This is a genomic window from Halocatena marina, from assembly GCF_023276375.1.
In the GTDB taxonomy this organism is placed as follows: domain Archaea; phylum Halobacteriota; class Halobacteria; order Halobacteriales; family Haloarculaceae; genus Halocatena; species Halocatena marina.
Map to the genome: position 1 here is coordinate 1,209,333 of NZ_JALLPK010000001.1, position 57,671 is coordinate 1,267,003.

The 57,671-nt window shown below is 53.3% G+C and carries 52 protein-coding genes and 1 pseudogene (2 of these 53 cut by a window edge); 30 read left to right on the top strand and 23 right to left on the bottom strand.

What is annotated here, in order from left to right; translation table 11 throughout:
- From MW898_RS05615 to MW898_RS05635, 5 genes are all read left to right on the top strand, one after another.
- A protein-coding gene (locus MW898_RS05615) for an ABC transporter substrate-binding protein (protein ID WP_373689875.1) crosses the window boundary here: on the top strand, positions 1-1,012 show its 3' portion. Its footprint begins 686 nt before the window's first position; only the last 1,012 of its 1,698 coding nucleotides appear in the window; the start codon falls outside the window, past its left edge; the stop codon is at positions 1,010-1,012.
- A gap of 15 nt (positions 1,013-1,027) precedes the next feature.
- Positions 1,028-2,026 carry an ABC transporter permease gene (locus tag MW898_RS05620; protein WP_248905360.1) on the top strand — a complete coding sequence of 333 codons (999 nt, stop codon included), beginning with the start codon at positions 1,028-1,030 and terminating at the stop codon, positions 2,024-2,026.
- Positions 2,016-3,032: an ABC transporter permease gene (locus MW898_RS05625; RefSeq protein WP_248905362.1), complete on the top strand. Its 1,017-nt coding sequence runs from the start codon at positions 2,016-2,018 to the stop codon at positions 3,030-3,032. Before MW898_RS05620 ends, MW898_RS05625 begins: the two co-directional genes overlap by 11 nt.
- The gene (locus tag MW898_RS05630) at positions 3,033-5,231 is read left to right on the top strand and encodes an ABC transporter ATP-binding protein (RefSeq protein ID WP_248905364.1); all 2,199 of its coding nucleotides are present in this window, start codon (positions 3,033-3,035) and stop codon (positions 5,229-5,231) included.
- A 734-nt stretch (positions 5,232-5,965) separates the two neighbouring features.
- Positions 5,966-6,598: a LysE family translocator gene (locus tag MW898_RS05635; RefSeq protein ID WP_248905366.1), complete on the top strand. Its 633-nt coding sequence runs from the start codon at positions 5,966-5,968 to the stop codon at positions 6,596-6,598.
- Positions 6,599-6,798: 200 nt separating this feature from the next.
- On the opposite strand, the gene MW898_RS05640 is transcribed toward MW898_RS05635, so the two are convergent.
- The 4 genes from MW898_RS05640 to MW898_RS05655 all read right to left on the bottom strand — a co-directional run bounded on the left by MW898_RS05640 (position 6,799) and on the right by MW898_RS05655 (position 10,389).
- On the bottom strand, positions 6,799-7,179 hold the full coding sequence (locus tag MW898_RS05640) for a hypothetical protein (protein WP_248905368.1): 381 nt from the start codon (positions 7,177-7,179) through the stop codon (positions 6,799-6,801).
- A gap of 114 nt (positions 7,180-7,293) precedes the next feature.
- Positions 7,294-7,800, bottom strand: coding sequence for a Hachiman antiphage defense system protein HamA (locus tag MW898_RS05645; RefSeq protein ID WP_248905370.1), 507 nt, complete (start codon positions 7,798-7,800; stop codon positions 7,294-7,296).
- A 515-nt stretch (positions 7,801-8,315) separates the two neighbouring features.
- Positions 8,316-8,540 (bottom strand): hypothetical protein, encoded by a 225-nt coding sequence (locus MW898_RS05650; protein ID WP_248905372.1) that lies wholly within the window; start codon positions 8,538-8,540, stop codon positions 8,316-8,318.
- Positions 8,541-8,667: 127 nt separating this feature from the next.
- Positions 8,668-10,389: an L-lactate permease gene (locus MW898_RS05655; protein ID WP_248905373.1), complete on the bottom strand. Its 1,722-nt coding sequence runs from the start codon at positions 10,387-10,389 to the stop codon at positions 8,668-8,670.
- 386 nt (positions 10,390-10,775) lie between these two features.
- On the opposite strand from MW898_RS05655, the gene MW898_RS05660 reads away from it, so the two are divergent.
- Both MW898_RS05660 and MW898_RS05665 read left to right on the top strand, forming a co-directional pair.
- Positions 10,776-11,357 carry a helix-turn-helix domain-containing protein gene (locus tag MW898_RS05660; protein ID WP_248905374.1) on the top strand — a complete coding sequence of 194 codons (582 nt, stop codon included), beginning with the start codon at positions 10,776-10,778 and terminating at the stop codon, positions 11,355-11,357.
- A gap of 111 nt (positions 11,358-11,468) precedes the next feature.
- The gene (locus tag MW898_RS05665; RefSeq protein WP_248905375.1) at positions 11,469-13,244 is read left to right on the top strand and encodes an Nramp family divalent metal transporter; all 1,776 of its coding nucleotides are present in this window, start codon (positions 11,469-11,471) and stop codon (positions 13,242-13,244) included.
- A 131-nt stretch (positions 13,245-13,375) separates the two neighbouring features.
- Here the strand turns inward: MW898_RS05665 and MW898_RS05670 are convergent, their stop codons facing one another.
- Positions 13,376-14,851: an O-antigen ligase family protein gene (locus tag MW898_RS05670; protein WP_248905376.1), complete on the bottom strand. Its 1,476-nt coding sequence runs from the start codon at positions 14,849-14,851 to the stop codon at positions 13,376-13,378.
- A gap of 289 nt (positions 14,852-15,140) precedes the next feature.
- Positions 15,141-16,358 (bottom strand): MFS transporter, encoded by a 1,218-nt coding sequence (locus tag MW898_RS05675; RefSeq protein ID WP_248905377.1) that lies wholly within the window; start codon positions 16,356-16,358, stop codon positions 15,141-15,143.
- A gap of 598 nt (positions 16,359-16,956) precedes the next feature.
- Between MW898_RS05675 and MW898_RS05680 the strand changes: the two genes are divergently transcribed.
- The gene (locus MW898_RS05680) at positions 16,957-17,316 is read left to right on the top strand and encodes a YunG family protein (protein ID WP_248905378.1); all 360 of its coding nucleotides are present in this window, start codon (positions 16,957-16,959) and stop codon (positions 17,314-17,316) included.
- Positions 17,317-17,800: 484 nt separating this feature from the next.
- Here the strand turns inward: MW898_RS05680 and MW898_RS05685 are convergent, their stop codons facing one another.
- From MW898_RS05685 to MW898_RS05695, 3 genes are all read right to left on the bottom strand, one after another.
- Complete coding sequence (locus MW898_RS05685; RefSeq protein WP_248905379.1) at positions 17,801-18,073, bottom strand: DUF7968 family protein; 273 nt, start codon at positions 18,071-18,073, stop codon at positions 17,801-17,803.
- Between the two features lie 334 nt (positions 18,074-18,407).
- Positions 18,408-18,731: a DUF7853 family protein gene (locus MW898_RS05690; RefSeq protein ID WP_248905381.1), complete on the bottom strand. Its 324-nt coding sequence runs from the start codon at positions 18,729-18,731 to the stop codon at positions 18,408-18,410.
- A gap of 365 nt (positions 18,732-19,096) precedes the next feature.
- On the bottom strand, positions 19,097-19,471 hold the full coding sequence (locus MW898_RS05695) for a winged helix-turn-helix transcriptional regulator (RefSeq protein WP_248905383.1): 375 nt from the start codon (positions 19,469-19,471) through the stop codon (positions 19,097-19,099).
- A 155-nt stretch (positions 19,472-19,626) separates the two neighbouring features.
- Here MW898_RS05695 and MW898_RS05700 point away from each other — a divergent pair, with 155 nt between their 5' ends.
- From MW898_RS05700 to MW898_RS05720, 5 genes are all read left to right on the top strand, one after another.
- Positions 19,627-19,863: a winged helix-turn-helix transcriptional regulator gene (locus MW898_RS05700; protein ID WP_248905384.1), complete on the top strand. Its 237-nt coding sequence runs from the start codon at positions 19,627-19,629 to the stop codon at positions 19,861-19,863.
- A gap of 184 nt (positions 19,864-20,047) precedes the next feature.
- Positions 20,048-20,677 carry a DsbA family oxidoreductase gene (locus MW898_RS05705; RefSeq protein WP_248905385.1) on the top strand — a complete coding sequence of 210 codons (630 nt, stop codon included), beginning with the start codon at positions 20,048-20,050 and terminating at the stop codon, positions 20,675-20,677.
- A 183-nt stretch (positions 20,678-20,860) separates the two neighbouring features.
- Positions 20,861-21,136, top strand: coding sequence for a glutaredoxin family protein (locus MW898_RS05710; protein ID WP_248905386.1), 276 nt, complete (start codon positions 20,861-20,863; stop codon positions 21,134-21,136).
- Between the two features lies 1 nt (position 21,137).
- Positions 21,138-21,653 (top strand): redoxin domain-containing protein, encoded by a 516-nt coding sequence (locus MW898_RS05715; protein WP_248905387.1) that lies wholly within the window; start codon positions 21,138-21,140, stop codon positions 21,651-21,653.
- A gap of 635 nt (positions 21,654-22,288) precedes the next feature.
- A complete protein-coding gene (locus MW898_RS05720) occupies positions 22,289-24,148 on the top strand; it encodes a glycoside hydrolase family 15 protein (protein WP_264383113.1) in 1,860 nt (619 codons plus the stop codon).
- Positions 24,149-24,339: 191 nt separating this feature from the next.
- Here MW898_RS05720 and MW898_RS05725 read toward each other — a convergent pair whose 3' ends face one another.
- Together MW898_RS05725 and MW898_RS05730 are read right to left on the bottom strand one after the other, a co-directional pair.
- The gene (locus MW898_RS05725; protein ID WP_248905389.1) at positions 24,340-24,624 is read right to left on the bottom strand and encodes a hypothetical protein; all 285 of its coding nucleotides are present in this window, start codon (positions 24,622-24,624) and stop codon (positions 24,340-24,342) included.
- Between the two features lie 42 nt (positions 24,625-24,666).
- Positions 24,667-25,350 (bottom strand): haloacid dehalogenase type II, encoded by a 684-nt coding sequence (locus MW898_RS05730; RefSeq protein ID WP_248905390.1) that lies wholly within the window; start codon positions 25,348-25,350, stop codon positions 24,667-24,669.
- 133 nt (positions 25,351-25,483) lie between these two features.
- Here MW898_RS05730 and MW898_RS05735 point away from each other — a divergent pair, with 133 nt between their 5' ends.
- The 3 genes from MW898_RS05735 to MW898_RS05745 all read left to right on the top strand — a co-directional run bounded on the left by MW898_RS05735 (position 25,484) and on the right by MW898_RS05745 (position 29,905).
- Positions 25,484-26,917, top strand: a complete 1,434-nt coding sequence (locus tag MW898_RS05735; RefSeq protein ID WP_248905391.1) for a dihydrolipoyl dehydrogenase — start codon at positions 25,484-25,486, stop codon at positions 26,915-26,917.
- A 556-nt stretch (positions 26,918-27,473) separates the two neighbouring features.
- The gene (locus tag MW898_RS05740; RefSeq protein WP_248905392.1) at positions 27,474-28,433 is read left to right on the top strand and encodes a DUF3179 domain-containing protein; all 960 of its coding nucleotides are present in this window, start codon (positions 27,474-27,476) and stop codon (positions 28,431-28,433) included.
- A gap of 758 nt (positions 28,434-29,191) precedes the next feature.
- Positions 29,192-29,905: a helix-turn-helix domain-containing protein gene (locus tag MW898_RS05745; RefSeq protein ID WP_248905393.1), complete on the top strand. Its 714-nt coding sequence runs from the start codon at positions 29,192-29,194 to the stop codon at positions 29,903-29,905.
- 14 nt (positions 29,906-29,919) lie between these two features.
- Here the strand turns inward: MW898_RS05745 and MW898_RS05750 are convergent, their stop codons facing one another.
- From MW898_RS05750 to MW898_RS05765, 4 genes are read right to left on the bottom strand one after another with little or no spacing between them, the layout of a single operon-like run.
- On the bottom strand, positions 29,920-30,651 hold the full coding sequence (locus tag MW898_RS05750; protein WP_248905394.1) for an aspartate/glutamate racemase family protein: 732 nt from the start codon (positions 30,649-30,651) through the stop codon (positions 29,920-29,922).
- Between the two features lie 14 nt (positions 30,652-30,665).
- Positions 30,666-31,508 (bottom strand): energy-coupling factor ABC transporter ATP-binding protein, encoded by an 843-nt coding sequence (locus tag MW898_RS05755; RefSeq protein ID WP_248905395.1) that lies wholly within the window; start codon positions 31,506-31,508, stop codon positions 30,666-30,668.
- Complete coding sequence (locus MW898_RS05760) at positions 31,505-32,365, bottom strand: energy-coupling factor ABC transporter ATP-binding protein (RefSeq protein ID WP_248905396.1); 861 nt, start codon at positions 32,363-32,365, stop codon at positions 31,505-31,507. Before MW898_RS05760 ends, MW898_RS05755 begins: the two co-directional genes overlap by 4 nt.
- A gap of 13 nt (positions 32,366-32,378) precedes the next feature.
- The gene (locus tag MW898_RS05765) at positions 32,379-33,335 is read right to left on the bottom strand and encodes an energy-coupling factor transporter transmembrane component T family protein (protein ID WP_248905397.1); all 957 of its coding nucleotides are present in this window, start codon (positions 33,333-33,335) and stop codon (positions 32,379-32,381) included.
- A gap of 268 nt (positions 33,336-33,603) precedes the next feature.
- Between MW898_RS05765 and MW898_RS05770 the strand changes: the two genes are divergently transcribed.
- Positions 33,604-34,269 carry an MASE1 domain-containing protein gene (locus tag MW898_RS05770; protein ID WP_248905398.1) on the top strand — a complete coding sequence of 222 codons (666 nt, stop codon included), beginning with the start codon at positions 33,604-33,606 and terminating at the stop codon, positions 34,267-34,269.
- A gap of 140 nt (positions 34,270-34,409) precedes the next feature.
- Positions 34,410-35,651 (top strand): threonine synthase, encoded by a 1,242-nt coding sequence (thrC, locus tag MW898_RS05775; protein WP_248905399.1) that lies wholly within the window; start codon positions 34,410-34,412, stop codon positions 35,649-35,651.
- 39 nt (positions 35,652-35,690) lie between these two features.
- Here thrC and MW898_RS05780 read toward each other — a convergent pair whose 3' ends face one another.
- Positions 35,691-37,313: an N-acyl-D-amino-acid deacylase family protein gene (locus MW898_RS05780; RefSeq protein WP_248905400.1), complete on the bottom strand. Its 1,623-nt coding sequence runs from the start codon at positions 37,311-37,313 to the stop codon at positions 35,691-35,693.
- Positions 37,314-37,403: 90 nt separating this feature from the next.
- On the opposite strand from MW898_RS05780, the gene MW898_RS05785 reads away from it, so the two are divergent.
- The 4 genes from MW898_RS05785 (at position 37,404) to MW898_RS05800 (ending at position 41,670) form a co-directional block, all read left to right on the top strand.
- A complete protein-coding gene (locus MW898_RS05785) occupies positions 37,404-38,657 on the top strand; it encodes a Zn-dependent hydrolase (protein ID WP_248905401.1) in 1,254 nt (417 codons plus the stop codon).
- Entirely contained in the window at positions 38,654-40,030 is a 1,377-nt protein-coding gene (locus tag MW898_RS05790) for a dihydroorotase (RefSeq protein WP_248905402.1), read from the top strand. The genes MW898_RS05785 and MW898_RS05790 overlap by 4 nt, the downstream gene beginning before the upstream one ends.
- A gap of 117 nt (positions 40,031-40,147) precedes the next feature.
- On the top strand, positions 40,148-40,903 hold the full coding sequence (locus MW898_RS05795; RefSeq protein WP_248905403.1) for an amidohydrolase family protein: 756 nt from the start codon (positions 40,148-40,150) through the stop codon (positions 40,901-40,903).
- The gene (locus tag MW898_RS05800; RefSeq protein WP_248905404.1) at positions 40,900-41,670 is read left to right on the top strand and encodes an amidohydrolase family protein; all 771 of its coding nucleotides are present in this window, start codon (positions 40,900-40,902) and stop codon (positions 41,668-41,670) included. The genes MW898_RS05795 and MW898_RS05800 overlap by 4 nt, the downstream gene beginning before the upstream one ends.
- Before the next feature lie 134 nt (positions 41,671-41,804).
- Here MW898_RS05800 and MW898_RS05805 read toward each other — a convergent pair whose 3' ends face one another.
- The 4 genes and pseudogenes from MW898_RS05805 to MW898_RS05815 form a co-directional block, all read right to left on the bottom strand.
- A complete protein-coding gene (locus MW898_RS05805) occupies positions 41,805-42,440 on the bottom strand; it encodes an ATP-grasp domain-containing protein (RefSeq protein ID WP_248905406.1) in 636 nt (211 codons plus the stop codon).
- A gap of 43 nt (positions 42,441-42,483) precedes the next feature.
- Positions 42,484-42,813: pseudogene (locus tag MW898_RS26555) on the bottom strand (DcsG N-terminal domain-containing protein); the annotation flags it as partial.
- Positions 42,814-42,951: 138 nt separating this feature from the next.
- Positions 42,952-44,829 (bottom strand): ABC transporter ATP-binding protein, encoded by a 1,878-nt coding sequence (locus MW898_RS05810; RefSeq protein ID WP_248905407.1) that lies wholly within the window; start codon positions 44,827-44,829, stop codon positions 42,952-42,954.
- Complete coding sequence (locus MW898_RS05815; protein ID WP_248905408.1) at positions 44,826-46,697, bottom strand: ABC transporter ATP-binding protein; 1,872 nt, start codon at positions 46,695-46,697, stop codon at positions 44,826-44,828. The genes MW898_RS05810 and MW898_RS05815 overlap by 4 nt, the downstream gene beginning before the upstream one ends.
- Positions 46,698-46,870: 173 nt before the next feature.
- Between MW898_RS05815 and MW898_RS05820 the strand changes: the two genes are divergently transcribed.
- Complete coding sequence (locus MW898_RS05820; RefSeq protein ID WP_248905409.1) at positions 46,871-47,770, top strand: winged helix-turn-helix domain-containing protein; 900 nt, start codon at positions 46,871-46,873, stop codon at positions 47,768-47,770.
- Positions 47,771-47,837: 67 nt separating this feature from the next.
- Here MW898_RS05820 and MW898_RS05825 read toward each other — a convergent pair whose 3' ends face one another.
- The 3 genes from MW898_RS05825 to MW898_RS05835 all read right to left on the bottom strand — a co-directional run bounded on the left by MW898_RS05825 (position 47,838) and on the right by MW898_RS05835 (position 49,365).
- Positions 47,838-48,065, bottom strand: coding sequence for a hypothetical protein (locus tag MW898_RS05825; RefSeq protein ID WP_248905410.1), 228 nt, complete (start codon positions 48,063-48,065; stop codon positions 47,838-47,840).
- A gap of 380 nt (positions 48,066-48,445) precedes the next feature.
- A complete protein-coding gene (locus MW898_RS05830) occupies positions 48,446-48,859 on the bottom strand; it encodes a VOC family protein (protein ID WP_248905411.1) in 414 nt (137 codons plus the stop codon).
- A gap of 104 nt (positions 48,860-48,963) precedes the next feature.
- The gene (locus MW898_RS05835; RefSeq protein ID WP_248905412.1) at positions 48,964-49,365 is read right to left on the bottom strand and encodes a hypothetical protein; all 402 of its coding nucleotides are present in this window, start codon (positions 49,363-49,365) and stop codon (positions 48,964-48,966) included.
- Between the two features lie 315 nt (positions 49,366-49,680).
- On the opposite strand from MW898_RS05835, the gene MW898_RS05840 reads away from it, so the two are divergent.
- From MW898_RS05840 to MW898_RS05870, 7 genes are all read left to right on the top strand, one after another.
- A complete protein-coding gene (locus MW898_RS05840; RefSeq protein ID WP_248905413.1) occupies positions 49,681-50,334 on the top strand; it encodes a helix-turn-helix domain-containing protein in 654 nt (217 codons plus the stop codon).
- 118 nt (positions 50,335-50,452) lie between these two features.
- A complete protein-coding gene (locus tag MW898_RS05845; RefSeq protein WP_248905414.1) occupies positions 50,453-52,393 on the top strand; it encodes an ABC transporter substrate-binding protein in 1,941 nt (646 codons plus the stop codon).
- A complete protein-coding gene (locus MW898_RS05850) occupies positions 52,386-53,591 on the top strand; it encodes a CaiB/BaiF CoA transferase family protein (RefSeq protein WP_248905416.1) in 1,206 nt (401 codons plus the stop codon). The genes MW898_RS05845 and MW898_RS05850 overlap by 8 nt, the downstream gene beginning before the upstream one ends.
- Positions 53,588-54,442 (top strand): HpcH/HpaI aldolase/citrate lyase family protein, encoded by an 855-nt coding sequence (locus MW898_RS05855; RefSeq protein ID WP_248905418.1) that lies wholly within the window; start codon positions 53,588-53,590, stop codon positions 54,440-54,442. The genes MW898_RS05850 and MW898_RS05855 overlap by 4 nt, the downstream gene beginning before the upstream one ends.
- Positions 54,439-55,425 (top strand): ABC transporter permease, encoded by a 987-nt coding sequence (locus tag MW898_RS05860; protein ID WP_248905420.1) that lies wholly within the window; start codon positions 54,439-54,441, stop codon positions 55,423-55,425. The genes MW898_RS05855 and MW898_RS05860 overlap by 4 nt, the downstream gene beginning before the upstream one ends.
- Complete coding sequence (locus MW898_RS05865; protein ID WP_248905421.1) at positions 55,425-56,339, top strand: ABC transporter permease; 915 nt, start codon at positions 55,425-55,427, stop codon at positions 56,337-56,339. Before MW898_RS05860 ends, MW898_RS05865 begins: the two co-directional genes overlap by 1 nt.
- Positions 56,336-57,671, top strand: partial view of a dipeptide ABC transporter ATP-binding protein gene (locus MW898_RS05870; RefSeq protein ID WP_248905423.1) — the 5' portion only. Its footprint extends 749 nt past the window's final position; 1,336 of the gene's 2,085 nt are visible here — the first part of the coding sequence; its start codon is at positions 56,336-56,338; its stop codon lies beyond the right edge, outside the window. The genes MW898_RS05865 and MW898_RS05870 overlap by 4 nt, the downstream gene beginning before the upstream one ends.

The window sequence follows — 57,671 nt, forward strand, 5'->3', positions numbered from 1 at the left end:
GAGCTTTAGCGGGAACAATCCACAACATCAGGCGCTGGTTGCGGGCGATAAGGTCGATGGCGCTACGAGCCTCTTTACACCGCCAACGATCGCCGAGAGGTTCCCAGACCATATTGTGGAAATAAACATCCCCGCAAAGTGGGGATACGGTGTCGTATTCAATCACTCCGACTCTGATTTTGGAAAGCGGGCTGTCCGGCAGGCGGTTGCACACGTCATCAACCGGCAGGCCCTCGTCAAAAATGCCGGACCAGAAACGAAGTTTGTAACTCCCGCTCCCTGTGGTATCGCCCCCAAAGATCAGGAGCGCTGGCTCGGTGACTGGTTCGGTGATTTCGAGACCTACGGTGCCAAGACAAGCCAGACCGACAAAGCTACCAAACTCCTCGAAGGAGCCGGATACTCCCGACAGGGCGGAAAATGGAAGGACGAAAATGGCAACACGCTCGGCGGGGACTACTACACGCCAGCGGGCTGGACGGATTGGACGACCATGACGCAGACAGTCGTCGATCAGCTGAACAACTTCGGATTCGACTTCTCGATCAGTACGAAGCCAACAAACGACTGGTTCAACCAGTTCTCCAACAGCAATTTCAAGATGGGAGCGATGTACTGGCTACCAGGCGGTTCGCGGTCGACGTTCCCGTATTTCCCACTGTACTACCAGCTGTGGGCGACTGACATTGGTGGTGGACACGGCTACCGGAAGAAGGCGGACTCGAAACAGACGATCCCTGGCAGGAGTGGCGGAAAGATGACGCTAAACCCGTTAAAGGTGACCGAGAAGATCGCTAAACAGTCCAGTGAAGAGAAATCGAGACCATTCGTCCAGAAGGCGGCGTGGCACAGCCACATCGAACTGCCGTTCCTCGGGCTGGTATCCAAGTTCGAACAGTCTTGGGTGACGGACGACGAGTGGACAATCGCCGAAGAAGGCAGTCCCAATCGCCGTGTCAAGTGGCCCCCGTTCTGGTGGCTGCACGAGGGAGAACTGCAGTACAATGCATAGTTATAGCTATCAACGATGAACTACTATCTCAAGCGGACGGCAAGAATACCGGCGACCATACTCGCAGTTGTAACGCTCACCTTCGGATTGATCCGGTTGCTCCCGGGTGGACCGTTCACACAGCTACGAATCGAACTCATACGACAAGGGGTTCCGGTCGAACAGGTCAATGCACGAATCGAGGCGCTCCAGAACATTCGGCCCGACGCCCCACTCTACGTCCAGTACTTCGACTACCTTGCAGGTGTCGCTCAGCTCGATCTGGGTCGGTCGATTTCGTTGGACCAGCCCGTTATCGAAGTCATCGCCAGAGCGCTCCCGTGGACGGTGTTCATCGTGGTCGTCTCCACGGTGCTGATGTTCGTTGGCGGCGTCCTGCTCGGTGCGATTCAGGCGTACTGGGAGGGATCAAGGTTCGACAAGACTTTCTCGGGCGTATCGATCCTCTTGACATCGATTCCGTACTACATTTTCGCGGTGGTATTTGTGTTCTTCTTGGCGTTCCAGTACAGGCTGTTCCCGACGGGGGATGCGTTCGCGCGGGGTCTCGATGCCACACTCAATCTGGAGTACATTCTGAGCGTTCTCCATCACGCTGCGCTGCCTATTTTAGCGTTCACTATCGGAGGAATTGGATCGACAGCACTCAACATGCGTGGAAACAGCATTCAAGTACTCGGCGAGGAGTACGTCGAAGTCGCTCGGCTTCGTGGTCTCTCCGACAGCCGCATCGCCACCCGTTACGTCGCGAAAAACGCTATTCTCCCGATGTACACGGGACTGTTGCTGATGATCGGCTTCCGACTCGGGGGGACTGTCGTGCTCGAGGAGATTTTCTCGTATCCCGGCCTCGGTTACTACCTGATCTCCGGGGTCGAAGCGAACGACTATCCGCTCATGATGGGATGTTTCTTGGTCATCACGACCACGCTCGTCGTGGCGGTTTATATTGCTGACTTGACGTACGGACTGATCGATCCGCGTATCAGCGTAGGTGATTCGAATGACTACTGAAAGTGGATCCACCTCGGAGGAGATCGACTGGCGTTCCGATGCGTCCTCATCTGAGATGAGCCGCCGTGACCGGTTAGAGGAGCTATACCAGCAGACGATCTATGAACCCGCTGTTGTTGCGTGGTCGGACTCACGCACTCGTCTCGGTATCTCTATCCTGAGTGTCTACCTCCTTATGGCGCTGGTGGAGATTCTAGGTCTCTGGCGCAACCCTTCAACTAGTCAGGCGGACCGTCTTCTTACTCCGTTCCAGAACATGCAATACCCGCTCGGGACGACCCAGTCTGGAGTCGACTTGTTGGCCTTGATCATTGATTCGACACCGTTCATCCTATTGATGGTGTTGGCAGGCGGCGTGTGGGCGACTGGTATCGCTGTCGTGGTCGGAACGGTCTCGGGCTATAAGGGTGGGGTGATCGACACCGTTATCACATCGTTCTCAGATTTCTTCATGGCGATTCCAGGACTCCCGCTCGTCATCATTCTAGCGCTTACGTTTAGTCCAGAGAACCCGATCTTTCTCGGGATGATCCTTACGATCAACTACTGGGCCGGTCTCGGTCGCTCGATACGGTCGCAGGTCCTCTCGATACGGGAGGCGAGCTACGTCGAGGCGTCCCGGGCGATGGGAACGAGCACGCCACGTATCATCCTCAAGGACGTGCTCCCGAACATCATGCCGTATGTGATGGTCAATTTCGTGTTTGCTGCGCGCTACACCATTTTCGCGTCCGTTGGACTGTACTTAATCGGCGTGCTACCTTACACAGGACAGAATTGGGGAGTTACGTTGAATAATGCGTACAACAATGGCGGATTGATCACGATGCAGGCGTTCCACTGGCTTCTCGTCCCGATCGTTGCAATCGTCGGGTTAGCCTTCGGGCTCATTCTGGTGAGCCAAGGAATGGACCGAATCTTCAATCCCCGGGTCCGGACCCGTCTCACTGGCGAATCCGAGTCCGTTGAAACAGAAAGCGATACCTCATCGACGGGGATGATGTAAATGAGTACTGATAGTCCATCTGGGAATCAGGCAGTGTCGAATAGCGTCAGCGACGACCCAATCCTCGAAATTAGCGATACGAACGTCACCTACAGCGATGGCGATACATACGTCCTTGAGGACGTCAACGTCGATATCGATCGGAACGAGGTTCTCGGGATTGTTGGTGAAAGCGGAAGCGGGAAGTCGATGTTCGCTTCAGCGCTCCTCGATGCTGTCCCCGATCCCGGAGTTCTCACCGGACAGATCCGCTATCACCGAGAGGACGGATCGACCGTCGACGTTCTCGAATTGAGTGATGAGGAACTCAGGCAGTTCCGCTGGGAGGAAGTGGCGATGGTATTTCAGGGTGCGATGAGTTCGTTCAACCCGACGATGAAGATCAGAGCCCACTTCGAGGAGACGCTCATGAGCCACGATAGAAACGTCTCCGAGGGTCTGGAGTTCGCCCACGAACTCCTCGAAAATCTCTATCTCGAACCCGAACGGGTACTCGATTCGTACCCCCACGAGCTCTCTGGTGGGATGCAACAGCGCGCACTCATTGCGCTGAGCATGGCGCTGAATCCCGAAGTGCTGGTAATGGACGAGCCAACGGCTGCGCTCGATCTGTTGATGCAGCGGTCGATCCTCAAACTGCTCGACGAACTGCAACAGAAGTACGACGTGACGATCATCTTCATCACACACGATCTGCCGCTGGTCGCGTCCCTCGCTGACCGGATGGCCATCATTTATGCGTTCCAGTTCGTGGAGATCGGACCACGCGATGAGATTATCGGCGATTCGGCTCACCCATACACCCGGGCGCTGTTGAACGCAACACCAAACCTCGACGCACCGTTGGGAGAGATGCGGCCCATCGAGGGAGAAGGTCCCGCTCCAGTGAACGTCCCGACTGGGTGTCGGTTCCACCCGCGGTGCTCACTGGCGACGGATGAGTGTCGGAGCATTCACCCACCGCTCGATCCGATTGACGAGTCTAGTAACGATCATCGGTCCGCGTGTCACCACTGGGAAGAGTCCCGCGAGGAGATTCCGCTCAACTTCGGACAGAGTGACTTCGATGACGTCCGCTCATCCGAGAGAGCGAAATCAGCAGGACGAACGGCCCCAACGGATGAGTCACCGCTCCTGTCACTTGATGATGTCGAGGTTCACTTCACGAAAGAGCAGGGGCTACTCGACCGGTTTACGAAGGAGCCGGACGTCGTACGGGCGGTTGACGGTGTTTCGCTCGATATCCACGAGCAGGACCTCGTGTGTCTCCTTGGTGAGAGTGGCTGTGGTAAGACGACACTAGGAAAGACGATGATTGGACTCCAGCGCCCGACTGGTGGATCGATTGCGTATCGCGGTCAGGATATCTGGGAGGCGAGTGACAGCGATATTCCGTACGACGATATCCGGTCAGCGCTCCAGATTATTCATCAGGATCCGGGAAGCGCACTCAATCCCAACCGGCGGATCGTTAACATTCTCTCAGAGCCCCTCAGGCATACACACCCAAACAGTAGCAGAACCGAGCGCCGCAGTCGGATCACGTCGCTGCTCGAACGAGTCGGCATGACGCCAGCGGAGGACTTTATCAGCCGGTATCCCCACCAGCTCTCGGGCGGTGAAAAACAGCGCGTTGTGCTTGCGCGTGCGTTGTTGATGAATCCGAACGCGATCCTTGCTGATGAGGCTATCAGTGCGGTTGATGTCTCACTGCGAATAGAGATCATGGATCTCATGCTCGAACTGCAGTCCGAGTTTGAGACGTCATTCTTGTTCATCTCACACGATCTCTCGAACGCCCGATATTTCGCCGAACACGGTGACGGACGGATCGCCGTCATGTATCTCGGTGAGATTGTTGAGATCGGATCGGCTGAGCGTCTTATCCACGATCCGCGCCACCCCTACACAGAGGTGCTCCGATGGGCAACTCCGAATCTGGATCTCGAGGCTATGGAGGCAGACGAACCACCAGTCAGGACGGTCGACGTACCAGATCCGGTCGACCCACCGTCTGGCTGTCGGTTCCACACTCGCTGTCCCGTCGCACGTGAGACGTGTCGGGAACAGCATCCGGAGCTACAGGAGTGCGAGGACGCCGATGGGATGGCCGCGTGCTTCCGCGAGCATCCAGATCACGAATACTGGGACAGTGAGCCACTCGCAGGTGCGGTCGAGGAACGGGATCAGTTCGAGTAAAGGACGTCATTTTTGTTGCCGATTGACGAGCGTTATGGTGGAGTCTCTCGGCAAGGTTAGTATATTATTCTATTGTCAACTCGTACGCCCAATCCGTAGCCGGGATCTCAATAGTCGATTTTTCATTACGATTTCACGAACGTAAGTTTCTATCTTAGGTCAGTACGACTACGTATTCTTGAACCGACTGTCGAAGAAACTAACAGCATGTAGAGCCTGCTGTATTCTCTGTTTGAAAATGAGAATGCATTCAAATCCTCGAATATATAGTACTGATGAAGTGTGGCTGAACATGATATGTAGTGAGTACAACTCGTCAATCCAAAATATTAGTAAGTACAGATGAAATCATCCACTATGGACCCAATTGGTGATTTAGAGATTTGTTGGGCCCATCTATGACGTAGTACGATGATAAAAGTCGGAAATCACAAGAAATTCGATTGCGTTTCTTGTTTTATCTTAATGCAAGAGGTATGATTTGAGTGCCTTCTGCAAATCAAGGTATTCGAACTGAATTGAGATCATATAATAAAGATATACATATAGTGAAGATGATATTCATATTTCTTTAGGCGTGTATGGTGAGCTGTAAAATCAAATAGTGACTTACTGTGGTTTATTGAATGGAGGTGTAGCCCGTAACTTATGTTCTGAATAGTTACTTTCACATGGGGAGTTATAGAATTGTCGCGATCAGTGTTTTTATTAGGTTACCATCCTCCAGTTGATGAATGTTTAATGTAGGTGTGTTCGTCGCGTTTGTCCCGATCGCAATTGCTCTCATTGTCTCCCCTGGTCCAGACAGTATCTATACGCTGACCCGTAGCATCAGTGACGGTCAGTCATCTGGTGTGATGGCTGCACTCGGCTCGTCTGCTGGCAGTATGGTTCATACAACAGCCGCTGTGTTGGGACTAACAGCCATTCTGCGAACGTCAGCGTTGGCATATTCATTCGTCAAATTCATCGGAGCGGCGTATCTCGTTTATCTTGGTGTACAGACGTTCAGAAACACGGACGAATTCGAAATCACGCCAGAAAGTTCTAGCTATACGCCACGTGAGTCGTTCCGAAGTGCTTTGATGATCAATGTTTTAAACCCGAAGGTCGCAGTGTTCTTTCTTGCCTTCCTTCCTCAATTCGTCCAACCGGGAAGCAACACAACTGTCCAAATTTTCGCGCTCGGAATCGTGTTCGCTAGTCTTGGGTTTCTGTACCAAGCGATACTCGCGGTGTTTTCAGCGCGAGCACGCAGGGTGATTACCGAACGCGAACTCGTTCAAACGATGCTTCGCACAGTAAGTGGGAGTGTTCTTGTTGGCTTCGGTGTAAAACTCGCTCTTGAACGACGAACTACCTCATAGCGTAGTATTGGACTCCGCCGCGACGAATCAGAGTCGTTCATCAGGTGATGGACACCGGCGGATGTAGACTAGATACCAAACAGAGACTGGTTCTCATCGTGTTTCTCGACATCCGGTCCGCGGGATACGTCTGGTATTCGGATGAGGCACCCACGTTTTGAGGATTCTCATTCCCAGTGTCGGAAAGCGCTGTATGTCTGTCAACTACGATTGCAGTCTTCAATTTCGGCCGCGTTGATATCATCCAAATCGGTGGGGGAATTTTCATCCGGTTCTGCGGTTGTAAGACAGCACGCAGGACTTGCCCTGTAGTAGATGCCAGCCTCGTTGAGTGTAGACCGTGCGAGTGGTGTCTCTGCGTCCCATTCTGGAAGGTATCTATCCACATCATTAACAGCGACCACGACAACAATGGAAGCGTCAGCCGGATACTGAGGATTAGCCTGAGCGACGGTGACCCCACCGTACATGAGCCAATCGGCAGCAGCTTTTGATGGCAGAGACACAACGACTGATCTCGGGGCTAATGAATCATCACGGTCGATGACTGTGTCACCAATCTCGAAAGGGCAGCTTGTCATGATTGCACATGACGTCCTGCGATCGGACCGGCTATAACGGCTTCTTAGCTTCAAACTGTTGTTTTTTGAACTACAAAGGCGTGAATAAGGTGGATCAATGATCGAAATAGACGATCACTCGTCGCCAAGGAGCGCCATTTGTTGGAGATAATTATCCCGCAGTCGCTGTTCAACCAAACGGAGCCAGTCGCTGTCCTCAATATTGATATTCTCACGGAGAATGCGGACGAACGAGTCAACATCTTTCGGGTCCTCCTCTGGAAACTCCTTGACGATACGTTCCCGAACGAACTGTCTATTTTCGGGGGTACAGGGATCGTGACGTGATTGTTCAAACGCACGGACAGCAATCCGGAATAGCTTCCCATCTCGATCATCAAGCCGTGAACCGATACGGGCGACATCGCGCAACGTGCTGTCCGATGTATTGTCCCGGTCGACTTGCGTTGCCGCTCTACGAATCGCCTCCATCTTCGTTTCACCCAATCCATAATTAACGATTCCCTCAACTACCCCATCCCGCGTCGATTGAGTTGTGGGCTTCAGGTACGCCCGATAATTCGCACTCGAATACGGTGGATCGTCGACGACAAACGTAATCTCACGTCGTTTGTTCTCCATTAGCGTCGAAATGAATCCGTAAAGGGTGATCCAAGATATTCGTCCCAGCGAGATCTCTCATGCCGTGGTGTAAGCACTGTATGACGGATTGTGACGCAGCTATTATGTGAACGCTTCCCAATCATATCACCACCGTTTGAACTGATATCGTAAAAATATTTTCATAACAAATGTAGGTGATAGTGAATCTGAATATGTCAGTTTAGCACTCTGCGGTGATCGCAGTAGAGTGGGTGGGTTATTTTCTATCTTTGGACCGAATGTACATATCTGATGACGATTTGTTTATCACGGTAATTAATTATTTTTATCATAGCGAATTGGACGAGTTCTCGAATACATTCTTTAAAGTTATCTGAGACGTATCAGAACTGGTAATAGGACTGACCGGTGCAGGCTAACTGACATTCGAGCCAGTGCATTGGACGTATCCTGACTATCGACACGGTTCAAATTAAAGTTGATACTAATTACTCATCTGTTCGGAGGCACTCTATGCTATTGCTCTCCGTTCATCAATCGGAGTTGTGCGTGAGTCGCCACTGCGGGTTTACTGGGTGTGATGACTCATCGTTTCCAGCACACTTACCGAGATACGTCAGTGTCCCTGTTACGGTATGAACATTCACCTGCGCATCGAGGTGACATCCGTCAATATGCCCCATAATGCCGTACGTGTTGGTTGCAGTTGCTTTGGCCACATCACCAGAGAGTACATTGAGGTAGTTGCGCTGAAGCATGACCGCGTCCGACGATTTGACGACAACAACAGTCTATCCATCACCGATTGTTGCTGTGAACGTTCCAGTATTCACGGTCGCGTTGGCTCGCACCCGAATGAGAAGTCCTTTTGATCGCGTGATCGATTTAGAACGTCCCGGAGAACAGTGCGTAACTGAACACGAGAGTGAGTAGTCCCGTTGCTGTTCCATAGTAGAGCAGAGGAAGGAGTTCCAGCCGGATTACTCGCCCCTCCTCGCCAACGAGACCAACGACAGCCAACGCAGCGACAACATTGTGGACTGCGATGAGGTTGCCGATTGCGCCGCCGACTGCTTGTGTCCCTAGCATGATTGTTTTTGATGTGCCGATCTGATCTGCAACACCGTACTGGAACGTCCCAAAGAGGATGTCGGAGACGGTGTTCGATCCCGCGAGGAACGCACCGAGTGCACCGACAAACGGTGCAAAGAACGGATACACCCCGCCAGCGACGGTTGCCATGCTCTCTGAGAGAACGATGAGCATACTATCAGTATTTGTCGCTTCGCCAGACTGTAACATTATTTGTACTGTTGCGACCGCGAATAACAGCGCAATGACAGCCGGCGTGACTTTCTCGATCGTTTCAGCCCACGTCGCATGCACTTGTTCTACGTTCATACCGTGTAGAGCGATGGTGGCGAGGTGAACGACGACGAACACTGCACCCGGTAGATACAGTAGCGCGAAGTCACCGCTGAGACCTGTTCCAAAAATGTTCTCCCACGCGAGCGTGAATAGCGAATCTGTAACGAACGCCTTCACAGGGTCGACAACCCGCGTTACAACGAGCAACGCCGCGACGAGGACGTACGGAGTCCACGCTTTCCACAGCGGCATCTGCTGAACGACGCCACCGTCAGCGGCGACCATACCACTATCATCCTGCGTCGTGGATTCACCGGGTTGGATATCACCGACCCAGTGGCTCGGCCACTGTTCTTGATCGGCAAAGTCCCACTCCTCATCAGGGTGGAAAAATCCGGCTTTCAACGCAGAAACCGTAACGAGGAGACCAACCATCGCCCCTGCGAGGCCGGGAAAGACCGGTCCCAAAAAGTACGCGGTGAGAAAATACGGAACCGAGAACGATCCCCACGCGAATAGCGTCAGTGGCAGAACTTCGAGCGCCGGTTTGATTGAACGCTCCTCCCCGAAGAACCGCGTCATCATCGCTACACCAATGAACGGCAGGAACATGCCGACGATGACGTGAAAGGATGCTGCGAACACAGCGATCTCACCGACCCACTGGGAGACAGTCATTCCGTGGCTCCCGACTGCTTCCTTGATGAGCGGAACGCTCTTGAAGATATCAATCATTCCGATGATGAGCGGAGTACCAACTGCGCCAAACGTAATCGCCATGAGGTTTCCAGTCAGTGCGACGACGACAGCTGCGAGTGGTGGGAATCCAAGTCCGACGAGGAGTGGGCCAACGATGGCAGCAGGCGTGCCGAATCCGGCGGCCGCCTCGATAAACGATCCCATCAGAAATACGAGCAAAACGACCTGTATGCGGCGGTCCTCACTGATCGATGCGAACCCACTATTGATAGCGTCGAACGCACCTGTCTGTTTCAATGTGTACAACAGGAGAATTGCACCGAAAACGATGTAGAGGATGTTCGCAGCAGTGATGAAGCCGTTGATGGTTGCCGCTGCGATCCATGTTAGATTCATTCCCCACCCAAGAACACCAGCACCGATGGCGACAATCCACGCGACAGGCATTGCGCGCGTGGCTGGCCAATACTGGCCAACCATCAGAAACGCGATGGTCAAGAGTGGGAGGAGTGCAATGAGGATGTCAACAGGGCTACCCATGCCGAACCTCACTGTTTGTTTGCAGACAACTATACTGTCTTTCATCTATCGGCATCGATGCCACCTTGGTAACTATCATTCCATGCCGTAACTCATCTGGCATGAGATACGACCACCAATCCATGTACTATAATACCCACTGTTCGTTGCCACTTGTGACATTTTATCCCAGAATCTACCGGAACGATACACACGTGTGTACTGGCTTATAGTGTGTTATTGAGCCGTCTATATCGTGTTCGATCGTTTTCTGATTTCAGCATCGAGGGGGCCGAGTACAGTCGTCTGTACTGGGTTGCAGTCGTATGCATAGGGGAGTTCAGTCGTATGAATTGGATATTCAGTCGAGTGTATAGGCTTATGTTTTCGTGTGCAGAGGCTCGCACATGAACTCATCGACCAACAACCGAAAGCGGAACGAACACGGCCAGTTTGACGACAAAATACCCTCGGAATCTGCGCTCGGTGTATTCGAATCGCGTGAAGACCAAGCGCGACCGCTCACAGCGACAGACGTAATGGAGGCGCTCGACTGTTCACGTCGAACTGCGCACAACAAATTGAATATGCTCGTCGAAAAGGGCGTACTCGCCACGCGAAAGGTGGGGGCACGCAGTCGCGTCTGGTGGATTCCGATTGAGAACGCCTCAATGCCGAATCAGTCCGAGACAACCGAACAGCGCCACCCGCGGCCTGTCTCGAACGCGATTCAGCAGGCTGACCTCCCTGGCGAAGGCCCAACACTCGAAGCACGCCGCGAGGCACTAGCAGCAGCGCACGACTATCTCGCTGAGCATCCAGAGGCGAAGAAGGCGGACTTTCTCCGTGATGTCTACCACAGCTATCCTGCACAGTACGAGTCAGCAGAAGGATGGTGGAACGCGATTCAACCGGCGCTCAAGCAACTACCAGACGTCGATCCACCGAAGGAACGTGGTCATGTCTGGCATTTCCTCGGTGGCGACTGACGCCAATCATGTAGATTTATACCACAATGGTCCAAACCAATGGCAGAATTGGTTATTACAATGCGTTTGAATCGATGGCCACGGCCGAGACACTGTCTGTAATATACATTCATGGCACGCTCTCTCGACACGCACGAACAGACGTCTGCTGATGAGTCAGAGAGTGATCCCACCGACGATGTCTATGCCCCAGAAATCGAAGGGAAACAGTACCGCGGGACGTGGTATCTCCCCTTGCCGTACGACCAGCTTTCTGAAGCACCTGAAACCGACGACTATCCAACGCGTGGAACGGGTGGAACGTTCCGAATCGCCGATCTACCGCGGGTCCCTCGTGTCAGACACATTGTCGGTCCAAGCGCGCTCATGCTCGGTGCTTCGCTCGGAAGTGGAGAGACGCTGTTCTGGCCAGTTCTCATTGCACAACACGATTGGACGCTCTACTGGGCGTTCATTATTGGAGTCTTCACCCAATTTTTCATCAACACCGAACTCCAGCGGTGGACGCTCGCAACCGGTGAGAGCATCTTCCGGTCGTTCCTTCGAGTCCGTCAATTCTGGCCGTGGGTGTTTCTCATTGGCGGTCTTGTGAGTCTCGGTTGGCCCGGATGGGCGGCTGGTGCAGCACAGGTTGCGGTAACCGCCCTTGGATTAACTGGATCCGTCTCTGCAGTCGGTGTTTCACTCGCTAATTGGAAACTCATAGCCATCGGTCTGATGGGTGTGATCTGGTGCTCATATCAGATTTCGTCAGTCATGTACAACGCTGTTGAAGCGTTTCAGATTACGCTCCTGTTCGTCGCAACTGGTGCGGCGATTCTCCTTGTATTCGTCTCTAACGCGTTTACTGAACTTGCAACTCTTCCGTCGAACGTTCTTAATGGAAGCAGTACCATCCCATCGGGGATGGATCTCGCAGTCTTTCTCGGAGGGCTCGCCTTTGCCGGTGCCGGTGGCTATCTGAACCTCTCACAAAGTCTCTGGGCGCGTGAGAAAGGGTATGGAATGGGGAATTATCAAGGTCGTGTGAAGAATCCACTCATCGGTGACGATCCGGAACTGATCGAACGAAACGGTTTCACGTTCCGTCCGGTCGAACGTAACCTCCGACGGTGGCGTGGCTGGTGGCGCGTCATCCAATTAGAACATTTCCTGACGTTCGTCGTTGGCCTCATTTTCGTCGCCACGGTCCTTATGGCCGTCTCTGTCCGATACGCGTCCGGAACGGCGAGTGGCGCCATTACGATGTGGCTCGTCCAGATTGCGCCCCAGATTGGTGGTCTCGGTACCGTCCTCGTGTTCGTCGTCCTCTTCATTGCGCTCTTTACGACTGAGTACGCGATCGTCGAATCGTTCGTCCGAAACAGTGCTGATGCGCTCTATGAGACGTACGGACGCGATGCTGACTGGGAACTGTCTCGTCTCTTCTGGCGACTTCTCACTTCGTTCGTCGTCTGGGGCATTCTCATCATTCTCCTGTTTACAGCGCCCTTCGAGAACCAGGAGCCGTTCTTTTTCCTCGTCGTCGGCGCAGCGTTATCCGGGATAATGATGTGGCCGTACACAGTTCTCACGCTTATTATCAATACAACACGGCTTCCTGAACATCTTCAACCGGGATGGTTCCGCGTTGTGGCACTCTGGTGGGCCTCAAGCCTTTATGGCTATTTCAGCAGCCTCCTCATCGGCGAGACACTCTCTGAAATCACCGGTCTTGGCGTATTCGAAACGACTGTCACTGTTCTTGGGAGTGCGCCTGCCGGATACGTGATCTGGGTCGTGTTTTTCAGCGTCCAAACGTACGCAATCGTGCGATCGGTGCTCGGTAAACGGCGTGCAGCCGGTACTGTTGAATCTGCTGAACTAACGAACGGATTGTTCTCCTGACTATCACTGTTAAGACGCTCGATGAATTTTGACGGTTGCGTGTGCCGAACTCTCTCTAAGACGGACGTTGCATTCACTGCGCTTATTCAAGACGGACCCAGCGATGTGATGGGAGGGCACATATTTTCCGTTTACTGTGACACCCTATCTGTCTCGATCCAGAGATCACTAAGAATGAGGAATCCAAACGACAGCGTAGCAATAATCGAAGAAATTTCGTGCTGAAAGAGCGTGTATCCTTCGAACATCTGGTGGATTCCGAAGCCGAACGCAAGTGCCAAAGCAGAGACGTCCACTTGTTGATTTCGTCGGACACCGGTGATGAGGCTACCAACAACGATTCCCGCATACGCGATGCCACCGATGAAACCAGCTCGGAGGAAGATCACGAGATACGAGTTGTGAGGGTTCTGTCCTTTGTACGGTTCTGAGACATACGGTGCGATATATTCTCCAGGCGTGATGAGACCCGCTCCAAAAAGCGACGGGTCATTGAGAAAGGCTTCGATGCTTCCTGCCCAAAGTGAAAATCGTCCGCTCGGAGTAACACCTACGATTGGCATCGAGAGTACAAAAAGCAAAACAACACCGGTGAGTCCAGCCATCGCGTATGGAAGTCTCCGACGACCGAGAACCACATACGAGACGTACAACGCGAGAGACACTGCAGCAGCGAGGAAACTGGCTCGGCTCTGCGAGAAATACAGTCCTACGCTATTGATGAGGAGCATTCCCCCTGCCAAACACGAAAGCGCAAGTGAGCGTATGATGGAGTATGTCGGCACAGTAGGCGATGATCCACCCAATGGCTTCTCCTGAGGCTCTGTGCGATCTCTGATATCTTGAAAGAGGCGGTGAATCAGTATCGCAGCAGAGACGGTACCAGCAAACGCAACGATTCCGAGCATGTTCGGATTCTCGAACACCGACTGAAGGGCGTGGAGCTGTTTATTCATGAACAGCGGTGTAAACATTCCATCAGCTAGATCGACGTTCATGGTGAGAAATGAGTAGCTTCCAATGTGATACACCAGTATTCCTAGCAGAACGGTGATATTGGATAGGAGACTCAGAGTCCACAGAAATGTACGACTCGAGATATACCGGGGAAGAACGAACAGGTTCAGACCCATCATGAACCCAGCGAGGAGTGGTAACGCTGCAAACCCGGAATTGGGGGCGAATTCAACTGAGTGAGAGAGATGAATCGATAGTAACACCGTGAACGCGAGGAGATACACACCAGTCTGCCGGAGATATCTACGTTGGTTGACGGAGACACAAAGGAAAAATAGCAACAGCATCACGATGAGTACTAGTTTGACGACACGACTTGGCTCTGAAAATCCGACACCTCGCTGTTGGAAGATGACGCCAACGAGAACGAGCATACAGAGTAAGTACATAAACAGTAATATCGCAAATAGTCCGTCAAGTCCATGCTCTTGGTATCCATAGATGGCGAACCCAATTCCTCCAAAAAGCACGACGGTTGCGAGTACGTGATAGGTTGTGAGCCATTCGAAATCTGTCGTTCGATTGAATATCATAAGAATGAAAAGAAACATGAAGGAGCGAGATAAAAGGTAGCCAGATGACTTGTTCATTAGTTGCTCCTCTGTGACATCGAGATAAAAATTTTGTGGCTGTCACCTTTCCAAAATCAGGAACGTTCTATTAATTTCATACCCACAGCATAGATAGTGCCATTCAGTGCTTGCTAGTTTCCCCCAATGTCCAACGAGACAGTCCACGAACAGCGTTGCCAAATAATATGTAAATTGTTATTCTTTACTTCCGAACGTTGCTCCTAAGTGATCGCTATTCTGCTTGTCGATCGCCACGCTGCTAATTGAGGAGAATCTTCAACATCATTGATCATCCATCCAGCTACCATCATATATCAGAAGTTTGGGCTGTTTGGGTGGCTGTCTTTTCGCGAGTAGACCGCAAAGCGGCGGTCGAGCAGAGTGCGATACATGCACCTGCTGCGAGTGTCGGAAACGCGAGCGCGTAACCACCCGCATCAAGTGTCCAACCGAAGACAACCGGCGAAATCACTGTCGTGCTGAATCCAATGAACGATTGAACCGACAGCGCCATCCCGACGTGTTCATCAGCGACAAGCTCGGTGATTACAGTAGATGTTGGTGCACTATCCATCGTAAGGACGAGCCCATAGCACAAGACGAGAGCAACAAGTCCAATGAGTGCAAGTCCTTGCAGCATACCCAGCACGGCACTGATCAAACCACTCATAAAGAGCGCGCCGGCAATGATCCGAACCCGGCCCACACGGTCGCTCAACGTTCCTCCGATTACGTTTCCGAGGCCACCAACGGCGATCATCACGCCGGCCAGCGTCCCTGCGGTGAGTTCGGGCTGGCCGGTCGCCGCTATTGCTGGTGTTGCGAGTAAAAACGCGACGAGCCAGTTTCGAACCCCGAAGAGCTCCCAATTGTGCCACGAATAGACACTCACTGCAGCGAGGTACGACCGATTGCGGAGTATACTAAGATCGAAATCGCTCGTCTCACGCGTTTTTGTCGGTGCGTCGCGGCCGATGGTGAGAATGAGGGGCGCGACGACGAGTGCGCCAACGCTCGTCACAGCAATCGCCGTTCGCCAATCGACCGCGCTTGCGACTGCAGAAGAGATCAGAAACGAGAGACCGCTCCCGAGCGAGAATGTACCGATGTATATCCCCATCGCTGTTCCGCGACCAGTCTCGGTATACCAATCAGCGACAAATCGCATGCCTGGGACGTAGACGCCGGCCATGCCGATCCCAGCCATAAATCGAAGGAGCGTCCCATCGAGAAATCCTGTCGCCACAGCTGCGAACCCGAGACTCGCCACACCAGTCACCGCCGAACCGACCGCGATCACCCAACGTGGGGAGTAGCGATCGACGAGTACTCCCGCAGGAATGATCGCAACGAGATAGCCAGCCTGAAACGCTCCGAATATGAGTCCGGCATGAATTCCCGACAGATCCCACTCCGCTACAATACGCGGAAGCACCGCGGAGTAGTTGAACCAAACAAGAATCGAGAGCAAGAGGGAGACGCTGGCCACGGTGAGCATCCGAATCTGTGTTCGATTACCTACCATCTAATTACCTCTGCAACACGAAGACAGATAGAGCTTCGGAGGGCAAGTAATTCCGCAAGCCGACTGTTCCATACTCTGTGAGAAGTTGGCAATTGAGCGTTCATCGACGAAATTCCGTGTCTACAACGTCTGTTGTTGGAATGGCACAGGGACAATCGTATACTATCTACACATCAGTTTCACCGCCTTCGGGCGAGCGATCGATAAGATGTGGAGGAATCCCCATTCACTATGCATTAGGTTGACATTCGATATTCGAAGCAATAAACGAGTATGGGTAGACAGTCCTGTGACGGGCTGCGCGTTCTCATTACGGCTGTACTCCTGTAACTCTCAATGGCGTTTTGGAGTGGAATTAGGAAGTACTCAGCCGAGCTACGTTCTCGGCCACGGTTTGTGAACCTTCTCCGACATCGATAACAGACAGACTGTCGATATATTCTCATCATCTTGGCGAATCTAGTTATATCAATAGAGGATAGTATCTCTACTACGTATCAGGAGTAGCACCACAGTCATCCATAAGAGGTACTATTCGTCGCCCATCGACGTTCGGTAGCCGTCGATTTTATTTGCATATACGTTGTGAACGGTATCGATGGAATTTGATGAAGAAAATGTCCTCCGAGCGCTTCGAAAAGCGTGGTCACCTGAGTCAAGTTCGTTGTGGACAGAGGAGAATCCCGCACGAGGGCAGTGTGGCGTTACGGCGCTCGTCTTGCAGGATCACTTCGGTGGTGAAATCAGAAAAACACCGACCGATGGAGGGTTACATTTCTACAATATCATTAACGATCAGCGATGCGATTTGACCGCTGACCAATTTGATCAAAAGCCCGAGTACCTCGACCAGCCGTCGAACCGAGATGAGGCATTCGGTGATACGAATGCTCATCGGTACGCGATTCTCACAGACCGATTCGAGGCCGTTTTGAGCGCAGAGGGGTACGACCCGTGATAGACTGATGTTCTGTGAATGATCTCCGCGAGGAATCGAAGAAAGAGACAGTTTTTCGGTGGTTCTCGACGGAAAAGACAATCGCGAGAGTTGGATGTGTAAACACGCGGCCCTCGAATCTGAACAGCGTATAAAATATTACGTTATCCACATTCTGATCGGTATACGAACTATTAGTAGAATATGAATGTTTCCAGATCTTCTTCGCTTTATGATGGGTATTCTATTGTAACGCTATTTTGAGTCAACTGACGTAGGTCAAATTGTAAGGATTGTTGCTATAATTTCTGAGGGCTGGTTTGATTCAGATTAATGGGATGGAGTAACTTCCTCGTATCAATGGCCTCCGTGAATGATCTGTCTTGGTGGGTGGATAATTGGAGGATGTGTCCTCTGATCTATGAGTATCATTATTTCATCAAGAAGAAGAGACAGCATTCCACGATAAGTGCTGTGGTGAAGACACGAATTGGGTGGATTTAGGTCAGTCATACGGTTCGAAGACGAATACGGTCTCCTCTCCGATTGAGTCGCCGTCGTGTACTGACTCGACGCGAAGAACGACGTCTTGTGTTGTTCCACATCCTTGATTGACGAACTCGTTCCAGCGATCGCCAACGGCAACGGGTCCGTCTCGTGTTCGGCGAAGGTACAACCGGTAGGAACGACTGTCGAGTGCCTCGGCAATTCGAGACGTGGGTGGTGAAAAAGACAGGCGTATCTCAGTGGCGATGGCCGGTCTCTGTTGGTTGCCCATGTGCCTTCAATGCGCCCGCTCAAATTGAACCTATTCCTCTATCTAATAGTTGATGGATGACTCACGGGACGATTACGGCGAATCGGTTCGTTCATTTCGTCTCCGAATCCACTCGGGATACATTGGTAGCGTCTGGCGTCCGTCTTCAAATACGGACTACACGGCTCTTTCTGTACTATCGCGGTGATTTCGGCGGCCGCTGTGGTATTTATGAATATCTCGAACAATACGGTGTCATCGATCAGGGGAATCGCCCTCGCGTGCGGTGCGATCGGTATGACTGGACGCTACACACAGGAGTATGACTGAACGCTGGTTAATAGTTCCAAATAGATCACTGCTCACCAGCAGTGAGAGACTGCTGATCGATTTTTTCGATCACCGACTGGGCAGGTTTGCGGTCAATTTCCGGAGCGAACTCGCTTCTTGCGTGATAATCACACTCATATTGAATCCGATCCAATTCGAAGGCAGTGAACGCAAATTTTTTGTCCTCGATTTTTTCGATGATCGTAAGCTCGACACTCGGCAACGGCAGGTCCGTGTCGTCTCGTACAGCGACGTGAATGTAATCGAGGAACGCCTGATGCATCGCCCACCGCTCCTCTCGCGTGAACTCGAACTCGGTTACGGGCGGGGTGTTGATTTCGGCGACCATTGGTTTCTCACCGGTAGTTCATTACCTATAGTAACTGCTTGGTGAAGGACGATCGTAAGTCTATGCCAACGCGAACGAAACCACCTTACCACGCGGTGAGCGCCCTCGCGTCCGCTGAACTGAAGCACGCCGTTGGTTTTTCAAATTTGATATCTGTCATTATCGCTCCCGTGCGCTCAATGTTCGACGATTTTCTCTCGCCCTATCGATAGTACAGACAGAATGCCTGCACAATCGCTGATGGAAACTGGCGATAGTCTACTCAAGCGCTCAAATCAATGATTTCTGACGAGTACGACGATGAATTGCCGAAAATAACGATCGGATGAATTGTCAAATTATGTTATATATGCGAATAAATGCGTTCAATCGCTGATGTTGGTGATGTGTTCTTGACCCCACTCATGCATCGCGTAGATCACAGGTTCGAGTGATTGACCGTGTGTCGTCAGTGAGTACTGGACACGAACTGGCTTCTCACTGACAATTTCTCGATTTATGAGCTGATTTTCCTCAAGATCGTCCAGACTATCAGAGAGCACCTTACTGGAGATGCCGTCGACATTCTCTTTCAGTTCGTTGAACCCGCTTGGCCCATATTCGAGCAGTCGGTGAACGATGACTGGATGCCACTTCTTCCCAATGAGTGTCGCTGTCGTTGTGACTGGACACCACTCTTCACCAGTACACCAGACTTCGAGTTGTTCGATCCCGTCGTTCGATTCAGTTCGATCGGTCATACGTTCTAAAGGAACACGGCTTCTTTAATAGTTACGTATGGATATCGGATTACGTAAGGTAACGTGGTACGAATTCAGTTCATCGATACCAGAGCCATCAGTACGTACCCCCGACCGAGAGATTGTTGTAGTTGAGTATAGAACTGTTCGACATAGTGAGTAGAGACAGCAAAGAGCAAATTCAAGATCTTCCACCGAGCGCAAAACTCGTCTACAAAGTTCTAGAGTACGAAGGATCGGCGACACAGAGCCAACTCATCGAAGAAACGAGACTCTCAGAGCGTACCGTCCGATATGCGTTGGGCGAACTCCAGTCGATCGATGTTGTCGAACAGGAGATCTACTTTGCAGACGCCAGAAAACGGCTCTATTCACTCAACAGAACCGTCTAAGTGTTGGCCAATTGGTTATGAACGAAAAACGCAACCGACGAGTGGTCGTCGCATCAGTGCTAGCAACGGTTCTCATCGTCACTTGTGCCCACTGCAGCAACGTAACGCAGGGAATGCAGCATAATCGCAGCAGCACGCGTTCGTTACTGAAGCATTTATTCGTATGGGCCCTTCATTCCTACGCATGAGTCAGGATGATGATCAAATCACCGTGTACTCGGATTACGTCTGTCCGTTTTGTTATCTCGGTCGCCAATCGCTCGAAATGTATCAAGCGTCACGCGAGCAGCCTCTCGAAATCGACTGGCATCCATTCGATTTACGGAGTCAGAAACGCGGCCCCGACGGTGAGATCGACAACTCGGTCGACGACGGCAAAGATGAGGAGTATTACGATCAGGTTCGACAGAACGTCGCACAGTTAAAACAGCAGTACGATGCTGATGAGATGCTCAGTTTAGACGATCTGCCAGACGTAGACTCCCTGGACGCTCAAGTCGCCTCTTACTACGTCAAGACCGAATACCCAGACCAGTGGCTCGCGTTCGACGAAGCTGTCTTCGAGGCGCTCTGGGTCGACGGGAGAGACGTCGGCGACGTCGACGTCTTGGCTGACCTCGCTGGGGATGTTGGACTCGCGGGGGAGGAGATACGCGAGGCGGTCGCAGACGAGGAACTTCGTGATCGACTTCACGAACTGTTCACCGACGCCCAGCGCGATCGTATCACTGGCGTTCCGACGTTTGCGTACGATGACCACGCTGCTCGGGGGGCGGTTCCCCCAGAGCATTTGGAACGGCTCATCGAGACATAGCGTACGGTCACAGGGCGACTCGTACTGTTGTTCACTATATTGTGATGAATCTATGGCTCACAGCACAAACGTGGCATGTCGAATCGGTGGCAAGGATCGCTGATAGACCTGAGCCGAGTCGTGTAGATTGCTGGTAGCAAAGTACTTACCTGTCACTCGACCCAATTTTGGGTCGAATCACTAATGGCAGTAACTGTGCCCACCGACGACACAGCGATTACGTTGTATCGGCTGCAGGCCTGTCCATACTGTGAGCGCGTCGTTCGGACGCTCAATAAGTATGGCCTCACGTATCGCTCACGATTCGTCGAAGCGATGCATTCTGAGCGCGACGTCGTCAAGCGCATTAGCGGTAAGCGTACTGTGCCGGCTATTGTCGATGAGAATACCGGTGTGACGATGTCTGAGAGTGACAACATTGTCCAGTATCTCGAGGACACCTACGGAGAGGCCGAATAGCATGGACCTCGACTTTGACGTCGTGGAGTTGGAAGAGGCGGATCATCCGACAGAAAACGAGCAGGCCCCAGACTTCGTCCGGCCGCTCGTCAACGACGAGTACTGGGAGGACGTCGCTCTCTCGGACCTCATAGCTGCGAACACGATTCTACTCGTCTTCCACCCAATGGATGGAGATTTCCCGGCGACGTACATCTGGAATGAGCTCCGTGATCGGTCATGGGACGATCACCACGAGGTTACTATCGTCGGCCTCTCAATCTCATCACCCTACGAGCACAAGCGGTTCATTGCCGAGCGAGGAATGGACTATCAGCTGTTCAGCGACCCACAGAATGACGTTGCTGAGAAGTACAATATCGTCAATGATCTCGATGGAATGGCTGGTATTAGCGAGCCACGACCTGCCGTCTTCCTCATCGACGAGGATCGGAGGATTCGGTACGCATGGGTTGCACAGCAGTGGCCCGATTTCCCGGAGTACGACGAGATCGAAGACGAACTAGCAGCGCTTTGAACTGGCTCAGAGCAGCAAACATCGATCGACTGCTTGACTTCGGGACGTCGGTTGGTCGGCCGTCGTACGGATCTAACGTAAAGCGAACAATTTGAACTCCTCTGTCCGGAATCTGTTACAACTGTACTTACGTAATGGTAATTGGGTTACCAGTAGCTCACTTACTAACGTCGCTTTGCTCGACGACAGAGACTCTCGGTGATTTTGTCTGGATGCTAGAACAGAAACAGACAGGTCGAGTGCTATGGGACCGGATTGTGGTCCACCATTCATAGAACCTCCGGCACAAAGGGATACAGAGTGAAGGGGAGATTCACTGATCTCTTTTTGGCTCTGCCTGCCCTACGTTGTCTGTGTCATGGTATACTCTGATTCCCTGATCGACGACATAGGCACTCTCACAGCTGAAGCGTTCGTCCGGACAAAGTCGCTACTCGGCTGGAATTGCCTAAGAAACGGGCAGTATCGCTCACGATGCGGAACCGCGGGGCGGGTAAAACACTCTGTCTTCGATAGCGACAGTCGCTCCCACGGTGTCCACAGTAGTCCCCTCGGTCGAGGCCCCGAACAGAGTGGCTTTCGTGTCGATCAACGTGCTCCATCAGACGACTGTTCAGTGGCTTCGGGTGATACCGATGTCTGATGTGACGTACACGCCAATCGAGGAATACGGCTTCATCGGCAATCTCGAAACGTGCGCTCTCATCGGTCCGAACGCGTCGATTGATTGGTTCCCATTCCCTCATCTCGAGTCCGAAAGCATTTTCGCTGCGATCCTTGATCCGGAGCGCGGTGGCCGGTTCTGTATCAGTCCAGGAGAACCGTTCGAAGCGAGCCACCAGTACAGAGAGCGAACGAACGTTCTCGAAACGACGTTCAGAACGTCGAACGGGACCGCAACAGTAACTGATTTTATGCCACCTGCTGGGCAAATCGATCAGCCAAAACAAGTGCTCTATCGTAAGGTCACCTGTCGAGAGGGCCCCGTCGATCTCGATCTCGAATTCGAGCCTCGATTCGATTACGGCCGGGCGGAGATGACATTCTCATCGACAGAAGCCGGCATCTGTGCAGAGAGCGAAAAAACTCAAGTACTGCTCGAAGCGCCGATCGATCTTACGATCCTCGACAATCGGGTGACCGGCAGGATTTCGGTCGAACCAGGAGAATCAGAGTGGTTCTTACTCCGGTGTCCGGGGGCTGAGGACGCAGCTACCGACCCCAGCACGGCGCTAGCTGCGACGACCGACTATTGGACAAACTGGGCACACAACTGTGATCGCGTAGAGGGTGACTGTGCCTTCGGCGGTTCGTGGCACGAACTCGCAGTTCGATCTGGTCTCGTCCTCAAACTCCTCACACACGTCGATGCTGGAGCCATTGCTGCTGCCCCGACCACATCACTGCCAGAGGGTATCGGTGGCGTTCGTAACTGGGACTACCGCTTCAATTGGCTCCGCGACGCCGGCTTTACCGTACAAGCGCTGTCGAATCTCGGACATTCGGCGGAAGCCAACGAGTATTTCGATTGGTTCATGAGTGTTTGCCAAATTGACGATCCAAAGGAGCTACAACCACTGTACGGTCTCCACGGCGACGTAGATCTCACTGAACAAGAACTCGATCATCTTGCAGGATACCGAAACTCACAGCCAGTTCGGATCGGCAACGCTGCTGCCGACCAGCGACAGCTCGACATCTACGGTGAACTCCTTCTCGCTGTCGACGAGATGCTCCAGTACGACCGATCGCTCGACGATGATGAATGGGACGCTGTTCGTTCGATTGTCGAATACGTTCAAGACGTGTGGACGAACTCCGATGCCGGAATCTGGGAGGTCCGTGGCGGCAACAAACATTTCGTCTACTCGAAAGTACTGTGCTGGGTCGCCCTCGATCGGGGAATAGACATCGCAACCAGATACGGCTACGATGCGCCGCTCGATGACTGGCACGACACGCGAGCGACAATCAAAGAAGACGTGCTCGAAAACGGATACGACGACAGTGTTGGTGCATTCATGCAGGCGTATGGTTCGAACGCAATCGATGCGACAGGACTGTTGTTACCGATCGTTGGATTTCTCCCATTCGACGACGACCGGGTCCAGAATACGATTGCGGTGATCGACGACCGTCTCGTCGAAGACGACGTACTCGTTCAGCGATACGATGGAGATGACGGGCTGCCGGGTGGAGAGGGTGCTTTCGTGCTTTGCTCGTGCTGGCTGATCGATGCACTTTCCCTCTCGGGACGAGTCGATGACGCCTGTGATCGATTCAAACGGCTCATGGAGTACGTGAATCCGCTTGGTCTCATCGCTGAAGAGGTGGCGGCAGGCACCGAAACGTACCTCGGAAACTACCCGCAGGCGTTCAGCCACATCGGTATCATCAACAGTGCTCTGTATCTGGGCTACGTTCAGGGATACGGGTTACCGGGTCCTCCACCGATGGGAATTCGACTCGGTGAGCCGATCGAGAACAAGCCGTAAGTGATGACTGAACCGATGACTCATCGCTCAGGTGAGAAAACGCAGTTCTGCTCGGTGCCTTGCTTCTCATTGGTGGACCAGTACCGATTCGGTCGTCGGATCTTGAGCAGACGATGACCGATATCATAGACATTCTGAAATCTCGATGTCTCGCTTTCTCGGATGTAACGGTCACAGGAATCCCGCCGGAGCTACCACCACCGAGCGACGAACTGCTCTGTCTCGATGCCCCGCGAACCAACACACATACTCCCAACATATTGAGCACGCGGAATTCGAGATTGACGACGCACAGACTCACCGTGACGAGCTGTTGGAAATACACGACCGCCGGGACGGAACGCGCCTTCTCGACCGAGAAACACGACGTCATATAGCGGATCGAATCCTCTCGGATGGTGACTCCACCGGTCGTAGACACGCTTTATATTCTTATTGTCGCCCTCTGTGGTCGTCTGTGGTGGTGTTCGTGGCACGCTCGAGTGCGTGCTCGTGTTTCAACGGTGGTCAACAAATCATTAGACGCCCAGTGCGTCGGCCAGCTCGTGTAACGTCTCCACTGTTAGATCTGGCTCACCATCGAACGGTTCCCACGGCGACCCCTTCCGATCAACCCAGATACCTTGCATTCCTGCGTGCATTGCGCCCATAACGTCGAACCAGCCAGCCGTCACGTGCGCAATCTCGTCGATCGGCGTTCCAGTTCGAGCAGCAGCGTAGCGGTACAGTTCGGAATCGGGTTTGAACGTCTGAATCTCGTCAGCACTAATTGAGTCTTCGATCAGATCGTCGATGTTGGCGTGTGCAACCATCGATGCCAGCATTTCCGGATTTCCGTTCGAGACGACATAACAATCGTAGCCGCCACTCCGGAGCCGTTCGATTCCATCGCGCACGTCCTCGAACACATCGAGTTCGTGGTACACAGCCAGTATTTCATCACGTTCATCGGACGAGAGATCCATCCCGTGTGCGTCTAACGCGTATTGGAGGGCATTGCGGTTCAGTTCGTAGAACGGCTGGTATGCATTGATATGGTTTGCGACGAACGTGTACTCCAGTGACCGGGCTCGCCAGAGCTTCGACACCGGTTCGGGATCGTCGACACGGTCGGCGAGAGCGGCCTCAGCCGCATCGACATCGACAAGGGTGCTGTACGAATCGAATGTGACTGTTCTCACTGGTTCAGAATCAAATGACATTGTCAAACGCATTCAGCGCCGTCATAATAGTTCTCGGGGTTCATGCAGTCGACAATTCAGAGACCGGTCCCGAACTTCGAGTCTGCTGTTTGCAGCGACATCATTCATTGTTCGGGCGTGGCTATCGACAGGCATGGAGGAGTTTGATTTTCTCGTCATTGGATCTGGTTCGGGCCTCGACGTGGCGAACGTGGCAGCAAACCAGGGTCAGTCAGTCGCTGTCGTCGAGAAAGGACCCCTCGGTGGAACGTGCCTCAATCGAGGTTGCATCCCCTCGAAGATGCTCCTATACCATGCTGACGTTCTGGAGATGATCGAACGGGCGAGTGAGTTCCACATCGATGTGGAGGTGAACGACGTCGCGTTCTCAGAAATTGTCCGCGAAGTCAACGAGGAGGTAGCAGCCGATGCTGCGTCAATTCGACGCGGACTGTGCTCTTCGTCCCAGCACGAACTGTTCGAGAGCGAATGCCGGTTCGTCGATGAAAAGACCGTTGTGCTCTCCGGTGGCGAGAACGAGGGAACGCACCTTCAGGCCGAGACTGTTCTCATCGCAGCCGGTACACGACCAGCCAGCCCCGACATTGACGGCCTCGGGACTGTCGACTACCTGACGAGTACCGAAGCGCTCGAACTAGAAGCTCCTCCAGATCGTCTCGTGATCGTCGGTGGTGGGTATATCGCTGCAGAACTCGGACACTTCTTCGGAACGTTCGGGAGTGACGTGACGATCATCGGTCGGCGACCAACGCTCCTCCCAGCTGCCGACAGGGAGGTCGCAGCGGCATTCACCGATCGGTACGCCGATCGATTCACTGTTCACACCGGACACGCGGTGACAGCCATCTCGACGGTCGACGAAACCGTCGCTGTGGAGGCACGGCCGTACGACTACCGAGATGATGGGCACGTTGTAGACAGCGATTCCGTGACTGTAACCGGAGACGAGGTGCTGATCGCGGCTGGACGGGTTCCGAACGCAGATACGCTGGCCCTCGATACAGCAGGTATCGAAACGGACGATCGAGGATTCATCGAAACCGATGCGTACTTGCAGACGACTGCAGACGATGTGTGGGCGCTTGGCGACATCGTCGGTGAATACCTACTGAAGCACAACGCTAACCACGAGGCTCGAGCAATCGTCCAGAACATTTTTAGTACTGAACCACAGCCGGTCGATTACAGTGCGATGCCGTTTGCCGTCTTCGCCTCTCCGGAAGTGGCTGGTGTCGGTGTTCGTGAGGAAGAACTCCGTGCGGCCAATCGCGAGTATGCCGCGAACACCTATCGATACGAAGACACCGCTCGGGGCGATGCGATGAAGGCTGATGGATTTGTGAAGGTACTCATCGACCTCGATGGATCAATACTCGGCTGTCACATCATCGGACCGGCAGCATCGACACTCATTCAGGAGGTCGTGGTTGCGATGAAAGCAGGCTCGGGGACGGTGGAAGATATTCAGTCCGCCGTTCACGTTCATCCGGCGCTCCCCGAGGTCATTCAGCGGGCCTTCTCCGGGCAGTTCGTTCTGGGAGATGGCGACCACCAACATCGTCACTAACCAATTGATCGGCTGACGATCCCGTAACACCGTTCCCCATCTGTTCGCGTGTGCTTTTTGATGACGGTCGTGGCGGCACTCACAATAACGAAAGCAGTTGTGATCGTAGCCGGTACCGAACGTACGCCGACGTTGGACGACTGGTGAACGGACTCGAAGCATCAAAGAAGTTCGCAGCAACCGACGATGACGAGGCTAAACTCATCTTCGATGGTGCGAGAACTGGATGGATACCAAACTGGAAGACGAGGGGCGCGACGACTACAAACTCTATCGAGCTGTTCGAGACGATACACCTGTCTGTGATTCCTGTGCTGTTTCGGTGTCAAAGACGCAGTCGATGATGGCTACGAAGTTATCACCGTCTGAGAAAAGAGTGCGCAATGGAGTATGCGCTTTTCTGATTGTTATACCGGCAATCACAAGCCATGTTAATAGTTCACCAGAGCCTTCGTGAGGAGCCTAGCTGCCGGTGGCGATCGCCTTGAGTACGTCAACGAGTATTTAGAATGTCATGAATGGTGCTTTTTTATATGACACGCATTGTAACAGTACTGTGAACGTCCGTCAGGTCATTCCACGAGACGCAATTCCCAGCATCGATGACCCAACCTTCGGTCCGGACTACTTCGGTGACGACAATGATGATGTGATTGTTCTCGATTCAACACCACCTAAGGCGTACCCAGTTCGCATTCTCGACTATCACGAGATTGTCAATGACGAATACAATCGTGGTGGTACCGCAGAGCCAGTTGCGGTGACGTGGTGTCCACTCTGTGGGAGCGCGATCGTCTACGAGCGAACCGTCGACCGACAGACAGTAACGTTCGGTGTGAGTGGAAAGCTAGCCGACGACGATCTCGTGATGTATGATCGGGAAACCGAGTCAGAATGGAAGCAGTCCTCTGGAAATTGCATCGCTGGTAAGTTCGCCGGTCAACGACTGACAGTTATACCAGCCACGATAACGACGTGGGAGACGTTCCGGAACCAGTCTTCGGATGGACTCGTGCTTCAGCCAGTTGATGGGGCACAGAGCGAAGCAGCGGGTGACGATGACACCCCTTCCCCGATCGAGTACGAGAAGAAACCATATGCGGAATATTTTGCGAGCGATGGATTCGGTCTCGGAGCGCACAGAGGATCAAGTGATGGTCGGACGTGGCAACGGGATGATCTCGATCCAAAGACCGTCGTGCTCGGAATCGAGATCGGAGATGACGCACTCGGATTTCCGTTGCCACGGGTTGAATCGGCTGGAGGAGTCGTCCACGAAACGGTTGGCGGGACTGACGTCGTCGTGTTCGTAACATCGGATGGAATTCACGCATTCCGGAACTCAGGCTATGCATTCGAATCAACTACTGACGGAAGATTCATCGACGACGGTGTCGTGTGGAACGGCACAACAGGTATCGCTGCCGATGGACGGAAGCTTTCACGACTTCCTGCCCGGCGATTGTTCGCATTCGCGTGGCAGGATGACCACGACTTGGACGCGTTTTACACGTGATTTGTGATATTGGATACATTCCCGTTCGACGATGAGTGCGTTGTAACTGAACCGCCGGTCCCCCTTGAGACGAATCGTCGCGGACGTTTCAATGCGAGAACTCAGTATCGTTGAATAACGGGTACACACGGAAGTAATTAGACTTCTTCTTGAATGAGATGAGGAAAATCCACGTCAGGAAAAATGCTAATGATAGTGCACAAATGACCGAGGATTGGTCAACGGTTAATTAGCCACCTCTTGATGCGTAGATCATTCGATCCATGAGCACCGGAGGGAAGTTAGATTGGGAGACGATTATTTAATCTACTATATCTGATATCTGTTCTATAATCGGGGGTTGCTACAGTAATCTTCGTCCATAGATGCCGATTGAGCATCCTGTTCGAGACTCCACTACTCTAGTTTGAACTATTATTTTAGATACTCCATGAATCAGCAACCTCGTAAGGAGTGAGCGTGCTCACGATGGGAATTTTGGTGGGCAATAGTCTCTAGTCTGTTGAGTGAAGATCTCGATAACACGCATTGAGTGGCCTTCGATTATCGTGGGTTATGGCCTCCGCGCCCCTGTTAGTTGCCCACGACAGGACCAACCAATCCGTTAGCTATTACCTTACTAATTATGTTTGCTTAAATAAGAACCCTATAATAATTGGCCAATCTCGTTATTCGTAACGGTGTAAAGTTCTGTCTCTGAATAAATTTCTAGCTACCCTAGATGCCTATCTCCATCGACACCGATGTTACGTTATACCATGACAAAACAAATGTCCTCAGAGATGCTCCGTTTGAAGATACGACTATGGCATCCGGACTGCTGGACATTACAGGTAACGCAACAAACCAACGCAGGGTTACTCGGCTACGGAGTTATTACGACGAGTGACGGCGAAGCGAAAGCAAGATTCACCGCGTATGGAGACGCTGTCTCGGAGATTGAAGAACTGATTCTGCTGGCAAAAGAATCTCCCCTGACCAATTCCGTTCGGGAGGTTAAGTTTGGGTATGGGATCAGCAGTTCGTCTGTGACTGCACCGGGGAACGCAACTCGAGAAATATTCGTCGAATTCAACCCGGAAAATAGCATCGATCAATCGTTTATCTCCCGTGGCTTCGTCTACGATGGGCCAGTGCACATTTATGACGGACTCGAAAAATGGACTGTTATTGCACATCAAGATCGAAACGGAGTAAAGAAACAACTCGCCGCTATTGAGGACGAAATGGATGCCGATATCGAAATTCTCAAAGTCTCGACCTATGATGGCTCACAGAGTGAACAACCAGCACTTAACCTCCTGTCCGCTCGTCAACGAGAAATTTTCAACCACGCTCGTGACAACGGCTATTATTCCTGGCCACGTGGAGCAACGTCCCGTGGACTAGCGGAGGATTTGGGCATCTCGAAAACAACCTATCTCGAACATCTCCGAAAGGCTGAGGCAAAGATTCTCACCCAAATCGAATGATGTATGCGAGATGTTCAGAACGAGTGATCCCCTATTACATCACCACGCACTTCTTTCTCCGGCGGTGTTTGATAGAGTCCCGCCTCGCTCTGTGTGAGGTCCATTTCGGCGAGGAGAGCGGTCATTCTAACCGCATTTTCGACTGGGTCAATGACCGGAACCGCCATACGGTTAGCTAGTCGTTCCTGTAGTCCAGTCATCCCCGAGCATCCTAATATAAGAACCTCTGCGCCTGCCTTTTTCGCACGCTCTCCCGCTTTCGATAGCGAATCGACTGTCCGATCAGTATTTTCTTCTAATTCGAGGACCGAGAGACTGGTCGTTTCGACGGACGCGAGTCGATCACTGAACCCGTACCACTGGACCATATTCTCCATCATTGGGACCGCTCGCTGGAGAGCAACGAGAATGCTGAATCGGTGTCCCAACAACGTAGCCGTCGCCAGTGACGCCTCCGCGACTCCAACGACTGGAACATCGAATATTTCTTTGAGCGGATACAGGCCAGGATCACCATAGCAGGCGATAACGACCCCATCGACAGAATCTCGATACTCAATGACGGTATCGAGTAGACCAATCGTAGCGAGGTGGTACTCGTAGAACGATTCGAGTGACTCCGGACCACTGTCTGGCTGTGTAACGATCGTTGTTGTTCGGTCAGACGTCGCTCGCTCCGCCGACACCTCGATGTCACTGGTCATTTGCTCTGAGGTGTTCGGATTCAGAACGAGGATTGTACTCATACGAAATCGCCCCCCTACTCTCCCCCGGATATTGACTGAACATCCCATACTGCCTCATCGACTGTAAGATACGGTCGACGAATATTCGGAACCACTTTATCGAGTTCGTAGCTGAATCGCGTTATCTGTGAGGCCTGTACTGCCGATTCAGACAGCGTGTCAGGTTGATCGAACACCTCCCGTGGCGTCCCTTCGATCAGTTCACGCCCGTGCTTGAGACAGATAACACGATCACAGTACTGCTGAACGATTGGGATAATGTGAGTGACGATGACAATCGTTCTGTTGTCTTCCTCTTTGAGCCTCCGAAGGAAGTTCATGATCTCGATCGACTGTTTCGCGTCTTGACCAGTCGTAGGCTCATCGACGATTATCATACTGGGTTTCATCGCCAAAATCGAAGCAATCGCCACTCGCTGTCGTAGCCCCTTGGTCAGCGAATTTGGATGCGCTTCGAACAGCTCGTCTCTGACGCCGGCAACCGCTGCTGCTTCCTGTGCGCGTGCGCTAACTTCTTCGTCGTGCATTCCAAGATTACGTGGGCCGTATGCTATTTCATCCCAAACTGATCGGTTGAATAGCTGATGATCTGGGTTTTGGAACACGTATCCCACCTTCTCGACGATTTTGTTCGAACTTCTCTTTTCGCGTGTGTCGATTCCTTCGACGGATACTGTTCCTTCTGTCGGCGTGAGTGTCGCGTTCAAGCACTTCGAGAGCGTGCTTTTTCCAGCTCCGTTCTGTCCGATCAGCCCCACGATTTCAGCCTCGTCGAAAGAAACATTCACCCCGTTCAGGGCTTTCGTTCCATCCGGATATGTGAGATGGAGATCGTTCGTCTCGACTACGTGTTTCATAGTTGCTCCTCCTTTTTCATGCGTTTCTCACAGAGTGAGACCGCTTCATCGATCGTCAGCGGTATTTCGACCTCACTTTTTGGTGATGACTGAAGCTGACGCGCAAAAAGCGTCACTTCCGGTGCGAATAAGCTGGCGAGCTCAGCATCAGAAAGTTCCTCGAAGAACTGATGTGGCGGTGCTCGGTGTGTAATCTTCCCATCATCGATGTAGATGAGCCTGTCTGCGAGCGGAGCGAGATGTTCAATGTCGTGTTCGGCAATGATTACAGTCTTGTCTTCGGCAATAAGTTCACTGATAATTTCGAACACCTGTGCTTTCCCATGAGGATCGAGCATGTTGGTCGGCTCGTCGAAGACGAAGATATCCGGCTTCATGGCGATGACCGACGCAAGAGCGACCCGTTGTTTTTGTCCTCCCGAGAGCTCCAACGGGGATTTATCGAGCAGGTCCTCGATGCCGACTTTTTCCGCAGCGGCGAACAGACGACGATCAATTTCATCGAGATCGAGACGGAGATTTTCGAGGCCAAAGACGATTTCGTCCAGCACGTTCATCATCGTGAACTGGAGTTCGGGATCTGAGAAAACGAACCCGACTGTTGCTGCTAGTTCGCGTTCGTTCATCTCCTCGACGAGGGTACCGTAGAGGCGAACCTCTCCCTCTTTGATACCGTCCGTTGATTTGGGGATCATCCCACTGATGGACTTTAGGAGCGTTGTTTTTCCGTTTTCGTTCGCTCCGACGATGCCCAGCACCTCACCTTCTCCCACCTCCAGCGTAATGTCTTCTAAGGCATTATCGTCTGCATGAAGATATCGCCAGTTGAGATTCGTAATTTCGACTGTTTTTGTCATATATTCACTCCAACTATGGTTTAACGACGCTCCAGAGGTATTCGTAGACGATCCCCTGATCATACCGGAACTGTCCCTCGAAGAATGCAAGATAGAACACCACCAGCGCGACGCTGACTGCCCCAGCGATCACGAGATGATCCCGGACTCGCATTCGATACTGTGTTCGGAGGTAGTTCGGTCGGTCAGATTCGAACAGACTGAATTCGAAATTGTGATAGCCGCGAGCGAACAGGGCGTCCTCTATGTGTGTGATTCGACGAATAGCGAGTGTAAACAGCGGAACAATGTACATGACGTAGTGTTTCACTCGGTTCGTTACAGACATTCCTCCCGTTTCCAGACCCTTTGCGTGCTCTGCTTCCCGGATCGTCGATAGATCATCGAGAAAGAGCCCCGCCGATCGAAACGCCAACGACAACACGTACACGACACCAAACGAGATATTGAGCTGTCGGAGTGCAACGATGATATCCCGTTCGCGGTTCGTGGTCGCATAGAAGATGGCGGCGAAGACGAGGGCAATGATGCGCCAGTAGTTTGCGAATGCGAACATCAACGGCTCGAAATAGCCAGTCACAAACCCTGTTTGAAATGCAACGGCTCCCGACGTATCCCCCGGGAAGAACAGATACGTCCCCATCATGAACAGGAACATCGTGACGATGAGCGGGAGGAAAAGTCTGAGCCGCTGGAGCGAGACACTCGCGGTCAGTAAGAGTACGAGCCATACTCCGACAAGCATGACGTTGAGTTCGGTCGTTAGGACAGCGAGCGGAAGGAAGGCGAAAATGACCATTATCAAAAGGCGCGTCAACGGGTGGAAACTGTAGACCCATGATTCGGCAGGAACGTAGCCGAACAACGTTTTCTTGCGCCGTTGGGTTGGTTGATCCCCTGACTGGTCTACCTCCGTTTGGTCTGAGACCGGCAGGTTTACGCTGTCTTTCGCCGCCTCGTGAGAAGTCATCATATGGCATAGAGCGGGTTGAATTGATAAACGTTTGACCTCCCATGGGAGGAGGTCGTTCCTCTCTTAGTGCCCATATATTGATTGCATGCGAAATTATCGATGAAAATCCAATACAGAGGAATGAAGGCCGTCTATTGATGTTACTCGTGATGATCTTGTATTTATATCTATATTTATGTGAATAAACAATCTCCTTCCATGGGAGGTGGAGGTATTAACTATGATTGGCAAGTGGTACCTACTGCCATGAAACGTGGTGTTGATTATGGGTTCGGCTAAAAACGTGAAAGGTGTGGACAAGGATTCAGGAAGTGAACGGCCAACAACGGATGGGCGCGAGGTCTGGAAAGTTCACGAAGGTGAACACCGGGAGTCTGGTCCGGTTCATGTAATAATGACCGCTCTCTTCATTGGTATCGGTATCGTCGTCGGTACCTTTGGGAGCTTAGCCGTTCCAATCGGGTTTGTGTCGGCATTCTGGCCGGGGCAGGCAGTGCAGGCCGTCGGCGCGGTTTGGTTCGGTGCGTGGGGAATCATCGCTGGTGTTGTATTCCCGATCATATCGAACACAATCAGTGGCTCTGCTCCGCTCCCGGTGTCGCTCGCGTACATCCCCGGGAACATGGTTCAGGCAGGACTTGCTGCGTGGGCAATGAAACATTTCCATGCGCACCCATCGCTCAAAACCAGGCGAGACTGGATCATCTTCATCGCTTTCGGAGTCATCGCAGCGAATTTCGTCGGGTCGCTCTGGGGCTCTGCCATCCTATTGACGTTCGGTCTCATCACAGCCGAAGCTTGGCCGATCGTGTGGGTTGGCTGGTGGATTGGTAACACCATCCCCGGTGTCATCTTCGGTGGTATCCTACTGAAGTTCGTCTCCCCAGTCATCATCGACAGCAAAGCCTTCGTGAAAAACTGGTGGGCCTGAGATAACTGGATCACACACTCCTCTCAGCCGACCCCGTTTTCGTGCATACTATTGATTGAGTGGTAGCGTCCGACCGTGTTCACTAGCTACCTCCCATGGAAGGTGCTAGGTTATTGGGCGACGGAAGTGCATTCTTCTGCATGGTAATGGAACATGTCACTTCCCTCGAGTGCACCCTTTGCGGTGAGACGTATGCTCCCGACCAAATCATCTATACCTGTCCGAACCACGAGGGCGTTGCAGGCATCCTTGAAGTACAGTACGACTACGATCTCATTAACGACCGATTCGACGAACCACTCGATGGTGTTATCGAGAGCCAATGGAAATACCGTGCCTTCCTCCCGATCAATGACGACGCGCCTGCCGTCACATTAAACGAGGGCGGCACTGATCTGTTCGTCACGCCGAATCTGAGCGATGAGTTGGGGGTCGATATCCGGATAAAAGACGATGGGCGAAATCCCACCGGTGTATTGAAAGATCGTGCAACGAGTGTCTCAGTTACTAAGGCTGCCTACCTTGGTCAAGACGTCATAACGTGTGCCTCGACAGGCAACGCAGCCGCATCTCTGGCTGGCTATGCAGCTCGTGCAGGACTGCCGTGTCGAATCTTCGTTCCTGACGCAGCCCCCGAGGAAAAGCTTGCACAGCCACTTGTGTACGGTGCAGACGTCCTCGCTGTGGATGGAAGCTACGACGAGGCATACGATCTAAGCATGGACGTCACAGAGGCGTTCGGCTGGTATAACCGAAATGCGGCGGTCAATCCGTTCCAGGTCGAAGGAAAACGAACCGTCGGGCTCGAACTCGCAGAGCAAACGAAAGGCGACGTTCCAGATTGGCTCGTTTTCTCGATGGGTGATGGATGTACAATCTACGGTGGCTGGAAGGGATTTCGTGAGTTCTACGATCTTGGCTTTGTCGACGAGACACCGAAGATGCTCGGTGTCCAAGCAACAGGAGCAAGCGCAATCCACGACACGTTCCACTCTCACGACGACATCGACGACGTTGCAAAAACAGTCGCAGACAGTATCTCTGTCGGCCGACCACGGAACACAGTCAAAGCCTGTAAAGCGCTCGAAGAAAGCGACGGGACATCACTCCTCGTCACTGACGAAGAAATTCTCGCCGCAGAGAAAACGCTGGGAACTACAGAGGGAATCTACGCCGAACCCGCAGGGGCGACTCCGATCGCAGGTGTCCGAAAGGCACTCGATCAGGGTATCATCGAACCGGACGAAACGGTGCTCGCTGTCGTCACGGGCTACGGATTAAAAGATACGAAAAGTGCAATGAAAGCGAGTGGTGAACCTCAGTACATCGGCCCCGATCTCGAAGCTGTCGACACACTGTACGGCGATACCGGCTCGTCGTAGCAAACAAGGGTGTACTCCTCGACTCGTTTCACACACAATTTACACACCGTCTTGTTCGATCCGTGGACGAGACTGACCATTCCACGCCTCAGTCGATCGGAGCACTTCTCCGGCACTCTTGCCCGTTGGTTGTCCCGCTTCAACAGCAATCGTTCCATTGACGAGGACATAGTTCATCCCATCGGCTAACTGCAATGGGTTCTGATACGTGCCGTTCTCCCGTACCGTATCGAGATCGAACGCTACGAGATCAGCACAGTACCCTTCCGCAATGCGGCCTCGATCTGAGAGTCCGAGGATTGCCGCCGCGTGGCCAGATGCCTTATACACTGCCGTCTCGATCGGGAACACGGCGCGATCTTCGACGTACCGTTCGAGAATTCGAGCGAACGTGCCGATCGCGCGGGGATGTGGCTTCCCGCCGAAGATCCCGTCCGAGCAGATCGTTCCACGTGTGTCAGCGAGGAATCGCTCGATATCCTCTTCTGTCATGATGAAATCTGCCATCGTCACATCGAGGGATTCTTCGACGAGCAAGTCACACATCGCAGCAATCGGATCGACGTCCCGTCGTGTTGCAATCGCATCGACTGTTTCCCCGATGGCTGTGCCACTCGCCGTGTGAGTGATGAGAATGTTCTCCCAGGTTCCTGCTGCTCGGGCGAGGTTCTCCCATTCGCCATCAGATTCGATATCTGCTCGGATTTTCGAACGCATCTCGGGATCGTTCAGCCGGGCGTGAATCTCGGATGCATTCCCCTCACGTGCCCACGGTGGTAACAATGCGGTGAGCATTGTCGAACCGGCAGTGTACGGATACTGATCGAACGTGACCGTTACACCGCGCTCATTGGCAGCATCGAACAGTTCGAGGATCTCTTTCGACGCCCCCCAGTTGGCTCGTCCACCGACTTTCAGATGAGAGACGTGTGGCTGACACCCGCCGTTTTCACAGATATCCAGATAGCGCTCGATTGATTCGACGACGTAGTCCGTTTCGTTCCAAACGTGTGAAACCATGAACGAGTTGCGTGTTCCAAGCGTTTGTGCCAGTTCGATGAATTCATCGTCACGACCGTAGGAACTGGGTGGGTAGATCATCCCTTTCGACATGGCGAATGCGCCCTCGTCGATGGCAGTCAGTAGTTCTTCACACACCGTGTCTATTTCCGAACGATCGAGTTCGCGCGTTTCGAAATCGGCGACTGTCGAACGAAGGTTCCCATGGGGTGCATAGTAAGCACAATTAACTGCTGGTGTTGCAGCATCTAGTTCGTCGAGAAACGATCCAACAGATGTCCACGACCAGTCGTCTTTCGTTCCCAAAAGCGTCTGTACGCGTTTTCCCCACTCTTCTTTGAGCGCTTCGGGAACAGGGGCGACACTAACGCCGTCTTGCCCGAGAACTTCGAGAGTTACGCCTTGGGTGAGTTTCTCTGGTGCAGTTGGATAATCAAACAGGCGGAGCTCCGAGTGAGCGTGCATATCGATGAATCCAGGCGTGAGATACGCCCCATCGAGGTCGATAACCCGGTCTGCTCCAACTCCTGTTTCATCAATACGATCGATAGTACCGTCCTCAATACGCACGGTCGCAGCATAGGGTGGACGACCTGTCCCATCAACAACTGTTGCATTCTGAAATTCAAGAGACCCGACCATGTGTGTGGTTGGTTTACACGCTACAAAAGTGGCACCACCTACCATGGAAGGCTATTCAATAAAAAGAGCGGGAAACCAGTATAGCATGACATGGACGTTGTTGTAAGTAGTGAGCGATTTCAGAGTCGTTTCGAGGTATTCAGCCAGATTGGGGAAACTGATCGCAGTGGGGTGAATCGTCCTTCTCTCTCGGACGCGAATAAATTAGCACGACAACAGATCGTTGAATGGTTTGAGGATGCTGGATTGACCGTCACCATCGATGAGATGGGGAATATTTTCGGACGCAGAGACGGGAGCACAACGGACGCTTCACCAGTACTCTTTGGCTCTCATATTGATAGTCAGTACAACGGTGGGCGCTATGACGGCGTCGTCGGTGTTCTTGGCGCGCTCGAAGTAATCGAATCGCTCAACGACGCCGGTGTAGAGACGGATCGGCCACTCGAAATCGTTGCGTGGAGCAACGAGGAGGGTGTTCGATTTCAACCGGACATGCTTGGCAGTGGGGTCTTCACCGGCGTTTTTGATCTCGAATACGCCTATTCCCGTGAGGACAGTGATGGAAACACATTCGGAGACGAGTTAGAGCGAATCGGCTACCGAGGAGAGCATCCCTGTGAACCACGTGATATTCACTGTTACTTTGAGCTTCACGTCGAGCAAGGGCCGTATTTGGATGAACAGGATTTGAGTGTCGGTGTCGTCGAAGGAGTCTACGGCTTTTCTTGGCTTGACGCCCGCTTCGGTGGAAAAGCAGACCACGCTGGACCGACACCAATGCATCTCCGACACGATGCACTCGTCGCAACGAGCGATATCATCACCGCAGTCCGACGGCTTACCGCGAGCGGAGGGTCTGATTTAGTCGGAACCGTCGGATCGGTCGATGTCTACCCGAACTCCATCAATGTCATTCCGGAACAGGTCGAGTTCACCGTTGATCTGCGATCATACGACAACGAAACAGTCGATCAGGCTGTCGAACGCATTCGGACCGAGATTCGGTGTGCCGCAGAGCGCGAAGATGTCAGTTGGTCTTGTGAAGAGATCATGCGCGTCGATGCTGATCCATTCGATGCGGATTGTGTCAAGACGGTTGAGCGAGCAGCTAAAGCCGTCGATGCAGAGTATATGCGTATGGTCAGTGGTGCGGGACACGATGCAAACTATCTCAACACCGTCTGTCCGACGAGTATGATATTCATACCAAGTGTCGATGGCGTTAGCCACACCGAGGGTGAGTACACCGAATGGGAGGACGTAGTGGTCGGTGCGAACGTTCTCATGGGTGCAGTGACCGAACAAGCGACGATAACGGAAACGACCGAACTACACCAATGACTGTCGATACCATCCTCTCTGGTGGAACTGTCGTGACGGACACTCGAACCTTCGATGCTGACGTTGCGATACGCGATGGAACGATTGCCGCAATTGGATCCTCTGAGTCGCTCCCCCCAGCGAGGACGGTTGTCGATGTCTCTGGATGTCTCGTAATGCCGGGATTCGTCGATCCCCACGTCCATATCGACGATTCAGCGTCGATCGATACGTACGAAACGGCGACCGCCGCTGCCGCCAGCGGTGGTATCACGACGGTCATTGATTTTGCATGGCAGACTGAAGATAATTCGTTGGAGAACTCCCCACGACCGCTGACCGCTGGAATCGAGCGCAAGCAGGAGAAAGCTGAGAACGCCTACGTCGATTACAGTCTCCACGGAGGGATCACCATCGAAACAGAGGACGTTCTGGAGGAACTCGCGACAGCGGTCGAAATGGGTGTCACGTCGTTCAAAATGTTCACCGCGTACGATTTCAGAATCTCTAACGGTTTCATATACAAAATATTGGAGGAAATAGCCAACCTCGACGCTGTCGGTGTCTTCCACACGGAGGACAACTCAGTATGTGAAACATTAATTGAAGCGTTCAAAACAACGGGTCGGAACGAATCAACGTGGTATCCACAGTCACGGCCGGATTTCGCTGAAGCAATGGCTGTCGAGAATGTTCTCAGGATGGCATTTGAAACCGGTGCGAAGTACTACGGCGTCCACACTTCCTGTCGAAAATCCGCCGCCGTTATCGATCGATTCCGAAACGACGGGAGTCAGGTGCGGGCAGAGACGTGTACGCACTACACGACGCTCGATGACGCTGTGTACGAAACACAGGGAAACCTCCCGCTCATTGCACCACCAATCCGGAAACCGGATGACATTGAAGCGATGTTCGAGTATCTTCGGACTGGGACACTCGATGTTGTTTCGACGGATCATGCACCGCATTCGAGCGAAAGCAAGCAGGTTGACTGGTGGGACAGTCCGTACGGAGCAGGAAGCCTTCAAGAGAGTGTTCCCGTTTTTCACGACGAAGCAGTGAACAAGCGCGGCTTTGGGTATCCCTTCCTCGTACGAGTGATGAGTACTGCCCCAGCGAAGATATTTGGTCTGACCGGGAAAGGAACGCTTGCTCCGGGAACGGATGCAGACATTGTCGTCTTTGATCCGGACAAGACGATGCGCATTTCGGGCGATGAGGGTGCATCGAAGGCAGATTTCAGCATCTATGACGGTCGTGAAGTGACTGGAGCAGTGCAACAGACGTACGTTCGGGGGACGTGCATCGTCGAGGACGGCGAGTTGGTTGGTGATCCCGGTACCGGAGCGTTCGTTGCACGCGCGCTTCCCGATTGGGAATCGATACGCTAAGCGAGGTCTGTTGCGTGATAACACATACTGTTCCTTATCCTGTCGCTGCGCCGATCTCCTTGGAAATTTCGAGTATGACCTATCCTTATAATTCGAACGCGTTCGTAGAATCTTACCATGATCATTGATGCACACGCCCATCTCGACGAAGTGGAATCATTCGGTTGGAAAGACACGCCATCCACGCTCCTTCGGTTGATGGACGCGGCTGGTATCGATACGGCCGTCGTCACTACGTACGCCGATACGCCGGGTCCAGAGGACGGCGTCGAACGACTACGGGAGTACGTCGACGACCATCGGGATCGATTCATCGGCTTTCCACGGATGGACCCACGGTACGGTGATGAGGCAATTGAGATTTTCGAACAGGCAATCACCGAGTACGGCATGAAGGGTTTGAAGCTCCATCCAGTCAGCAATCTCTCAAATCCCTATTCGGAGTTCAACGTCGAACTGTTGGAGACAGCTGCTCGACTCGATGTCCCCGTGCTGTTTCACTCGGGTGATCGAATACTGTGTCTCCCTCGCCAGATTGGTGAAGCAGCGCGCAAAACGGAGGCAACGCTCATCATGGGACACGTTGGTGGGTTCTTCAACGCCCGCGAAGCGGTTGCCGTGGCAGCTGAGCATGAGAATATTATCCTTGAGACCTCTGCGCTCCCATATCCACGGATCATTCAGGAGGCAGTCGATCAGTTGGGTGCCGACCGAGTGATCTACGGCAGTGACCAGCCAGCGGCCAATCCGCACGTCGAACTCGAAAAAATTCGTGTCCTCGATCTGACAGACGAACAACGCGAACTGATCCTCGCTCGGAACATTGCCAATCTCCTTGATTTAGACATCGAGAACGGAGGAGAGTCCTCATGATCATTGATGCGAACGCAAATGTCGGGCCATCGGTGTACGACGACTTCGAGTTTTCACCGACAGTCGAACGCCTCACGGAGAATCTTGCAGCCGCAGCTATCGATGGAGCAGTCGTTGCACCGCTTAAACCACCGTCGTTCGACTTTGATCGAGCGAACGCTCGCTTAGCCGCGCGATTACAAGAGAGAGCGACATGCTATGGGATCGGTCGTGTCGATCCACGAGTTGACGACAGTGTTGAACACGCAGAGCGGGCGCTGTCGGAGTACAACCTTTATGGCTTCAAACTCCATCCATGGGAAGAAACCGTCTCGATTACCTCACCAAACGTCCCCCCTCTTCTTGAAATCGCAGCCAGCTACACTGCACCAGTATGGATCCATGCAGGCTATCCCGGCGTTTCACACGCGCTGTCGGTTCGGGAGATCGCACAACAGTTTCCGGATGTTCCGATGATACTCACTCACGGCGCACAGCTTGACATCAGTGGACTGAGCTTGACAGACGCATTCGAACTCGCAGAAACGACGACGAACACGTATTTCGAACTCTCGGGCGTGTATCGGCGAGATTTCATCGAGGATCTCGTTGAGACGGTCGGTCCTGAACGGGTGCTCTTTGGGACAAACGCACCGTACTTCCATCCTACAGTCGAAAAATCACGAGTAATCAACGCTGAGATCTCTGATACTACTAAACAGAAGATCTTGGGCGAAAATATACTGAATTTGTTAGAAATACCAGACAATGGTCATTCATTTGAGTGACGGTATCGGGTCTAACGAAATTCGCACTGTCTCTCGAAATTAAGGCATTCTGAAGATTGAATTGGTTGTCTTAGACGGTGTACTGGAAATTTCGCCTTTCCGATTCGGTCCGGCTATCGCTACCAGAGCGGGAATCAACGCTCAAGTGCATCGATTACGAGATCTGCAAAGTGCTCTGTCGCACTCGGACACTGTCTGAAGAACAGTTCCGGTTCGATGAGTTCTAGTTCCATGAGTGTGAACTCACCATCAACCACAACACCATCGACGCGGGCGTAGTGTGTGTCGTGTCTGATGTCATCAATAATACGACTAGCCTCGTCGATGAATCGTTTCGGTGCTGGTTTCAAGATAACAGTTCCACCGAACTCCGATTGAACGCGGAAATCGTCAGACACGTGCTTGATGATGCTGTGACTGAACTGTCCACCGATGAAGATGAGAGACCACTCCCCGGCTGTTTTGATTTCGGGGATGAATGGCTGAACGAGCGCATCGGAATGAGTAATGATCTCGTTGAGTTGTGGCTGATCTCGTGTTGCGGATTCGAGAGAGACGCGTGACGTTAGGTACGCAGTCCCGGCGATCGCTGGTTTCAAAACTGCCTCCGTCCACCCATTGTCTCGCAAGACGGTCTCTAACTGCCGTGGTGAATCCTGTTCGATCACAGCCGTCGGAACAGCGCGAACACCATCCGAAGCAAGCTCTTTTAGATAGGTTTTTTTTGAGGTTCCATTGGACCGTCGCTGGCGGATTCCAGAGTTCAACACCGAGTGAAGCAAGCGAATCGATCCAAGAGCGAAAGGCGTCTGGCCGACGATGGTAGTCCCAACACGATCGGATCACAATCAACTCGTATGCGTCCCATGCGAGAGACGTATCGCTCCATACCACCGGCGATACGTCGATGCCTCTGTCATCTAACGTCTGTAGTAATACTCGATCGTCAGATCCACAGTTAGGACGATCGGTTGCTGTGGCGAGGCCCACCGGTCCAACCGAAGCCGACAGTTCACTCCCCTCTCCCGATGATCGATGTTCGTGAGACACGACCGAGACGATGAAACTTCGCTGAATAAATTTTGCTATGCTGGTTATGCACGCTCCTGATCTCGCTTGTTTTGTACGCGAATTCGTCTGCATTCTCGTTTGTTCTACTCTCGAAACTCTGAACGTCGAGTGACGTCCTCTGAGAGATGCTTCATCCCCTCAAATGGCCAATATGGATTACTTGAAACGACGGCCAGTGCTCTTGTGCAACGCGATGTACTTGACCGACGATCAAGCAGTAGACGCGTCGGCTATTCCAATCTGGACGTTCCAGAGAGTGGCGTACGTACCGTCGTATTCGAGGAGTTCTTCGTGCGTGCCACGTTCGACGATCTCACCATCGTCGAGCACGAGAATACGATCGGCCGTCCGTACTGTCGATAGTCGGTGTGCGATCACACACGTCGTGCGATCCGCAACGAGGTCGCTGAGCTGGTCTTGAATGATGCGTTCGGTCTTTGTATCGACGTGGCTGGTCGCCTCATCGAGGATCAAGATTTCAGGATCGTCGACCACAGCGCGCGCGATAGCGATCCGTTGGCGTTGCCCGCCCGAGAGACTCGTGCCACGTTCGCCGACCTCAGTGTCGTAGCCTCTGAGTAGCTCCGTGATGTCGTCGTGGACGCCAGCCAGTCGTGCTGCCTCACGGACCTGTTCGTCGGACACAGCGCCATCAGCACCGTACGCGATATTGTACCTGACGGTGTCGTTGAACAGGAATGCGTCTTGATTCACGTATCCGATGGCACTCCGGAGACACCGTACCGGAACGTTACGGATGTCTTCGCCGTCAATAGTGATCGTACCGTCATCGGAATCGTACAGCCCGAGTAAGAGCTTCACGGCTGTCGATTTTCCAGCACCAGTCGCACCAACGACCCCGACTGTCTCGCCTGATTCGACAGCGAAGCTCACACTCTCGATTGCTGGCTGTGCACCATTCGAGTAGTGGAACGTCACATTCTCGAAACAGACGTGACCGTTTTCGACCGTGAAACCGTTGTTCGAGGTGTCATCTGCAATTTCACATTCACCTTCACTTTCGCCGTCCGTGACACCGTCGATGCGTTTTGCTGCCGCTTTCGCGGACGTATAGCCGTCGATGACGCCACTAAGATTCTTCAGCGGCAGCGTGATGCGCTCCATGTAGAACAGGAATGGTACAAGTTCCCCCGTGGTTAGCGATCCTGTGAATAGGACTGGCGGCCCGACAAGAATCCAGTAGACACCGATTGCAAGCGTCGCAAGCAGCCACATTCCTGCGACGAGGCGATTTAAGGGTGCCTGCCGGACTGCCAAGCGCCGGCTTCGAAAGCGCGCTCGAACGTGATCCCGCGAGGCGGATTCGACGCGGTCGTATTCGTGAGCCTCACCAGTAAACGCCTTTACGACGCCGATACCGTCGAGGCTGGTTTCGAGGAGCGCGTTCAACGCGCCGCGTTCACGTCGGACGCCATCCTGAAGCGGTTCGATTCGCCGCGAGAACCAGCTGTTGAGAACGGCGATAAACGGCCCGGATAGCAGCACGAAGACCGCAAGCTGCCAGTTCAGCACTGACATATAAACGATCGCCGCGACGAGAGTAACGACGATCCAAACGGTGGCACTGATCAACACCGCAAAGAACGATTCGAGTTGATTGATGTCGTCGTTCAATGCACTCATCACGTCGCCTGTCCGGTGGGCATCGAAGTAGTCGAGCCTGCGGTGCTGGGCTGCATCGAAGGCGTGCACACGGATACGATGGAGTATCCTCTGGGCGAACACGCCGAAGCTGAACTCTGCGAGAGCGCCACCGAAGACAGTCACAGCGTTTACGGCGATCACCAAGGTGCCGACGAATACGAGCGTCAGAAGCGGTTCCGTGGCTGTTGGTATCCACGCGTCGGGAAGCAACGGTAAAGCGAGGGGCTGATCGTTGAACAGCGCATCAATAGCGATTCCGATGAGAAAGACATCCGCAAACCCGATGAACGACTTCACAGCGGCGGATCCGACTGCACCCATCAGATAGTGACTATCTGCGCGACCGTACTGCCGTACCAATTCCAATAACGGGTAGTCGGTGGACGCATCGTTTGTGAGATCTGCGGCCGCTTCATCCATCATTCGATCAGCTCCGTTTCGGTGCGGCTGTTCGTACCGTCGTTAGCGGTAGCGACGGTCCCTATCTGAACACGCCAGAGATCCGCGTAGATGCCGTCCGCAGCGACGAGGTCGTCGTGAGTGCCGCGTTCGACGATCTCACCATCGTCAAGCACGAGGATGCGATCAGCAGTCCGGACCGTGGAGAGCCGATGCGCGATGGCAAAAATCGTCCGGTCACCCGCAGACGTAGCGAGACGCTGCTGGATGGCGGCTTCAGTTTCGTTGTCGACATGGCTTGTTGCTTCGTCGAAGACGAGTATCTCGGGGTCGTGGTAGAGTGCACGGGCGATGGCAATTCGTTGGCGCTGACCGCCTGAGAGATTCGTGCCGCGTTCGCCGACAGCGGTATCGTACTCTGTAGGAAGAGTAGTAATGAATTCGTGGGCATCTGCATCGTTCGCTGCGGCGATCACCGTCTCTCGGTCCGGGTTCTGGTCGCCATACGCGATGTTCTCCGCGACGGTACTGGGAAACAGGAATGGGTCCTGACTGACGTATCCGATATACTCTCGGAGATTCGCGGCATCAGCGGCTGTGATATCGTGGCCGTCGATACGAACTGTACCCGCGTCCGGCTCATAGAACCGAAACAACAACTGCATCAGAGTGGACTTGCCAGCGCCAGTCGAGCCAACGATCCCGATGAACTCACCCGATTCAGCAGTAAATGAGACATTGGTAAGTGTTTCGCTGTTCTCCTGATTGTAGTCTCCTGTGTTTTTGTATGTGAAACTGACGTCGTCGTATTCGACAGATCCAGTCCCGGTGAGCTCCGACAGATTATCGACATCCGGGGTGTCGTGCTGGTGTATAGCGACGACGCGGCGGGCGGCCGCCTGACCGCTCTCAACTTTATCGACGACGTGAACAGCGAGTCGGCGAGTCGGATCAAGGAACGACTCTGCGTAGATGAGGAACGTCAGTAGGTTGCCTGCAGACAGTTCGACCGTGAAAAACAGCGGTGGCCCGGCGAGTATCCAGTAACCGCCGAGAAGAAACAACCCCCAGATACCGACCGTTCCACAAAACCACGAGATGCCGTTGTACGCAATCCGGAGCCGGATTGTCGACCACATCGACTCCTTGTAGGAGTTCGAGACAGCTTCAACCCGAGCACGTTCGGTGGGTTCGCCGGCAAACGCTTTCACCGTGGCCAGCCCCTGGATCGCGTCCTGAATCTGAACGTTCACGGCACCAATGCTCTCTCGAACGGCGTCGTACCGCGGTTCAAGCAGCGATGCATACACTCTGGCGGTAACCACGAGTACGACTGGTACCGCCAGCAGTAGCACTGCGAGCTGCCAATTGAGTACCATCATAAACGTGAACGCACTCACGAGGCCCCCGCCGTACAGCAGGCCATCGCGGCCGCCTGCGAACAGATCAGCAAGCGTATCAACATCGTCGTTAACGACGCTTACAATGTCGCCGTGGTCCCGGTCGTCGTGATAGGTAATCGGTAGTGCCGCTGCGGTAGCGAAAACGTCCGTCCGAATCTCGTGCAGTGTTTGCAGTGAGATCTTCTCGTAAACGAGGCTCCCGTACCATTTTGCGGTGCTCTCTGTAATGATAGCAGCACCGAGTACGCTTATTGTGAGTATTGCTTGGCCACTTTCTGTCTTGGGAAGCCACGATACGGGAACGAGTGGGAGCGTGTATCGATGGCTCCCCAAAAGGAGCACATCGAGGGTACGACCGATAATGAGTGCAGGGATTCGTTGGAGAAACACTGCTGCAATGAGCAGACCAACACCGACTGCAAATTGTTGCCATCGCGGCTTCACGAATTCATCGAATACGTAACCGACTGGAGTCTTCGATTGCTGCATGAGTCCGAGTAGTGGTACAAAAACAGAAACTGGATCGTAATAACCGTAATCTGCAACATATTACTGTTGGATTAGTGTCACTCTGGTGAAGCTGTACTGACTGTCTGGTTCGCTCGCAGCTTCACCATTGTATTACCACAAGCTGATTATTGAGGCGTCGTGGAGTGTGAGACATGATCGACGAATCGTCCATCGAAGATAGTGCGGTGACCGTTGAACGACGCTCACCGGAGGACGTCTTCAGCCTGCTCGCGAACGATGTCCGCATCGAAATCCTCCACGCACTCGGTGAAACGCCGGATACGTCTCTGTCGTTCTCAGAACTTCAAGCGCGTGTGGATGTTGCCGACAGCGGGAATTTCAACTATCACCTAGAGAAACTCTGTGGTTCATTTATTCGAAAAGACGACGACTACGAACTCACACACGCTGGTGAACAGATCATCGGTGCGATGCTCGCAGGAACGTACACTGCAGACGCGACTATTGAACCAATATTACTGGATTGGAACTGTCTGCTCTGTGGCGGCGCGATGACTGCTGAGTACTTCGGAGAGCGCGCCCACATCTCCTGTCAGACGTGCGGAAAAGGCGCTGTGTTCCCGTTTCCGCCCGGGTGCCTCACGCAGTTCGATCGATCGGAACTCCCAGCGGCATTTGCACGGTGGTTGCGTCAACTCGTCAAACGGACCATTGCAGGATTCTGTCACGTTTGTGCCGGGCGCGTGGACGGTGCGCTCGCACGATTACCCGGAGGCACTGAAGCCAATCCAAAACCCTCTCAGGCTGCCTTCGAATGTCAGCGGTGTGGTGGTGGCATGCGATTCTCCGGCGCAACACTCGCAACCTTTCACCCGCAAGTTGAGTCGTTCTTTTTCGAGCACGACCTCCACCTGTTAGCTGGCCACGCATCCCGAGCATGGAGCCGTCTCGACCGGTTTGACTCCGAAACGCTCGAAACTGACCCGCCACGGCTTGAGATGACCTTCGCACACGGCGGTGAAACACTCACAGCCGAAATCATGCCGGACGCGACGATTCGAACCGTGCAGCGATACGCCACAGACAGCTAATTCGGCGGGGATCGATCTAGTGTGACGAACCGCAGATGATGTGTTCAGAAACCCATACTATCACGTGTTAGTCAGCGTACGTGATTGTGGTCACAAGTCCGATTCCGACCGCGATGAGAAAGAGCATGATACCAACCGATTGGCCGGTCCCAATCGTCATTCCTTCGATGAAACTGCGAAACGCCCGCCAGTTCGGGGTCTCAAACGCGATCCAGCCCCCGATGAGGACCCCGCCGACCAGCGATAGACTGGTGGCGACGAGTGTACCAACGAATGCCAGCACTTTTTTCGCCATCGACTGGCTCTGAGGATCACGATTACGCCTCTTTGATCGACGATCGTGTCTACCAGATCTCTCCATATGTCTGTCATCAACGTATGGAACCATTTGTCTTGGTTCTTCTGATCGTGGCTGACCCGTATCGATCCGGATTTTAGTCCAAACATCGATTAAATGATAGCACCATATCTCTGATTGTGTTATATTCTGATACTTGTGGGAAGTTTCCTTTCAGATATCCAATAAGATAATGCTAAACACGATTTGTGTATCGGTTCACTGTGATCGTGTCGTGGGTCTGAATCTGTCTATATGACGTGAATAACACAGAACAGCTGTTATGAAGGTGTTTACACACTGAAAACAAGGCGATTCGACCAGCGTCTGTACTTCTATTATGTCTCTTCTGGAGACACGTGTTCGACGAGAACGACTCCGTTCCCGTACAGATCAGTCGCAACAGCCTCAATTCCGTAAGGTTGCGTTTTTGGTTCGGAGGTAAACTCGACACCTCGTTCACGGAGAGTTTCGTACGTTGCGTGGCAATCATCCACGGTGAAAGCAAGTGCCGGTTGCCGTCCCAACATTGCACCACGACGTTCGGCCTCCTCACCTTCGAACCAGTCGAGTGGCTCAAGGACAATTTCCACCGTATCGTCTTGTTTGGGGGCGACAGTGACCCAGCGACGAGCCTCGGGGCCAAACGTCTCGTCACCTTTCTTTTCGAGACCGAGTTTTTCGGTGTAAAAACGCAGCGCAGCATCTTGCTCTTCTACGATACGGGTGGTGAGACGGAGTTTTTCGATCATGTTTCCTCACTCTATCGAGGTCATTTATCGGTGAATACGTTCGCCTAGCGGGTTGAAAGTGTAATTGGTCTCGTGGATGGAAACGAGTTTAATGGTCGCCCTGTCTATGCTCCTGCCGCAGCGGGCCGGCGGGAGAGCCGAGTATACTGGGCGGTGAGATCGTCAACCATCGCATGTATTGAGTCCGTCTCGATCGGCCGGAGTGCCCGGTACCACGCCACTGGACAGCCCCCGCCCGGATGTTCGTATCGAAGAGCATGGTACCGATCGGCGAACTCAATCCACACATCTCGAATCAGTCGCTCTGCGGTGCCACTCGAAGACTCTCCCGAGTGTTGTTGGTACAGCGGTAGCCACACCTCTACAACCGCATCTGCCTGAAGGAAGCCGACGAGCTGCCGTTCGGACAACGGTTCAGCAGGGAGACAATCGATTCGGCGCTGAGCGGGTGAGACGAGTGTCGTTGGGAGCGTCCAATCGGTAGCAATTGAACACGTTTCGGACATATATATGGTGCATAACAACATCCACTGAGATAAAGGTACCTGGTTACAAACGTATATTATAGAATTTAATATAATAATAGCAGTTAGGAATAGATAGAACAGCCTACTAATTATTCGCGGCTGCATCTACACTTGGGTGTCGGTCATTCGCTCGATCTCTACTGTGCTGTTCGTTCTGGGCTTGCTTCGACATGGGTCCGACGAAGTCAAACTAAAGAGCGTTTCCGTGAGGTACATATAATAGTTGCTGATGATTGGAATACGGAGTGATAAACGATTTTTCGTGTCAAGTTCCACACGGTTCCCACCGGTGTGATGGAAAAACTCGATACCCAGCTCGATGACGTTCGTAGCATCGAACTCGATAATGCCTTCTATGTCGAAGATGGCACGTGGATCGAGTCGCTCACGGTATCGTCGGCGACTGATTTCGATCCACACGAACCCCTTTCGGAGATTTGGGGTGTGGAACTGTTCTACACGCACGAAATACCAACTGGTCCATCTGGCGTCGCGATCCGCCGCCTGACGATTATCGCCAAGGAATCATATCCCTTTATTCTCAGCGTTGTCCTTCGTCAGGAAGCGATTCCAAATCGAATCGCACTGCAGGGAAACGAGTTTGAAGTTGTCGCCACCGTTCGAAATTGGGAACAGTTTCGTTCACTTGCCGACGAACTCGAGGAGACGTTGGGCGCATTTGAGTTACAAAGTGTGAATCAAATTGAAACTCCGGGAGAGCCACTCGGTAGTGGACGAATAACCGAAGTTCTCACCACGAAGCTCACTCACGAGCAACTCGCAGCGCTCGAAACCGCGTACGATATGGGCTATTTCGACGTGCCGCGAACGGCGTCGACAGTCGACATCGCGGAGGAGCTGAATGTTTCCCAATCGACGGTGAGCGAACGGTTGCGAGTTGCCGAACGGAACCTTTTCGCACTGATCTACGGTCCCCGCGAGAAATAGCGCAGGGAACGACCGACGACCGGGCATCTGAATATCACCCCTCATATAAAGTGTGGTAGCAACCACCGCGTATCGGGATAAGATTCAGTGAGATACTTGTCTTTTGGTGACTTGTTGCATGGACACAAAAGATCATCACAGATCGATGGTGGCTGACGATACACGACGAGTCAGTCGGCGTCGGTATCTCGCGGCAGCCGCGGTTAGCGCCGCAGGTCTGTCCGCGCTTGCGGGGTGTAGCTCACCGCTATCGGGAAACAGCGATGCGAACGCGCTCGATGCTGAGGTACCCAAAGGCGCACCCGAATCAGTCGAGACGAAGTACTGGCACGACTGGCCAACGATCGAAGCCGACACACCACCAATGGAGTATACTGCGACAGCGGGTGGAGTGCTCGATCCAGTGACGATTGAGTTCTCCACAGAAGATGATTCGTGGATGCGCGAGCACGCATTCATGATCCAGCGTGCACTCGCTGATCTCGGTGCACCGACGACGCTCAACGACCGTCCGCTGAATCAGTTATACGCACAGAGTTGGACCACAGCTGGCCTCGAAAACATGATCTCGATGAGTACTCACGGACCGGATCCCCAGCGAGGACTCGATCCAAATCCGTTGTTAATGCGCCGACACAAATCGAATCCGTCGAACTACGACAACTACTGGCACCCAACGCTCAACGACATCCTCGACAGACAGCGCCAGCAAACGGGCGACCGAAAGACACGAAAGCGCCTCGTTGATCGGGCGCTAACGATCTTTGCAGAGGATGTGGGCGGTCTCATTACGCTCTTTCCGGATGTCATCACGGCCGCCAACGAACGAAAATGGAATGGGTACGTTCCGACACCAGGAGATGGCCCGACGGGTGATGCCTTTCAATGGTCGGAGGTCAATCTCCAGCCGACGGCTGGCGACCGGTCCTACGTGAAAGGCACGACCATCTCGATGAACTCGCTCAATCTGCCGTGGGCCGCCGGTGGTGCAGAAGAAAAGCGACTCAGATATATTTACGATGGATTATTCGATGCGTCGCCTGAACTCGAAGTGATTCCCGCACTTGCGACGAACGCGACCGTTGTTGACGACACCACGATCGAGATGGAGCTTCGAAAGGGTGTCACGTGGCACGACGGGAAGCAATTCACTGCTGAAGACGTGGCGTTCACTGTCAATTACTATCTACAACATTCATCACCGAGTCAAGCACCTTTTTACGAACCGATCGACGCTGTCGAGCCACTCGGCAAACACGCTGTTCGGTTCTCTCTCAAGCGTCCGGATGCATCGTTTCTAACCCAACGCGTCGTCCGAAGCGCGATCATTCCAAAGCATCGATGGGCAGACATCGACAACCCGACTCAGTATAATCCAGCCAATCCAATCGGCAGTGGTCCGTTCGAATTCGAGAGCTGGTCTCAGAGCAGCAAGTTTGTCGTCAATCGTAGTGACGAGCACTGGATGTGGAACAACAAGTGGCGTACAGAGCATCTCGGAGAGAGTGCAACCACCGGACCGGGTATCGACCGTGTAATCTGGGTCAACGTCGGGAACATCAATGCGCTGATCGGCGGCATCCAGAGCGGAGATATCGATGCCATCGCTGGCCGTCTGTCGAGTCAGCAGGCCGAACGCGCAGCACGACCCGCTGCCGTCGAGAAGAAAGTCACCGACAATTTCGCACCATTAGATACGAAGCTCATGTTTTCTGCACCATTAATCCGCGATAAGGAGTTCAGAGTCGCACTCGCGAAATCCACCGACAAAAAAGGGTTCGTCAAACAAGTCCTCCGGGGACACGCGACTGTTCCGCCTGGCGAAAACTTCATTTCAGACATTATGATGTGGCACAACAAAAACACACACGATTACGGATACGACGTAGAAGCAGCACGGACGATTCTCAAACGGGCGGGATACACGTGGGACAACAACGGCAACCTCAGATTTCCGAACGGGGCTGCATGGGGTGCGTTCATCGAACGGATACAGAACGGCAACTGCCACCAGCGACGAACAGATCTCGGACAACGGAATTTCGCCAGCGATGAGTGAAAAACCACTTGACGGTGTCACCGTCATCGACTGTGCGTCACTGTATGCAGGTCCGCTTACCGCGATGGCGCTCGGAGATTTCGGCGCCGAGGTCATCAAGATCGAACATCCCCAGGGCGATGCGCTGCGAGAGTTCGGAGCGTACGAAGAACCGCTGTCGTATCTCTGGGTCAATCGAAACAAAAAGAGCGTTCCACTCGATCTCCACACCATCGAAGGACAGCAGCTATTCTGTGAGCTCGTTGCGGATGCGGATGTTCTCGTCGAGAACTTTCGTCCGGGACGGCTCGAATCGTGGGATATCGGCTGGGAAAGGCTCTCGGAGCTCAATCCGGAACTCGTGATGGTTCGGACGACTGGATTCGGTCAAACCGGCCCATACAGCGACCGGCCCGGATTCGGGACGCTCGTCGAGTCGATGAGTGGCTATGCGTACTCGACCGGTCACGCAGACGGTCCACCTACGTTGCCCCCCGTCGCGATGGCGGATACGATCTGCTCGCTGCACTCCGTGTACGCCACGATGATGGCGTTGTACTGGCGTGATACGTGTGATGGAACGGGCCAGTATATCGACACTGCAATTCTCGAAACCATGTTTGGAACGCTCGGTGATCACGTAATCGAGTACGGACGGAAAGAGATCGATCACGAACGGTCGGGTAACCAGAGTAGTCGCACCGCTCCACGAAACACCTATCAGACCAAAGACGGCCGATGGGTGGCGATATCGGGCAGCTCAGCGAACATCGCCGAACGTATTCTCCGGATCGTCGGTGGTGAGGAACTCGTTGATGATCCACGCTTTGAGACGATGGAAGACCGCCTAGCGAACGCTGATACACTCGATGGAATTATCGACGACTGGATGGGGCGTCATACCCGCAAAGAGGTAATCGAGATCTTCGAGACTAACGAGGCTGCCCTTGGACCAGTATATAATATGGCCGATGTTTTCGAGGATCCCCACTTCGACGAGCGTGATGCGATCATCGTGGTCGAAGACGACGAATACGGTGCTGTCCCGATGCGTGGTGTGTTCCCGAAATTCTCGGAAACACCCGGTGCTGTGAGACACACTGGTCCACGGCTCGGTGAGCATACTCTCGAAATACTGCCCGAACGGACCTCGGTTACCGAAACAGAACTAAAACAGCTTGCTGACGAGGGCGTGACGACAGTGGAGGGAGACAGATGACCAACCGCCTTCGCCGTTCACTGCTGTACACGCCAGCAGACGACCGATCGATGATGGTAAAGGGCGTAGAAACCGCTGCCGACGCGGTCATCTTTGATCTGGAAGATGCGATCCCAGACACTGCGGTGTCCGCTGCACGAAATCGAATCATCGATGTCCTCACAGAGAACGACTTCGAAACAACAGAGCTCTGTGTGCGAATCAACGGACTCCAGACGGATGCATGGCTCAATGACACCCTCGCAGCTGTCGAGGCTGGCGTGGATACGATCGTGCTTCCGATGGTCGGACAACCGAGTCACCTCGAGACCGCCGTTCGGGTCGCCACCGACGCGGCTGGGCCAACACCGGAGTTCATCCCGACGATTGAGACGCCACAGGGCGTTGCGAACGCACATGCAATTGCAAAGGCGGCACGAACGCTTCCTTCGGTCTCCGGATTCTCGTTTGGCTTTGGTGACTATACAAATGCAGTCGGTGCAACCGGTCGACCGGAGCGACTTCGTGACGAACTCGAACGAATGACAGTGCGCGCAGCCGCACTCGGTGGACTCGAACCGCTTGCAACGGTTTATCAGGATTACACCGATGAAGCAGGGCTACGCGAGACAGCACGCAGGGCACGGGCGATCGGGTTCGTCGGCCAGAAGGCGATCCATCCCGCACAGATCGAGATACTCAATGACGTATTCACTCCATCACACGAGGAAATTCAGCAAGCACAGCGATTCGTTGCTGCGTTCGAAGACGCAGAGCGCGATTCGATCGTCGTCGACGGTACTTTCCTCGATACGGCTATCGTCGAACAGTATCGGACGGTTATCGCACGCAGTGAAGCGGTGGATGCATGAGTGAGTTCCAGCGATTCCTCGCAAAGCGGATCGGAATTTCCGTATTGCTCACGCTCGTCGCTGTGTCGGTGATCTTTTTCACACTCCGGCTGCTACCAGGCAGTCCGTTCACGCAGTTGGTCGCGTCTGGCAATCTCACCGAACAACAAGTTCGGGAGATCATGCAACTCTATGGATTGAACAGACCTCTCAGTGAGCAATATCTCGCCTATCTTCGAAACCTGCTCACGTTCCAGTTTGGTTACTCGATCCGACAGAGCCGGCCCGTTTGGGAAATTCTTGGTCCGAAACTGCTCAACACGCTCGTCTTACTCATCCCAGCTCTGGTCTGTACGGCGATCCTGAGCACGCTTCTCGGGATGGTCGCTGGCTGGAATCGAGGATCGTGGCTGGAGACAGGAAGTATCGTAACGACCACCTTCTTTCGGTCGACACCGGTATTTATCTCAGCGCTCGGGTTCATTATCGTCTTCGCGTACACCTTCAATCTCGTTCCGGCATTCGGGATGCGAGATATCACGGTTACTCCAAACGGTGTCGGAGCCTACTTCTCGATCGACTTTCTCCATCACTACATACTCCCGTTTACTGTCGCCATGCTCTACTACAGCGGTGACTTTCTCTTGCTTGCTCGGAACGGTATCGTCGAGCGGAAGGGTTCTGCGTTCCTCAAGCTTCATCGAGCGAAAGGCCTCTCCGAAACTGAGCAGCTGTGGCGTGCCGGTCGGAACTCGTTGTTGCCCGTGCTGACGTACTTTGCGCTCCGGCTCGGGATGGTGTTTCAAGGTCTCATCTTGCTCGAGGTGGTTTTCGGTTGGCCAGGTATTGGCCGCCAGTTGGTCACCTCGATTGCACAGCAAGACTACCCGGTTGTACAGGCTGCTGTCTTCCTCATGGCGCTCGCTGTCATCATCATGAATCTCGTAGCCGACGTGTTATCGGCGTACTTCGATCCGACTGTCTCGATGGGAGGTGGTAACTGATGTCCGTCGAGTTCTCCCGGTCAACCGGTGACTGGCTCCAAACGAAAGCGAGTCAGGTTCGGACCCAACTCCAGTTCATCGCCGAGGATCGACCGGCGTTCGTGAGCTTGGTCGTTCTTGCAAGCTTCCTGTTTCTGGGCGTGTTCGGCCCAGTGATCGCTCCACACGAACCGATCCGCTACAGCGTGCTCTCTGCGAATGGCGTCATTATGCGGTTACACCCGCCAACGCTTGCGGCCCCGCTTGGCACGACCGCCTACGGGAAAGATGTGCTCAGCCAGTTCCTCGCTGGAGCCCGACCAACCCTCATCGTAGGACTGTTCGGTGGTATAGCGACCGGCGGGATCGGATTCCTCGTTGGATTGGTCAGCGGCTACTACGGTGGCTGGGTGGATGAGGTTCTGATGCGACTCACGGACCTCACGTTCTCGCTGCCGTTCATGCCGATGGCGCTGTTGTTGCTCACATTTATTCGACCAAATATCTGGATTATCACGCTGATCATCGCGGCCTTCCTTTGGAAGATGCCTGCACGCGTTGTGCGCTCGGAGGTGCTCTCGATCCGCGAGCGGACGTTCGTAAAATCCGCACGCGCGAGCGGCGCGAGTGACTTCCGGACGATGTTCGGTCACGTTGCGCCAAACGTCCTACCGATCGGCTTTCTGTACACGGCGTACGGTGTCGCGTGGTCGATCGCGGCTCAGGCGAGTCTCGCGTTTCTCGGATTCGGCGATCCGACGACGACTAGCTGGGGGCGAATGCTCAGACAGCTTTTCGCCTCAGGAAGCATCCGGGTCGCGTGGTGGTGGGTCCTTCCACCAGCGCTTGGTATCGCTGCCGTCACGACATCGGTGTTCCTCATCGGGCGTGCGTACGAGGAAATCATTAACCCCGAAATTAACGATCACCAATGAGTTTACTCGAAGTCGAAGATTTGAAAGTCACGTACGGTACCGACGATGGACGCGTCCACGCTGTCAATGGCGTCTCGTTCACAATCGAGGATGGCATTAACTATGGGCTCGCCGGTGAGAGTGGCTCGGGAAAATCCACGGCCGCCGAAGCGATCATTGGTCTATTGCCGGACAATGCACAAGTCGACGCTACATCGGTTCGGTTTGATGGTGTTGACCTTCTCGAACTGTCTGCGAACGAACGACAAGACATACTCTGGGAGCGGATAGCATACATCCCCCAGAGTGCAATGGACTCGCTTGACCCGGCAATGACTTGCAGCGCACAGATACGTCAGGCGATCCAGAAACACCGTCTCATCTCGAAATCGAATGCCCGCAGCCGAGCTCACGAACTCTTCGAGATGGTTGGACTCGACCCCGGTCGAATTGATGACTACCCACACGAGTTCTCAGGCGGAATGCGCCAGCGAGTCACAATTGCGATGGCACTCGCGCTTGATCCTGATCTCATCATCGCTGATGAGCCGACGACCGGACTTGACGTGATCGTTCAAGACAAAATCATCGATACCATCCTCGACATTCAGGCCCAGATCGATAGCTCACTCCTGCTCATTACGCACGATATCGGCGTCATTGCCGAAACGTGCGACGAACTGTCCTTGCTCTACGGCGGCAAGGTGATGGAACAAGGGAGCGTGGATAACATGCTGATCAATCCTGTCAACCCCTATACGATGGGGCTGAAGAACTCCTTCCCGACGGTCGATGAGACCGACGAAACACCGGTCTCTATTCCAGGATCACCACCTGATCTCACTGAAGAACCCGCTTCGTGTGTTTTTCTCGACCGGTGTGCGTTCGCCACCGAGGAGTGCGAAAACTCCCACCCAGCGTTCGTCGAACTGCCGAACCGTAACCAGCGTTCGGCTTGCCACCACGCTAAAAAGGCCGCACAGATGCGTCACGAGGCGACAGATCCCGGAACGTGGGGAATCACTACAGATAGCACAGCACAGTCTGGTACTGATGAGGTGGTTCTCGAAACGGACGGACTCGAGAAGTATTATACGCAGAGCCAGTCGCTTGCTGCGAAGCTCCGAGGTCAAGAGCAAAACCACATTCGGGCAGTCGATGGCGTCTCGATCGAAGTCCGTCGCTCGGAGGTTCTTGGCGTTGCCGGAGAATCGGGCTGTGGGAAGTCCACGCTCGGTGAAACCATCGCGCTCTTAGAGGAGCCGACTGGTGGCGAAATTGTCTTCGACGGAATGTCCTTTGAGGAGTATCACGACGGCAATATGAAGGAGTTCCGAAGGAAAATGCAGTTCG

Bases quoted from the DNA above. Each gene is read 5' to 3' on its own strand.
- MW898_RS05855 (WP_248905418.1), top strand. From the start codon at position 53,588: ATGACCAACCGCCTTCGCCGTTCACTGCTGTACACGCCAGCAGACGAC.
- MW898_RS05665 (WP_248905375.1), top strand. From the start codon at position 11,469: ATGGCACGCTCTCTCGACACGCACGAACAGACGTCTGCTGATGAGTCA.
- MW898_RS05735 (WP_248905391.1), top strand. From the start codon at position 25,484: ATGGAGGAGTTTGATTTTCTCGTCATTGGATCTGGTTCGGGCCTCGAC.
- MW898_RS05765 (WP_248905397.1), bottom strand. From the start codon at position 33,335: ATGACTTCTCACGAGGCGGCGAAAGACAGCGTAAACCTGCCGGTCTCA.
- MW898_RS05645 (WP_248905370.1), bottom strand. From the start codon at position 7,800: ATGGAGAACAAACGACGTGAGATTACGTTTGTCGTCGACGATCCACCG.
- MW898_RS05635 (WP_248905366.1), top strand. From the start codon at position 5,966: ATGTTTAATGTAGGTGTGTTCGTCGCGTTTGTCCCGATCGCAATTGCT.
- MW898_RS05770 (WP_248905398.1), top strand. From the start codon at position 33,604: ATGGGTTCGGCTAAAAACGTGAAAGGTGTGGACAAGGATTCAGGAAGT.
- MW898_RS05790 (WP_248905402.1), top strand. From the start codon at position 38,654: ATGACTGTCGATACCATCCTCTCTGGTGGAACTGTCGTGACGGACACT.
- MW898_RS05640 (WP_248905368.1), bottom strand. From the start codon at position 7,179: ATGACAAGCTGCCCTTTCGAGATTGGTGACACAGTCATCGACCGTGAT.
- MW898_RS05685 (WP_248905379.1), bottom strand. From the start codon at position 18,073: ATGGGCAACCAACAGAGACCGGCCATCGCCACTGAGATACGCCTGTCT.
- MW898_RS05785 (WP_248905401.1), top strand. From the start codon at position 37,404: ATGGACGTTGTTGTAAGTAGTGAGCGATTTCAGAGTCGTTTCGAGGTA.
- MW898_RS05620 (WP_248905360.1), top strand. From the start codon at position 1,028: ATGAACTACTATCTCAAGCGGACGGCAAGAATACCGGCGACCATACTC.
- MW898_RS05755 (WP_248905395.1), bottom strand. From the start codon at position 31,508: ATGAAACACGTAGTCGAGACGAACGATCTCCATCTCACATATCCGGAT.
- MW898_RS05825 (WP_248905410.1), bottom strand. From the start codon at position 48,065: ATGGCGAAAAAAGTGCTGGCATTCGTTGGTACACTCGTCGCCACCAGT.
- MW898_RS05810 (WP_248905407.1), bottom strand. From the start codon at position 44,829: ATGATGGATGAAGCGGCCGCAGATCTCACAAACGATGCGTCCACCGAC.
- MW898_RS05670 (WP_248905376.1), bottom strand. From the start codon at position 14,851: ATGAACAAGTCATCTGGCTACCTTTTATCTCGCTCCTTCATGTTTCTT.
- MW898_RS05655 (WP_248905373.1), bottom strand. From the start codon at position 10,389: ATGGGTAGCCCTGTTGACATCCTCATTGCACTCCTCCCACTCTTGACC.
- MW898_RS05680 (WP_248905378.1), top strand. From the start codon at position 16,957: ATGGAATTTGATGAAGAAAATGTCCTCCGAGCGCTTCGAAAAGCGTGG.
- MW898_RS05715 (WP_248905387.1), top strand. From the start codon at position 21,138: ATGGACCTCGACTTTGACGTCGTGGAGTTGGAAGAGGCGGATCATCCG.
- MW898_RS05830 (WP_248905411.1), bottom strand. From the start codon at position 48,859: ATGATCGAAAAACTCCGTCTCACCACCCGTATCGTAGAAGAGCAAGAT.
- MW898_RS05850 (WP_248905416.1), top strand. From the start codon at position 52,386: ATGAGTGAAAAACCACTTGACGGTGTCACCGTCATCGACTGTGCGTCA.
- MW898_RS05695 (WP_248905383.1), bottom strand. From the start codon at position 19,471: ATGACCGATCGAACTGAATCGAACGACGGGATCGAACAACTCGAAGTC.
- MW898_RS05820 (WP_248905409.1), top strand. From the start codon at position 46,871: ATGATCGACGAATCGTCCATCGAAGATAGTGCGGTGACCGTTGAACGA.
- MW898_RS05780 (WP_248905400.1), bottom strand. From the start codon at position 37,313: ATGGTCGGGTCTCTTGAATTTCAGAATGCAACAGTTGTTGATGGGACA.
- MW898_RS05730 (WP_248905390.1), bottom strand. From the start codon at position 25,350: ATGTCATTTGATTCTGAACCAGTGAGAACAGTCACATTCGATTCGTAC.
- MW898_RS05625 (WP_248905362.1), top strand. From the start codon at position 2,016: ATGACTACTGAAAGTGGATCCACCTCGGAGGAGATCGACTGGCGTTCC.
- MW898_RS05835 (WP_248905412.1), bottom strand. From the start codon at position 49,365: ATGTCCGAAACGTGTTCAATTGCTACCGATTGGACGCTCCCAACGACA.
- MW898_RS05705 (WP_248905385.1), top strand. From the start codon at position 20,048: ATGAGTCAGGATGATGATCAAATCACCGTGTACTCGGATTACGTCTGT.
- MW898_RS05860 (WP_248905420.1), top strand. From the start codon at position 54,439: ATGAGTGAGTTCCAGCGATTCCTCGCAAAGCGGATCGGAATTTCCGTA.
- MW898_RS05865 (WP_248905421.1), top strand. From the start codon at position 55,425: ATGTCCGTCGAGTTCTCCCGGTCAACCGGTGACTGGCTCCAAACGAAA.
- MW898_RS05845 (WP_248905414.1), top strand. From the start codon at position 50,453: ATGGACACAAAAGATCATCACAGATCGATGGTGGCTGACGATACACGA.
- MW898_RS05720 (WP_264383113.1), top strand. From the start codon at position 22,289: ATGTCTGATGTGACGTACACGCCAATCGAGGAATACGGCTTCATCGGC.
- MW898_RS05750 (WP_248905394.1), bottom strand. From the start codon at position 30,651: ATGAGTACAATCCTCGTTCTGAATCCGAACACCTCAGAGCAAATGACC.
- MW898_RS05660 (WP_248905374.1), top strand. From the start codon at position 10,776: ATGAACTCATCGACCAACAACCGAAAGCGGAACGAACACGGCCAGTTT.
- MW898_RS05840 (WP_248905413.1), top strand. From the start codon at position 49,681: ATGGAAAAACTCGATACCCAGCTCGATGACGTTCGTAGCATCGAACTC.
- MW898_RS05800 (WP_248905404.1), top strand. From the start codon at position 40,900: ATGATCATTGATGCGAACGCAAATGTCGGGCCATCGGTGTACGACGAC.
- MW898_RS05630 (WP_248905364.1), top strand. From the start codon at position 3,033: ATGAGTACTGATAGTCCATCTGGGAATCAGGCAGTGTCGAATAGCGTC.
- MW898_RS05745 (WP_248905393.1), top strand. From the start codon at position 29,192: ATGACAAAACAAATGTCCTCAGAGATGCTCCGTTTGAAGATACGACTA.
- MW898_RS05675 (WP_248905377.1), bottom strand. From the start codon at position 16,358: ATGGTAGGTAATCGAACACAGATTCGGATGCTCACCGTGGCCAGCGTC.
- MW898_RS05760 (WP_248905396.1), bottom strand. From the start codon at position 32,365: ATGACAAAAACAGTCGAAATTACGAATCTCAACTGGCGATATCTTCAT.
- MW898_RS05650 (WP_248905372.1), bottom strand. From the start codon at position 8,540: ATGCTTCAGCGCAACTACCTCAATGTACTCTCTGGTGATGTGGCCAAA.
- MW898_RS05815 (WP_248905408.1), bottom strand. From the start codon at position 46,697: ATGCAGCAATCGAAGACTCCAGTCGGTTACGTATTCGATGAATTCGTG.
- MW898_RS05795 (WP_248905403.1), top strand. From the start codon at position 40,148: ATGATCATTGATGCACACGCCCATCTCGACGAAGTGGAATCATTCGGT.
- MW898_RS05690 (WP_248905381.1), bottom strand. From the start codon at position 18,731: ATGGTCGCCGAAATCAACACCCCGCCCGTAACCGAGTTCGAGTTCACG.
- MW898_RS05710 (WP_248905386.1), top strand. From the start codon at position 20,861: ATGGCAGTAACTGTGCCCACCGACGACACAGCGATTACGTTGTATCGG.
- thrC (WP_248905399.1), top strand. From the start codon at position 34,410: ATGGTAATGGAACATGTCACTTCCCTCGAGTGCACCCTTTGCGGTGAG.